48 protein-coding genes (2 of these 48 cut by a window edge) are annotated in these 56945 nt (G+C 68.4%); 18 read left to right on the top strand and 30 right to left on the bottom strand.

All coding sequences use genetic code 11. The annotated features are described in order from the left end of the window. Positions 1-621 carry the start of a glycine--tRNA ligase subunit beta gene (glyS, locus tag HV783_RS00480; RefSeq protein WP_054501857.1) on the bottom strand. Its footprint begins 1518 nt before the window's first position, so 621 of the gene's 2139 nt are visible here — the first part of the coding sequence; its start codon is at positions 619-621; the stop codon falls past the left edge of the window. Beyond that, positions 622-1533: a glycine--tRNA ligase subunit alpha gene (gene glyQ, locus HV783_RS00485; protein WP_006388861.1), complete on the bottom strand. Its 912-nt coding sequence runs from the start codon at positions 1531-1533 to the stop codon at positions 622-624. 258 nt (positions 1534-1791) lie between these two features. On the opposite strand from glyQ, the gene HV783_RS00490 reads away from it, so the two are divergent. Together HV783_RS00490 and HV783_RS00495 are read left to right on the top strand one after the other, a co-directional pair. Beyond that, positions 1792-2559, top strand: coding sequence for a crotonase/enoyl-CoA hydratase family protein (locus HV783_RS00490; RefSeq protein WP_054416447.1), 768 nt, complete (start codon positions 1792-1794; stop codon positions 2557-2559). 160 nt (positions 2560-2719) lie between these two features. Further along, on the top strand, positions 2720-4243 hold the full coding sequence (locus tag HV783_RS00495) for a fumarate hydratase (protein ID WP_020925082.1): 1524 nt from the start codon (positions 2720-2722) through the stop codon (positions 4241-4243). Positions 4244-4354: 111 nt separating this feature from the next. On the opposite strand, the gene HV783_RS29575 is transcribed toward HV783_RS00495, so the two are convergent. The 4 genes from HV783_RS29575 to HV783_RS00515 all read right to left on the bottom strand — a co-directional run bounded on the left by HV783_RS29575 (position 4355) and on the right by HV783_RS00515 (position 8952). Then, positions 4355-5821: a methyl-accepting chemotaxis protein gene (locus HV783_RS29575; protein ID WP_116792254.1), complete on the bottom strand. Its 1467-nt coding sequence runs from the start codon at positions 5819-5821 to the stop codon at positions 4355-4357. Between the two features lie 122 nt (positions 5822-5943). Next, positions 5944-7173, bottom strand: coding sequence for a CaiB/BaiF CoA transferase family protein (locus tag HV783_RS00505; protein WP_175188480.1), 1230 nt, complete (start codon positions 7171-7173; stop codon positions 5944-5946). Next, positions 7170-8030, bottom strand: a complete 861-nt coding sequence (locus HV783_RS00510) for a MaoC/PaaZ C-terminal domain-containing protein (RefSeq protein WP_175188481.1) — start codon at positions 8028-8030, stop codon at positions 7170-7172. Before HV783_RS00510 ends, HV783_RS00505 begins: the two co-directional genes overlap by 4 nt. A 7-nt stretch (positions 8031-8037) precedes the next feature. Next, a complete protein-coding gene (locus tag HV783_RS00515) occupies positions 8038-8952 on the bottom strand; it encodes an SDR family NAD(P)-dependent oxidoreductase (RefSeq protein ID WP_144657167.1) in 915 nt (304 codons plus the stop codon). A gap of 148 nt (positions 8953-9100) precedes the next feature. Here HV783_RS00515 and HV783_RS00520 point away from each other — a divergent pair, with 148 nt between their 5' ends. From HV783_RS00520 to HV783_RS00530, 3 genes are all read left to right on the top strand, one after another. After that, positions 9101-10000, top strand: a complete 900-nt coding sequence (locus HV783_RS00520; protein WP_054501852.1) for a LysR family transcriptional regulator — start codon at positions 9101-9103, stop codon at positions 9998-10000. 321 nt (positions 10001-10321) lie between these two features. Further along, positions 10322-11305, top strand: coding sequence for a Bug family tripartite tricarboxylate transporter substrate binding protein (locus tag HV783_RS00525; protein ID WP_047992609.1), 984 nt, complete (start codon positions 10322-10324; stop codon positions 11303-11305). Between the two features lie 273 nt (positions 11306-11578). Further along, a complete protein-coding gene (locus tag HV783_RS00530; protein ID WP_254603814.1) occupies positions 11579-14950 on the top strand; it encodes an autotransporter outer membrane beta-barrel domain-containing protein in 3372 nt (1123 codons plus the stop codon). A 3-nt stretch (positions 14951-14953) separates the two neighbouring features. Here HV783_RS00530 and HV783_RS00535 read toward each other — a convergent pair whose 3' ends face one another. From HV783_RS00535 to HV783_RS00555, 5 genes are read right to left on the bottom strand one after another with little or no spacing between them, the layout of a single operon-like run. Continuing rightward, entirely contained in the window at positions 14954-15907 is a 954-nt protein-coding gene (locus tag HV783_RS00535; RefSeq protein ID WP_175188483.1) for an NAD(P)H-dependent flavin oxidoreductase, read from the bottom strand. Between the two features lie 19 nt (positions 15908-15926). Then, positions 15927-16904: a Bug family tripartite tricarboxylate transporter substrate binding protein gene (locus HV783_RS00540; protein WP_175142041.1), complete on the bottom strand. Its 978-nt coding sequence runs from the start codon at positions 16902-16904 to the stop codon at positions 15927-15929. A 55-nt stretch (positions 16905-16959) separates the two neighbouring features. Continuing rightward, positions 16960-18480, bottom strand: coding sequence for a class I adenylate-forming enzyme family protein (locus HV783_RS00545; RefSeq protein WP_175188485.1), 1521 nt, complete (start codon positions 18478-18480; stop codon positions 16960-16962). A gap of 17 nt (positions 18481-18497) precedes the next feature. Beyond that, the gene (locus HV783_RS00550) at positions 18498-19670 is read right to left on the bottom strand and encodes a thiolase family protein (protein ID WP_054501845.1); all 1173 of its coding nucleotides are present in this window, start codon (positions 19668-19670) and stop codon (positions 18498-18500) included. Further along, positions 19667-20065 (bottom strand): Zn-ribbon domain-containing OB-fold protein, encoded by a 399-nt coding sequence (locus HV783_RS00555; protein ID WP_054501844.1) that lies wholly within the window; start codon positions 20063-20065, stop codon positions 19667-19669. The genes HV783_RS00550 and HV783_RS00555 overlap by 4 nt, the downstream gene beginning before the upstream one ends. A 203-nt stretch (positions 20066-20268) precedes the next feature. Between HV783_RS00555 and HV783_RS00560 the strand changes: the two genes are divergently transcribed. From HV783_RS00560 to paaG, 3 genes are all read left to right on the top strand, one after another. After that, the gene (locus tag HV783_RS00560; protein ID WP_175188486.1) at positions 20269-21459 is read left to right on the top strand and encodes an acyl-CoA dehydrogenase family protein; all 1191 of its coding nucleotides are present in this window, start codon (positions 20269-20271) and stop codon (positions 21457-21459) included. A gap of 62 nt (positions 21460-21521) precedes the next feature. Next, on the top strand, positions 21522-22634 hold the full coding sequence (locus HV783_RS00565) for an acyl-CoA dehydrogenase family protein (protein WP_175188488.1): 1113 nt from the start codon (positions 21522-21524) through the stop codon (positions 22632-22634). Then, the gene (gene paaG, locus HV783_RS00570) at positions 22631-23431 is read left to right on the top strand and encodes a 2-(1,2-epoxy-1,2-dihydrophenyl)acetyl-CoA isomerase PaaG (protein ID WP_054501841.1); all 801 of its coding nucleotides are present in this window, start codon (positions 22631-22633) and stop codon (positions 23429-23431) included. The genes HV783_RS00565 and paaG overlap by 4 nt, the downstream gene beginning before the upstream one ends. Positions 23432-23439: 8 nt before the next feature. Here paaG and HV783_RS00575 read toward each other — a convergent pair whose 3' ends face one another. Continuing rightward, positions 23440-24333: a LysR family transcriptional regulator gene (locus HV783_RS00575; RefSeq protein WP_006388881.1), complete on the bottom strand. Its 894-nt coding sequence runs from the start codon at positions 24331-24333 to the stop codon at positions 23440-23442. Positions 24334-24469: 136 nt separating this feature from the next. Here HV783_RS00575 and HV783_RS00580 point away from each other — a divergent pair, with 136 nt between their 5' ends. The 4 genes from HV783_RS00580 to HV783_RS00595 are packed head-to-tail and all read left to right on the top strand — an operon-like array spanning position 24470 to position 28272. After that, entirely contained in the window at positions 24470-25300 is an 831-nt protein-coding gene (locus HV783_RS00580; protein ID WP_175168175.1) for an HTD2 family dehydratase, read from the top strand. Beyond that, a complete protein-coding gene (locus tag HV783_RS00585) occupies positions 25297-26490 on the top strand; it encodes a CaiB/BaiF CoA transferase family protein (RefSeq protein ID WP_054501839.1) in 1194 nt (397 codons plus the stop codon). The genes HV783_RS00580 and HV783_RS00585 overlap by 4 nt, the downstream gene beginning before the upstream one ends. Continuing rightward, a complete protein-coding gene (locus HV783_RS00590; protein WP_175188490.1) occupies positions 26487-27320 on the top strand; it encodes an HpcH/HpaI aldolase/citrate lyase family protein in 834 nt (277 codons plus the stop codon). The genes HV783_RS00585 and HV783_RS00590 overlap by 4 nt, the downstream gene beginning before the upstream one ends. Positions 27321-27375: 55 nt before the next feature. Beyond that, positions 27376-28272: a sugar kinase gene (locus HV783_RS00595; RefSeq protein WP_175188492.1), complete on the top strand. Its 897-nt coding sequence runs from the start codon at positions 27376-27378 to the stop codon at positions 28270-28272. A gap of 66 nt (positions 28273-28338) precedes the next feature. On the opposite strand, the gene HV783_RS00600 is transcribed toward HV783_RS00595, so the two are convergent. The 4 genes from HV783_RS00600 to hda are packed head-to-tail and all read right to left on the bottom strand — an operon-like array spanning position 28339 to position 31602. Further along, complete coding sequence (locus HV783_RS00600) at positions 28339-28821, bottom strand: 2-amino-4-hydroxy-6-hydroxymethyldihydropteridine diphosphokinase (protein WP_175188494.1); 483 nt, start codon at positions 28819-28821, stop codon at positions 28339-28341. A 4-nt stretch (positions 28822-28825) separates the two neighbouring features. Then, on the bottom strand, positions 28826-30205 hold the full coding sequence (gene pcnB / locus HV783_RS00605; RefSeq protein WP_054501838.1) for a polynucleotide adenylyltransferase PcnB: 1380 nt from the start codon (positions 30203-30205) through the stop codon (positions 28826-28828). Then, positions 30206-30904: an HAD family hydrolase gene (locus HV783_RS00610; RefSeq protein ID WP_049071542.1), complete on the bottom strand. Its 699-nt coding sequence runs from the start codon at positions 30902-30904 to the stop codon at positions 30206-30208. Further along, on the bottom strand, positions 30901-31602 hold the full coding sequence (gene hda, locus HV783_RS00615; RefSeq protein WP_006393057.1) for a DnaA regulatory inactivator Hda: 702 nt from the start codon (positions 31600-31602) through the stop codon (positions 30901-30903). The genes HV783_RS00610 and hda overlap by 4 nt, the downstream gene beginning before the upstream one ends. 316 nt (positions 31603-31918) lie before the next feature. Between hda and purM the strand changes: the two genes are divergently transcribed. Then, entirely contained in the window at positions 31919-32968 is a 1050-nt protein-coding gene (purM, locus tag HV783_RS00620) for a phosphoribosylformylglycinamidine cyclo-ligase (RefSeq protein WP_054501837.1), read from the top strand. Positions 32969-33028: 60 nt separating this feature from the next. On the opposite strand, the gene HV783_RS00625 is transcribed toward purM, so the two are convergent. The 3 genes from HV783_RS00625 to mutL all read right to left on the bottom strand — a co-directional run bounded on the left by HV783_RS00625 (position 33029) and on the right by mutL (position 36511). Next, positions 33029-33523, bottom strand: coding sequence for a hypothetical protein (locus HV783_RS00625; protein ID WP_116792992.1), 495 nt, complete (start codon positions 33521-33523; stop codon positions 33029-33031). An 84-nt stretch (positions 33524-33607) separates the two neighbouring features. After that, positions 33608-34561, bottom strand: a complete 954-nt coding sequence (gene miaA, locus HV783_RS00630; RefSeq protein ID WP_175188496.1) for a tRNA (adenosine(37)-N6)-dimethylallyltransferase MiaA — start codon at positions 34559-34561, stop codon at positions 33608-33610. Between the two features lie 3 nt (positions 34562-34564). After that, positions 34565-36511, bottom strand: a complete 1947-nt coding sequence (mutL, locus tag HV783_RS00635; protein WP_175188498.1) for a DNA mismatch repair endonuclease MutL — start codon at positions 36509-36511, stop codon at positions 34565-34567. A gap of 97 nt (positions 36512-36608) precedes the next feature. On the opposite strand from mutL, the gene HV783_RS00640 reads away from it, so the two are divergent. Beyond that, positions 36609-37247 carry a VTT domain-containing protein gene (locus HV783_RS00640; protein ID WP_006388894.1) on the top strand — a complete coding sequence of 213 codons (639 nt, stop codon included), beginning with the start codon at positions 36609-36611 and terminating at the stop codon, positions 37245-37247. A 48-nt stretch (positions 37248-37295) separates the two neighbouring features. Here the strand turns inward: HV783_RS00640 and HV783_RS00645 are convergent, their stop codons facing one another. The 3 genes from HV783_RS00645 to tsaE form a co-directional block, all read right to left on the bottom strand. Then, positions 37296-39731, bottom strand: coding sequence for a TonB-dependent receptor domain-containing protein (locus HV783_RS00645; RefSeq protein WP_254603815.1), 2436 nt, complete (start codon positions 39729-39731; stop codon positions 37296-37298). A 314-nt stretch (positions 39732-40045) separates the two neighbouring features. Further along, positions 40046-41425, bottom strand: coding sequence for an N-acetylmuramoyl-L-alanine amidase (locus HV783_RS00650; protein WP_054501832.1), 1380 nt, complete (start codon positions 41423-41425; stop codon positions 40046-40048). Next, on the bottom strand, positions 41353-41892 hold the full coding sequence (gene tsaE, locus HV783_RS00655; protein ID WP_081273397.1) for a tRNA (adenosine(37)-N6)-threonylcarbamoyltransferase complex ATPase subunit type 1 TsaE: 540 nt from the start codon (positions 41890-41892) through the stop codon (positions 41353-41355). Before tsaE ends, HV783_RS00650 begins: the two co-directional genes overlap by 73 nt. 170 nt (positions 41893-42062) lie before the next feature. Here tsaE and fumC point away from each other — a divergent pair, with 170 nt between their 5' ends. After that, a complete protein-coding gene (gene fumC / locus HV783_RS00660; protein ID WP_054501831.1) occupies positions 42063-43454 on the top strand; it encodes a class II fumarate hydratase in 1392 nt (463 codons plus the stop codon). A gap of 553 nt (positions 43455-44007) precedes the next feature. Here the strand turns inward: fumC and HV783_RS00665 are convergent. Beyond that, complete coding sequence (locus HV783_RS00665; protein WP_155755459.1) at positions 44008-44907, bottom strand: AEC family transporter; 900 nt, start codon at positions 44905-44907, stop codon at positions 44008-44010. Between the two features lie 245 nt (positions 44908-45152). Between HV783_RS00665 and HV783_RS00670 the strand changes: the two genes are divergently transcribed. After that, complete coding sequence (locus HV783_RS00670) at positions 45153-46136, top strand: tripartite tricarboxylate transporter substrate binding protein BugE (protein WP_054501829.1); 984 nt, start codon at positions 45153-45155, stop codon at positions 46134-46136. A gap of 108 nt (positions 46137-46244) precedes the next feature. On the opposite strand, the gene HV783_RS00675 is transcribed toward HV783_RS00670, so the two are convergent. Further along, the gene (locus tag HV783_RS00675; protein ID WP_116792988.1) at positions 46245-47135 is read right to left on the bottom strand and encodes a LysR family transcriptional regulator; all 891 of its coding nucleotides are present in this window, start codon (positions 47133-47135) and stop codon (positions 46245-46247) included. Positions 47136-47263: 128 nt separating this feature from the next. Between HV783_RS00675 and ggt the strand changes: the two genes are divergently transcribed. Further along, entirely contained in the window at positions 47264-49021 is a 1758-nt protein-coding gene (gene ggt / locus HV783_RS00680) for a gamma-glutamyltransferase (protein ID WP_064523052.1), read from the top strand. Positions 49022-49095: 74 nt separating this feature from the next. On the opposite strand, the gene HV783_RS00685 is transcribed toward ggt, so the two are convergent. The 4 genes from HV783_RS00685 to HV783_RS00700 form a co-directional block, all read right to left on the bottom strand. After that, positions 49096-50499 (bottom strand): APC family permease, encoded by a 1404-nt coding sequence (locus HV783_RS00685; RefSeq protein ID WP_064523050.1) that lies wholly within the window; start codon positions 50497-50499, stop codon positions 49096-49098. Positions 50500-50821: 322 nt separating this feature from the next. Then, entirely contained in the window at positions 50822-51943 is a 1122-nt protein-coding gene (locus HV783_RS00690) for a CaiB/BaiF CoA transferase family protein (RefSeq protein ID WP_054501825.1), read from the bottom strand. A gap of 13 nt (positions 51944-51956) precedes the next feature. Continuing rightward, positions 51957-52934: a Bug family tripartite tricarboxylate transporter substrate binding protein gene (locus HV783_RS00695; RefSeq protein ID WP_049071562.1), complete on the bottom strand. Its 978-nt coding sequence runs from the start codon at positions 52932-52934 to the stop codon at positions 51957-51959. 55 nt (positions 52935-52989) lie between these two features. Beyond that, positions 52990-54699 (bottom strand): acyl-CoA dehydrogenase family protein, encoded by a 1710-nt coding sequence (locus HV783_RS00700; RefSeq protein ID WP_175188502.1) that lies wholly within the window; start codon positions 54697-54699, stop codon positions 52990-52992. 141 nt (positions 54700-54840) lie between these two features. Here HV783_RS00700 and HV783_RS00705 point away from each other — a divergent pair, with 141 nt between their 5' ends. Next, the gene (locus HV783_RS00705) at positions 54841-55773 is read left to right on the top strand and encodes a LysR family transcriptional regulator (RefSeq protein WP_054501822.1); all 933 of its coding nucleotides are present in this window, start codon (positions 54841-54843) and stop codon (positions 55771-55773) included. A gap of 43 nt (positions 55774-55816) precedes the next feature. On the opposite strand, the gene purU is transcribed toward HV783_RS00705, so the two are convergent. Both purU and HV783_RS00715 read right to left on the bottom strand, forming a co-directional pair. After that, positions 55817-56671, bottom strand: coding sequence for a formyltetrahydrofolate deformylase (gene purU, locus HV783_RS00710; RefSeq protein WP_054501821.1), 855 nt, complete (start codon positions 56669-56671; stop codon positions 55817-55819). Between the two features lie 3 nt (positions 56672-56674). Next, positions 56675-56945, bottom strand: partial view of an NAD(P)/FAD-dependent oxidoreductase gene (locus HV783_RS00715; protein ID WP_059269379.1) — the final stretch only. The gene runs 863 nt beyond the window's last position; only the last 271 of its 1134 coding nucleotides appear in the window; its start codon lies off the right edge, out of view — the gene reads right to left on this strand; the stop codon is at positions 56675-56677.

Genomic DNA, 56945 nt, shown 5'->3' on the forward strand with positions numbered 1-56945 from the left:
GGCGCCGCTGCTCATGTAGCGGTGGCCCAGCGTCTCGCGGCCGGCGGTCAGGCCGAGGGCGGTCACGGGGACCACGTCGGCGCCGAACAGCGCGATCAGGCCGTGCGCCGGGCGCACGAACTTGACCGTGGTCTCGCCGTCGGCCAGTTGGTAGCGCATGACCTTGGGGATCGGCAGGCCATCGATGGCCGCGTCGATGCCTTCCTGCAGGCCGGCGGCCAGCGCGGCGCCGGGGGCGGTGCCGCGGGCGACCAGGTAATCCTGCTTGCCGTCGGATTCCCGTTCCAGGGTGGCCAGGTCGATGTTTTCCAGGCCCTTGGCGGCCAGCTTCTTCTGCAGCGCCGGGGTGGCCTTGCCGTCTTCGGTCAGGCCGATCTTCACCGGCATCAGCTTTTCGGCGTAGGCCTGGTCGGGCGCCTGGGCCAGCACGGCCGACAGGCGCACCGCCAGGCGGCGCGGCGTGGCGTAGGGCTCGACGGCGCAGCCGTCGGCCAGCAGGCCGTGGCGCGCCAGCGTGGCGCGCACGCCCTCGGCGAAAGCCTGGCCCAGCTTCTGCAGGGCCTTGGGCGGGAGTTCTTCGGTCAGCAGCTCGACCAGCAGGGGGCGGATGTTCGTCGTCATTTATGCAGCCTCCCCGGCGGCCTTGTCGCGGCCCAGCATGGGAAAGCCCAGTCGTTCGCGGGAATCGTAGTAGGCCTGCGCGACGGCGCGCGACAGGTTGCGGATGCGGCCGATATAGGCGGCGCGCTCGGTCACGCTGATCGCGCCGCGCGCGTCCAGCATGTTGAAGGTGTGCGCGGCCTTGAGCGTGGCTTCATAGGCCGGCAGCGCCAGCGGCACGTCCATCAGGCGCTTGGCCTCGGCTTCGTAGTCGTTGAAGTGCGCGAACAGCATCTCGGCCGACGAGTATTCGAAGTTGTAGGTGGATTGTTCCACTTCGTTCTGGTGGAACACGTCGCGGTACAGCACGCGGCGGCCGTTGGCGCCTTCGGTCCAGACAAGGTCGTACACGCTCTGCACGTCCTGCAGGTACATGGCCAGGCGTTCCAGGCCGTAGGTGATCTCGCCCGTGGTCGGGGTGCAATCCAGGCCGCCGACCTGCTGGAAGTAGGTGAACTGGGTCACTTCCATGCCGTTGAGCCACACTTCCCAGCCCAGGCCCCAGGCGCCCAGCGTCGGGTTTTCCCAGTCGTCCTCGACAAAACGGATGTCGTGCTGGGTCGGGTCGATGCCCAGCGCCTTGAGCGAGCCGATGTACAGGTCCAGGATTTCCGGGGGCGCGGGTTTCAGCACCACCTGGTACTGGTAGTAGTGCTGCAGGCGGTTGGGGTTCTCGCCGTAGCGGCCATCCTTGGGGCGGCGCGAGGGCTGCACGTAGGCCGCGCGCCAGGGCTCCGGGCCGATCGCCCGCAGGAACGTGGCGGTGTGCGAGGTGCCGGCGCCGACTTCCATGTCGTAGGGCTGCAGCAGGGCGCAACCCTGCTTGTCCCAGTATTCCTGGAGCGTAAGGATGATTTGCTGAAAGGTGAGCATAGGATTCTTGGAATTCGATCGCCGGGCGACGTCTGCCGTGGGCGTGGGAAACCGGGCATTTTAACTGGCCCGGGGCGGCCCCGGGGGCGGCCCCCGGGATTGCGGTTACATTCTGGCCGTTACATCTCGGACGAGGCGTGCTCCAGGCGGACACCGGCGGCGCGGCGCCCTGCGGCTGTCCGGCATTGGTCGTATCATTCCAGGTTGACCAGTCTTATATAAAACCAACATCCCCAAAACCCCGGAAGGAGCATCCGCATGTCTGACCTGATCAAGGTGGAAGTCGCCGACGGCATCCAGATCATCACCATCAATCGCCCCGAGGCCAAGAACGCCATCAACCTGGAAACCGCCCAGGCCATGGCCGCCGCGCTGGATCAACTGGACAGCCGCGACGACGTGCGCATCGGCATCCTGACGGGCGCGGGCGGCACGTTCTCGTCGGGCATGGATCTGAAGGCCTTCGCCAAGTCGGGTCAGCGTCCGTATGTGGAGGGCCGCGGTTTCGCCGGCCTGAACGAAGCGCCGCCGAAAAAGCCGCTGATCGCCGCGGTCGAAGGCTATGCGCTGGCCGGGGGCTGCGAGATGGCGCTGGCGTCCGACCTGATCGTGGCCGCCAGCAACGCCAAGTTCGGCCTGCCCGAAGTCAAGCGCGGCCTGGTGGCCGGCGCCGGCGGCATGCTGCGCCTGCCGCGCCGCCTGCCGTACCACATCGCCATGGAAGTGATCCTGACCGGCGACATGCTGGGCGCCGAGCGCGCCTACGGCTTCGGCCTGGTCAACCGCCTGACCGAGCCGGGCGGCGCCCTGGCCGGCGCGCTGGAACTGGCCCGCGCCATTGTCGAGAACGGCCCGCTGTCGGTGCAGACCGCCAAGAGCATCGTGGCGCAGTCCGGCGACTGGACCCAGGAAGAGATGTTCAGCCGCCAGCGTCCGTTGATCGCCCACATCTTCTCGTCGGCCGACGCCAAGGAAGGCGCCACGGCTTTCGCGGAGAAGCGCAAGCCGGTCTGGCAAGGTAAATAAATGGGTGCCCCCACGCCGCGCTCGCCATGCGAGCTAGCTGCCCCCCGCGGGGGCTCTTTTGCCTTGGGGCGGCCCGGCGGCAAAAGTATTCCTTTCACCAGCGCGGCTGGCCGGTAGGTCGGCCGCGTTTTCACGTTCCCTTCGTTAATCGCATATCGCCATGTCCGTCCTCATCAAAGAAGAAGACTTCATCCAGTCGATAGCCGATGGCATTCAGTTCATCAGCTATTACCACCCCGTCGACTACATCCGCCACCTGGCCCGCGCCTACGAGCGCGAGGAAAGCCCGGCCGCGCGCGACGCGATGGCGCAGATCCTGACCAACTCGCGCATGTGCGCCGAGGGCAAGCGCCCGCTGTGCCAGGACACCGGCATCGTCAACGTGTTCCTGAAGGTCGGCATGGGCGTGCGCTTCGACACCAAGCGCACCCTGCAGGAACTGTGCGACGAAGGCGTGCGCCGCGGCTACCTGAACCCGGACAATCCCCTGCGCGCCTCGGTGCTGGACGATCCGCTGTTCGCCCGCAAGAACACTCGCGACAACACGCCCTGTATCCTGCACGTCGAGCTTGTCCCGGGTGACAAGGTCGACGTGCAACTGGCTTCGAAGGGCGGCGGTTCGGAAAACAAGTCCAAGTTCGCCATGCTCAACCCCAGCGATTCGCTGGTGGACTGGGTGCTCAAGACGGTCCCGACCATGGGCGCCGGCTGGTGCCCGCCGGGCATGCTGGGCATCGGCGTCGGCGGCACCGCCGAAAAGGCCATGCTGATGGCCAAGCAGTCGCTGATGGAAGACATCGACATGTACGAACTGCTGGCCCGCGGCCCGCAGAACAAGCTCGAAGAGCTGCGCATCGAGCTGTACGAAAAGGTCAACGCGCTGGGCATCGGCGCGCAGGGCCTGGGCGGCCTGACCACCGTGCTGGACGTCAAGATCAACACCTTCCCGACGCACGCGGCCTCCAAGCCCGTCGCCATGATCCCGAACTGCGCGGCCACTCGCCACGCCCACTTCGAGCTGGACGGCTCGGGCCCGGCGCGCCTGGACCCGCCGTCGCTGTCGGAATGGCCGGAAGTGCACTGGGCGCCGGACTACAACAAGTCCAAGCAGGTCGACCTGAACACGCTGACCAAGGAAGAGGTCGCCAGCTGGAAGCCGGGCCAGACCCTGCTGCTGTCGGGCAAGATGCTGACCGGCCGCGACGCCGCGCACAAGCGCATCCAGGACATGCTGGCCAAGGGCGAGCCGCTGCCGGTGGACTTCACCAACCGCGTCATCTACTACGTCGGCCCGGTCGATCCGGTGCGCGACGAAGTGGTGGGCCCGGCCGGTCCGACCACCGCCACCCGCATGGACAAGTTCACCGACATGATGCTGGAGCAGACTGGCCTGATCGCGATGATCGGCAAGTCCGAGCGCGGCCCCGTCGCGATCGAGTCGATCAAGAAGCACGGCTCGGCCTACCTGATGGCCGTGGGCGGCGCGGCCTACCTGGTGTCCAAGGCGATCCGCGGCGCCAAGGTGCTGGGTTTCGCCGACCTGGGCATGGAAGCCATCTATGAGTTCGACGTGAAGGACATGCCGGTGACCGTGGCGGTTGACGCCCAGGGCACCTCGGTCCACACCACCGGGCCGAAGGAATGGCAGGCCCGGATCGGCAAGATCCCGGTCGCCGCCGCGTAAACGGGCGACAGGAACGCGAAAAGGGCGCCGGTGACGGCGCCCTTTTTTTCCCGGGGACGATTCGCGGCCTGCCGTCGGCGCGGGCGCCCGTGGTCGCCCGATCAGGGCCGGTCAGTAGCGCACGTACTCCAGCGCCGATTGCGAGGACGCCGGTGCGCGGGGCGCCGCGGCCCGCGCCGACGCCGCTTCGCGCGCCGCCTCGGGTCGGTCCTGGGCCTCATAAGCGCTCTGCAGTTCGTGCGCCGCCTCGGCCGTCATCTGGGTGATGTCCTCGGTGACTTCGCCCAGCTTGGCCGATTGCGCCAGCGAGACCTCCACCACTTCGCCCATGATCTCGGTGACCCGCCGCGACGAGGTCACGATGTTCTCCATGGTGGCGCCGGCGGACTGCACCTGTTCGGCACCGTTGCCGATCTGCTGGACCGAGGTGGTGATCAGGTCCTTGATCTCCTTGGCCGCGGATGCGCTGTTCTGGGCCAGGCTGCGCACTTCCGCCGCCACCACGGCGAAGCCCTTGCCGTGCGGGCCGGCGCGCGCCGCCTCGACCGCGGCATTGAGCGCCAGGATATTGGTCTGGAACGCGATGCCGTCCATCACGCCGATGATCTCCGAAATGCGCTTGGAACTGTCGGTGATGGCGCCCATGGTGGCCACCACGCCGGCCACGGTCTTGCCGCCTTCCTCGGCGACCTGGCAGGCGTCGCGGGCCAGCGTGTTGGCCTGGCTGGCGCGCTCGGCGTTCTCGGTCAGGCCCTGCACGGCCACGCGCAGCGTCTGCGCGGCGGTGAAACGCTTGGTGATGTCGGTGGCGAACTTCACCACCTTGAAGGGCCGGCCCTCGGCATCGAAGATCGGGTTGTAGCTGGCCTCGATCCAGACGCGGCGGCCGCCCTTGCCGATGCGCAGGTATTGGCCGGTGTCGTATTCGCCGCCGCGCAGCTTGCGCCAGAATTCCTTGTAGGCGGGGCCGCGGACTTCCTCGGGCAGCACCAGCATGCTGTGGTGGCGGCCGCGCAGTTCGTCTTCGCGGTAGCCCATGGCGTCCAGGAACAGGTCGTTGGCGCGGATGATGGTGCCATCCAGCTCGAACTCGATGATGCCCTGCACCTTGGAGATGGCGGCAAGCTGGCCCTCAGTGTCGGCCTGGCGGCGCTGCTGCTCGGTGACGTCGGTGGCGTACTTGACCACCTTGAAGGGCCGGCCGGAGGCGTCGAGGATCGGGTTGTAGCTGGCCTGCAGCCAGACGTCGCTGCCGTCCTTGTGGATGCGGCGGTAGCGGCCCGCGTCGTACTCGCCACGCTTGAGCTTGGCCCAGAAGGCCTGGTATTGCGGGCAGTCGCGTCGATCGGCTGCGACGAAGATGCGATGGTGCTGCCCCAGCAGTTCGTCGAGCGTGTAACCCATGGCATCGAGGAAATTCTGGTTGGCCATGAGCACATGGCCGTCCAGGTCGAACTCGATGACCGCCTGCGCCTTGTGGATGGCCGCGATCTGGCCGAGAAGATCCGCATTCCGTGTGTCGCGCGTGCGCCGAAACAGGCGCCGTAACACGCGCCTCAAGGGTCTGGTCACTGGCATGGTGGCTCGCTCGGCGCAATAGGGAGTGGATCGGACGGTGGCCGAAATCATAAGGTCAAAACCCTGGCCGAATGTGAGCCTTCATTCGTTATATCGTCTGATAAGTGAGATCCTCAATCACGTTAGCGGATCCGCGTCGACACGAATTCCGCGATGGCCCGTGGCGATTTTCCCAACACCTCGCGCAGCACCTCCTCGGTGTGCTGGCCCAGCAGCGGCGGCGCGCGTCGGTACACCACGGGGGAGTCCGAGAACCGCAGCGGGCTGGCCGTCACCGGCGCCGCGCCACCCCCCGGGTGCGGCAGGTCGCGGCGCAATTGCCGCGCCTGCGTCTGCGGGTGGGCGAAGGCCTGGGCGATATTGTTGATCGGGCCGCAGGGCACGCCCACGGCCTCCAGTTTGGCGATCCAGTCATCGCGCCGGCCCTGGCGCATGATGTCGGCCAGCAGCGCCACCAGCAGCTCGCGATTGGCCACGCGCAGCCGGTTGGTGGCAAAGCGCGGATCGTCCCCCAGCTCCGGCGCGCCGATGGCCTTGCAATAGGCGCGGTACTGCGATTCGTTGCCGGTGGCCACGATCAGATGGCCGTCGCTGGCGGCGAAGACCTGGTAGGGCACCACGTTCTGGTGCGCGTTGCCGGCGCGCGTCGGCGCCACGCCGGAATTGAAGTAGTTGGAATTCTGGTTGGCCAGCAGCGCCACGTGGCTGTCGAGCAGCGCGATGTCCAGGTGCTGGCCGAGGCCGCTGCGGTGGCGTTCCTGCAAGGCCGCCAGGATCGCCACGGTGGCGTACATGCCGGTGACGATGTCGGTCACCGCCACGCCGGCCTTCTGCGGTCCGCCGCCGGGCAGGTCGTCGCGTTCGCCGGTGATGCTCATCAGGCCGCCCATGCCCTGGATCATGAAGTCGTAGCCGGGGCGGCGCGCGAACGGCCCGTCCTGGCCGAAGCCGGTGACCGAGCAGTAGATCAGGCGCGGATTGATGGCCTTCAGGCTGGCATAGTCCAGGCCGTACTTGGCCAGCCCGCCGACCTTGAAGTTCTCGACCAGGATATCGCTGACCGCTGCCAGTTCTCGGATCAGCGCCGCGCCATGCGGCGTGGCCATGTCGGCCTCGACCGAGCGCTTGTTGCGGTTGGCGCTGAGGTAATAGGCGGATTCGTTGGTGTCGACGCCATTGCCGTCCTTCAGGAAGGGCGGGCCCCAGGCGCGGGTGTCGTCGCCGACGCCGGGGCGCTCGATCTTGATGACGTCGGCGCCCAGGTCGGCCAGGTTCTGCGTGCACCACGGGCCTGCCAGGATGCGCGACAGGTCCAGCACGCGGATGCCGTCCAATGCGGGCGGGCGCGTCATGATTGCACCTCGGCGGCGCCATGGCTCATGACGATGATGTCGCGTTCGACGGCGCGGGCGATGAAGCGGATCTGGCCGTCCGGCATGCGCCACATATCGCATTGCAAGGTTTCGCCCGGGTAGACCGGCGCCGAGAAGCGCGCATCCAGCCGGGTCAGGCGGGAGGCGTCGTAGTCGCACCAGGTCTTCACCAGCGCGTGCGCGGCGATGCCGTAGGAACACAGGCCATGCAGGATCGGCCTGGGGTAGCCGGCCTGGTGCGCCACCTCGGGGTCGGCATGCAGCGGATTGCGATCGGCGTTCAGGCGGTACAGCAGCGCCGCCTGCGGTGGAATGCGCAGTTCGCAGCGGCGCTCCGGCTCGCCCTGCGGCGCGGCGGGCAGCGGCTCGGGGCTGGCGTCGCCCTGGCCGAAGCCGCCGTCGCCACGGCAGAAGGTGCTTTGCCGCAAGGTGGCCAGGTGCGTGCCGGCGCTGTCGTGCAGCGTGCGTTCGGTGACCACGATCGCACCCTTGTCCGCGCCCTTGTCGATCACGTGGGTGACGCGGCTCCTGCCGATCACGGTGCCGGACGTGGGCAGGGGCGCGTGCACCGCCAGGCGCTGCTCGCCATGCACCAGCCGGACCCAGTCGATGCCGGCGCGCGGGTCGCTCATCCAGAAGCCCGGATAGCCCAGCACCACGCTCATGGTGGGAAAGGCGCGCAGGTCTTTCTCGTACACGTAGCGCAGTTGCCGCTCGTCTTCCGGATCCTGCCCCAGGCCGATGCCCAGGGCGTAGAGCATCGTGTCCTTGTCGTCGTAGTGCTGGCGCACGTCGTCGAAGCGCCAGTGCTTCACGGTTGCGTAATCGAGTGGCATGGCGGCCTCAGATGGGATCCCAGTCGATCACGTCGGGCGAGCGCTCCAACGCGTAGAAATGCTTGCGCATGGCGGGCACGGCGATCTCGCCGATCAGCTCGGGCGTCCAGCCTTCGCCGTGGTGCACGCTGCGCAGCGGCCGCGGCTGGCTCATCAGCATGATCTCGTTGGCGCGCACCGCGAACACCTGCGCGGTGATGGCGCTGGCCGCGTCGCTGGCCAGGTACACCGCCATGGGCGCGACCTTGTTGGCCTCCATCTTCTTCAGCTTTTCGACGCGCGCCTTCTCCTCGTCGGTCTCGGCGGGAATGGAGCTGGTCATGCGGCTCCAGGCGAACGGCGCGATGCAGTTCGAGCGCACGTTGTAGCGCGCCATGTCCAGCGCGATCGACTTCGACAGCGCGACGATGCCGAGCTTGGCGGCGGCATAGTTGGCCTGGCCGAAATTGCCGATCAGGCCGGACGTGGATGTCATGTGCACGAAGGCGCCGGATTCCTGCTCGCGGAAATACGGCGCGGCGGCGCGGCTCATGAAGAACGAACCGTTCAGGTGCACGTCGATGACCTGGCGCCACTCCTCCTCGCTCATCTTGTGGAATACGCGGTCGCGCAGGTTGCCGGCGTTGTTGACCACCGCATCGATGCGCCCGAAGGCGTCGATGGCGGTCTGGATGACGCGGCTGGCGCTGTCGTACGCGGCCACGCTGTCGGTGTTGGCGACGGCCTGTCCGCCCGCCGCGACGATCTCGCTTGCCACGGCCTGCGCGGGGCCTTCGCCGCCGCCCTCGCCGGTGAGCGAGACGCCGATGTCGTTGACCACGACCTTGGCGCCCGCCTGCGCCATGGCCAGCGCGATGCCGCGGCCGATGCCGCCGCCCGCGCCTGTAACGACCACTACCTTGCCGGAAACAATACCGCTCATTGGGGCTTACTCCAGATGCCGCGGCGCGCGCCGCGTGGGAAACAGTTCCGCGTCAAACCGTATGGTTTACGGGGTTGCCCCATGGTATGGTCGTCACGGCATTCGAAGAATTCAAAATTAGAAATGCCCCCCTTCTGTGTGGTGGAACATGAGACATGATCTGACTGACCTGCGGCTCTTCGTGAACGTGGGGGAAACGCTCAATCTGACCCGCGCGGCCGAACGCACCTTCCTGTCGCTGCCCGCCGCCAGCGCGCGCGTCAAGCACATGGAAGAGGCCTTCAAGGCGCGGCTGCTGGTGCGCATGGCGACGGGCGTGGCGCTGACGCCGGCTGGCGAGGTGCTGCTCAAGCACGCCAACGCGGTGTTTCGCCAGCTCGAATGCCTGAACGCCGACCTGCAGCCCTACGCCAGCGGCCTGAAAGGGCGGCTGCGGCTGCTGGCCAACACCACCGCCACCAATTCCTTCCTGGCGGATGCGCTGTCGACCTTCCTGGCCGAGAACCCCGACGTGGACGTCGAGCTGGAAGAGAAGATCTCCGGCGACATCGTCATCGCGATCCGCGCGGGCGCCGGCGACCTGGGGCTGGTGGCCGGCAACATCGACGTCGAGGGCCTGGATGTGACGCCGCTGTTCCGCGATGAGCTCACCGTGGTCACGGCGCTGAACCATCCGCTGGCGGCGTCGAAGTCCGCCCATTTTGCCGACCTGATCGATGCCTATCAGTTCGTCGGCATCCATCCCGACAGCGCCATCCAGACCTTCCTGGAGGACATCGCCAGCGGCCTGGGCAAGCGCATCTGCCAGCGTGTGCACGTGGGCAGTTTCGAGGCCGTGTGCCGCATGGTCGAGGCCGGCGCCGGCATCGCCGTGGTGCCGCGCGCCTGCGCGGCGCGCTACAGCCGGCCCGATGCCTTGCACGTGTTGAAACTGGAAGATCCCTGGGCCCTGCGCGACCGCCTGCTGTGCCGCCAGCGCGGCCGCGACCTGCCCAGCTTCGCCGAGTGCTTCATCGAACACGTGCAGCGCGCGGCGCGAGGACAGTAGCCGCGGCGGGGGCGGTGTCGTGGCGCGGCGAGCGTGGCGTTCCGCCCGCGCCGACGGCTTGACGGGCCGCATGGCCGTCGCCGTGGCGCCACATCGGATGCGCGATAGTGTCCGTTCAGCGAACACGGCATCGCGGCGAAAGAGGGGCTTTTGAAAATGTGTAGCGGCAAAAGCGGCCGCGCGGCAAATAATAAAAAAAGCCCCGGCCGCGCCTGACGCGCAGGCAGTAGAAAAATGGGGCCGGCAGGCGGCAAGGCACCGCGTTGTTCCGGTGTGGTTTGCGGCCGCGCCACCGACAAGAACGAGACTCAGGAGACTGCCTTGCTAGATCCTCAACGCCGCCGCGTGATCGCGGGGCTGGGCGCTGCGTGCGCCACGACGTTGCTGCCCACCTTCGCCCGCGCCGCCGCCTGGCCCGGGCACGCCGTGACCTTCATCGTGCCGTTTCCGGCCGGCGGTCCGGTGGACACCACCGCGCGCTTCACGGCGCAGCCGCTGGGCCACCTGTGGTCGGTGCCGACGGTGGTGGACAACCGCTCGGGCGCCGGCGGCATCGTTGGCGCGCAGTTCGCCGCCAAGGCCGAGCCGGACGGCTACAACTTCTTTTTTGCTTCCATCCATCATGCGGTGCTGCCGAGCCTGCGCGGCGACCTGACCTACGACATCACGCGCGATTTCGTGCCGGTGGGCATGGCGGCGGTGTTCCCCATCGTGCTGGTGGTGAATCCGTCGCTGCCGGTGAATACGGTGAGCGAACTCATTGCCTATGCCAAGGCGAATCCGGGCAAGCTGTCGTTCAGTTCCTCCGGAACGGGCGGCGGCACGCATCTGGCGGGCGAGCTGTTCAATGCGATGGCGGGCGTGAAGATCCAGCACATTCCTTACCGGGGCAGCGCGCCCGCGATGCAGGATCTGCTGGGCGGGCAGGTGCAGGTGATGTTCGCGGACGGACCGTCGGCGGTGCCGCACCTGAAGACGGGCAAGGTGCGCGCGTTGGGGGTGGGGAATCCGACGCGGTCGAGCATGTTGCCGGACGTGCCTACGATCGCCGAGTCCGGCGTGCCGGGGTACGAGGCGTATTCGTGGAGCGGGGTGTTGGCGCCGAAAGGAACGCCCGCCGACATCGTGGCGCGGGTCAATGCGGACATGGTGAAGGTGTTGTCGGATCCCGCGACGGCCAAGGCGATGGTGGCGGCGGGGGCGGAACCCAAGCCCGGCAGCCCGGAGGCGTTTGGCGCGTTCGTGCGCGGCGAAGTCCTGAAATGGCGGGAAGTGATCAACAAGGCGGGCATCAAGCTGGAATAGGCGCCGTAGCACGCTGCGCAGGGGTTCCCGTCCCCGCGCGGTCCGGTGGCGCGTCCCCCCGCCGGGAACGCCAGCATGGCGAACCACGAAACTTTGCATTACATTTGCTGCCGATGCGCGCTCAGACGGCGCAACGCTCCAGCGTTCGGCAGTTGAACACGCTTGGTCTTCCCCGGGCGCTGGCTTCCATATGATTGCCGTGCCGCGGGATTCTGGCGGTTGTCCCCTCCGGGTCATCCTGGTACTGGGCAGGGCGGAAGCAAGGGGAAATTCGTGCTCCAAGGCAAATCCGGGCTTGTGGCCCACTGTGACGCGCCGGCGTCTTCGACCGTTCCGACGTCAGACCGCTACGATTTCGCGCCTGCGGTGGCCAGCTTGCGGTCGGCCGCAAGCGTCATGCTCGCGGCCGGCAGCGCCGCCCTGGCGCTGGCCCTTTCGACCGCGGCGGCGCCCGCCTTGGCCGCCTGTTCCGCCAGCGACACGACGGGTTGCGGCGCGCCCGGCGGAGCGGGTTATCCCGGTCGCGGCGGCGCTGGCGGCAATGGCAATGGCCAGGGGGGCGGCGCCAGCGAGCTCGGCCCGGGCAACGTGACCGTGCAGGTGCCGGGAAGCTGGGGCGGCTCGGGAACGGGTGGCGCGGGGGCTGCCGGCGACGCAGGCAACGCGACCGCCAACGCACCGGCACAAATGTTCCCGGGGTCTGGATTGGCCATCAACGCGCCGATCGCGGGCGACGCCGGCAATGCCGGCCGCGACGGCACCAATTTCGGCGGCGGTGGCAATGGCGGCAATACCGCGCTTCAGTACCTGGGCAACGATATCACCATCAACAATTCGGCGGCGGCCGTGGGCGGCGCGGGCGGCAATGGCGGCAATGTCTTCAACACGGGCAGCGGCAACGGCGGCGGCGGCGGCGGGGGCGGCAGCGGCTTGACGTCGGCCGGGGTGGTGGCTTCGGTCAACAATAACGGAACGATCACCGGTGGCGCTGGCGGCAACGGCGGCAGCGGCGGCTTTGGCGGCGGGGGAGGCGCCGGCGGCGACGGCCTGCTCGCGGTTGGCGGCAACGCCACCATCACCAATACCGGCAGCATCACTGGAGGCGCGGGCGGCAGCGGGGGAGCGGGTAATTCCGGCGCGGGGGCGGACGGGGCAGGCGGGGCCGGCATCAATCTTGCCGGCTCGCGCAATGTGATCCTCAATGTCGGCACCATCGCCGGCGGCGCCGGCAATGGCGGCGGGGTCGGTATCGTGACGCGCGGCATGGACACGATCGTCAATGCGGGCACCATCACCGGCGCGCTCAATGGCCCCGCGGGCACCCGCGCGGCGGCCATCCAGTTCGGCGGCACGGGCAACACGTTGACGCTGCTGACGGGCTCCAACATCGTAGGCGGCCTGTTGTTCGATGCGGGGGCGACCGCCACCATTTCCGCGAGCCACGCCGGGCTGACGCTGGGCAACGACGTGATCCTGACCGATGCCGCGTCCGGCGTCGCGTTCTCTTCGGCCACAAGCGGCCTGACGTTTGCGGGCGTCATCTCCGGCGCGGGCTCGGTAAGCGTCCAGGGCAGCAGGGTCCTGACGATGACGGGCGTCAACACCTACACGGGAACCACCACCGTCGACAGCGGCGCGACGCTCGCGCTTACTGGCGGCGGCAGCGTGGCGGCATCCAGCGGGGTGACGAGCAACGGAACGCTGGACATTTCGGCGACGACGAGCGGCGCGTCCGTGGCCAGCCTTGCGGGCGGCGGGAGAGTCGCGCTCGGCGGCCGCACCCTGACCCTGACGAACGCGTCGGGCGTGTTTTCGGGCGTCATCGACGGCGCCGGCGGACTGGTGCTCAGCAGTGGCACGCAGACGCTTTCGGGGGTAAACACCTACACCGGCGCGACCACGATCAACGGCGGCACGCTGGTGCTCACCGGCGCGGGACGGCTGTCCGCGGCCTCGGCCGTCTCGCTCATGGGCAGCGGCGCGACGCTCGACCTGTCGGCGGCATCGGGCCAGACGCTGGCCGGCGTGTACGGGGTGGCCGGTTCGCGCCTGCTGGCCGGCGCCAGCACGCTGACGCTCGGCGCGGCCACCGACAGCGTCTATGAAGGCGAGCTCACGGGCAGCGGCGCGTTGGTCAAACAAGGGACCGGCATGCTCGTGCTCAATGGTTCGAATGCCGGATTCACGGGCGCGACGACTGTCGCTCAGGGCAGGCTCCAGGTGGGCGATGCCGGCCATGGCGGCGCGGTGCTGGGCGGCGACGTGGCGGTCGGGGCGCAAGGCACGCTCGGCGGGCACGGCACGATTCTCGGCGATGTGACGAACGGCGGCATGGTGTCGCCCGGTGGATCCATCGGCACGCTGAACGTGGGCGGCAATTACACCCAGGCGTCGAATGCGACCTTGGCCATCGAAGTCAGTCCGACCGAGGCATCGTTGCTGAAGGTCGGTGGCAGCGCCACATTGAACGGGACGCTGGCGATCACATACGCGCCGGGCACCTATTCGGCCACGCGCTACAACGTGGTGAGCGCGGCCAATGGCATCAGCGGGCGCTTCTCGTCGGTAACGGGTTCGCTGGCCTCCGGCGCGGACCTGAACGGCCTGCGCTCGTCGGTGGCCTATGGCGCCAACGAGGTCGCGTTGCTGCTGAGCAATCCGGCCGCGGGCATGCCGGGCGACACGCCGGTGATCATCGCGCCGACCCGCACCAGCATCTATACGGCGCTTGGCAGTGCCGCGTTGATGAGCGCGCAGTCGGCCACGGCGGCGGTGCTCGAACGCGCGACGCGGCGCGCCGTCGCGTCCGGGCCAGCCGACGCGACGGATACCGTTTCGGTCTGGGCGAACGCCACGGGACGGCATGGCCGGCTGTCCGGCTCGGGGGGGCTGCCCGGCTTCCAGGAAAACCAGTACGGCTTTCTCGCCGGCGCCGACAAGCGGGTGGATCGCAACACCTTCGGCCTGGCGATGGGCTATTCGCATGCCGAGCTGTCGGAAGAGAGCACGGAAAGCGCCGGCACGCGCGACACGGTGCGCCTGGCCACCTATGCCAGCCGCGACCTGGGGCCGGTCGATGTGACGGGCATGCTCGGCTACGGCCTGCATTTTCTGTCGCAAAAGCGGCCCTTCGAGAATGTCGGCACGGCCAAGGGCGATCATGTCGGGCAGGAATTCACGGCGGCGGCGCAAGTCAGCAAGCCCCTGGCGCTTGGCGGACTGGTCATGACGCCCCGGCTGGGATTGCGTTATGCCTATTTCCACGCCAACAGCTTTGACGAAGGCGGCGCGAGGGGCCAGAACCTGCATGTCGGCTCGGACACCGCCCGCAGCCTGCAGCCCTACATCGGCATGACCTTCGACACGGCGTTCGATAGCGCGCAGCGGCCGTTGAATCTCCAGTTCCGTGTGGCCTACGCCCACGAACTGCTTGATACCGGCCGCGCGATGACAGTCGTGTCGCAGGACGGCACGCGCTTCGCCGCGCCGGGCGCCGATCTGTCGCGCGGATTCCTGACGTTCGGCGCGAGCGTCGGCTTGCCGCTGACGCGGCAACTGGACGTGTCTCTTGCCTATGATGCGCTCGTCAACACGTCCCGCGCGTCGTCGCAGGCGGGCAGCGTCAGGATGAGCTATCGCTTCTGACTGTCAGCGCAGCAGCGCTTGCCTGGCTGCCTGGTATTCCGCTTCGAGCAGATTCACCAGCTCGTGTACCGCCAGCACTTCCTGCGCGGCGCCCACGCCCTGGCCGGCGCTCCAGACGTCTTTCCAGGCTTTGGGGCGAGTGTTCTTGTCCAGGTTCGGGGGCGGGGCGTCGTAGTCGGGAAGCCGGGCGGGGTCCAGTCCCACGGCGCGGATGCTCTCGCTCAGATAGTTGGCGGGCACCCCCGAGAAGTACGGGGTGTAGGTGACGTCGGCGGCCTGGGCGCGCAGGATCATTTCGCGGTAGGCGTCGTTGGCCAGGGATTCGCGGGTGGCGATGAAGCGGGTGCCCATGTAGGCGAAGTCGCAGCCCAGGGCCTGGGCGGCGAGGATGTCCTTGCCGTGGCTGATGCAGCCGGACAGGGCCAGGGGACCAGCGTAAAAGGCACGGATTTCGTTGACGAGGGCGATCGGGTTGAGCCGGCCGGCATGGCCGCCGGCGCCGGCGGAGACCAGGATCAGGCCGTCGACGCCCGCCTCCAGGGCGCGGCGGGCGTGGCGCACCGTGGTGACGTCGTGGTAGACCTGGCCGTCGTAGGCGTGGACGGCGCGCACCACCGCTTCGGGTGGATGCAGCGAGGTGATGACGAGCGGCACGCGGCGCTCGGCGCAGATGGCCAGGTCGCCCTGCCAGCGGGCGTTGCTGGGATGGACGATGAGATTGACGCCATAGGGCGCGATCACAGCGTGCGGCGCCGCCCGGCGCGCGCGCGCCAGCCTGTCCTCGATGCGCGTGATCCACTCGTGAAGCTGTTCCTGCGGCCTGGCGTTGAGCGCAGGGAAGGTGCCGATGATGCCGGCGCCGCATTGCGCCGCCACCAGGTCCGGGCCGGAGACCAGGAACATGGGGGCGCCGATGATGGGCAATCGGGTCTGCATGCGCAATGCGGTTGGCGTCATAGGCGGTGTTCCCTGAAAGTCAGTTGGCCTGAATGTTGGCGCTCTGGATCACATCGGCCCACAGCGCATATTCACGGTCGATGCGCTGTTGCAGCGCGGCGCCGTCGCCGGTGTTGATGGTGTAGCCGCCGTCGGTCATGGCGCGGCGGAAGGCGGGGTCCTTCGACACCTCGGACAGGGCGCGGGTCAGGCGCGCCTGCACCGCATCGGGCAGCTTGCGCGGGCCGACCAGCGCGTACCAGCCGACCACCTCGTAGTCCTTCATGCCGGCCTCGATCATGGTGGGCACGTCGGGCAGCTCGGGGTTGCGGGTGCGGGAGGTGACGGCCAGCGCGCGCGCCTTGCCGCTCTTGATGAACGGAATCGCGGTGCTGGTGATGTCGAACATGAAAGTGATCTTGCCGCTGACCACGTCCATCATCGCCGGCGAGTTGCCGCGATAGGGCACGTGCAGCATCGGCACGCCGGCCTGCTTCTTCAGCAGTTCGGCCGACAGGTGGTTCGACGCCCCGATGCCGGCCGAGCCGAACGACACGGCATCGGGATGGGCGCGGGCGTAGTCGACCAGCTCGCCCACGCTCTTGGCCGGGGCCTGCGGGCCGATCAGCAGCACGTTGGCGTAGTCGACGACCAGGCCGATCAGCGAGAAGTCCTTGCGCGGATCGAACAGGGTGCTGCGCTGGACCAGCGGCGACATGGTCAGCGTGGGGCTGGCGGCAAAGCCCAGCAGGTAGCCGTCGGGCGGCGCCTTGGCGGTGGCGTCGGAGGCGATCATGCCGCTGGCGCCGGCGCGGTTCTCGACCACGACCGCCTGGCCCAGTTTGTCGCCCAGGTACTTGGCGAAGACGCGCGCGGTGGTGTCCACGGGGCCGCCGGGGGCGTAGCCCACCAGCAGGCGAATGGGGCGGTCGGGGTAGGCGCTGTCGGCGGCGGCGCTGGCGCCGGTCGCCATGGCCGCCACGGCGGCGGCCGCGGCGAGCAGGGTCTTGATGTTCACGCTCATGTCTCCTTGTGGAATGAGCCGGTCGAGGAGCGGAACAGCGGGGCCGCGCCTACGCCAGCCTTTCTTTCAGCGGCTGCTTGAGGATCTTGCCGCTGACGGTGGTGGGAATCGTGTCGATGCAGTGGATCTGCGCCGGCCGCTTGTACGGCGCCAGTTGGGCGCGCAGGTGCAGCATCAGCAGATGGGTGTCCAGGCGCGCGCCGGCCAGGGGTTCGACGAAGGCGATGACTTCCTCGTTGTGGTCCTCGGTGGGGCGGCCCACCACCGCCGACAGGCGCACGCCGGGAAAGGCGTTGATGACCGCCTCCACCTCGATCGGGTAGACGTTGAAGCCGGACCGGATGATCAGGTCCTTGGAGCGGCCGGCGATGTAGAGCGCGCCGCGGTCGTCCAGGTAGCCGATGTCGCCGGTGTTGAGCCAGCCGCCGGGCAGCAGCGCCTGCGCGGTCTGCGCCGGGTCGCGGTAGTAGCCCAGCATCACGCCGGGGCCGCGGATCAGGATGTCGCCGCGTTCGCCCGGGCGTGGCGCGTCGTCGTCGGGACGGCCGATGCGCAATTGCACGCCGTCCACCGCGTAGCCGGCGCTGCAATCGGTCGGCGGGGCGTCGATGTCGGTGATGAACATGGAGCCGGCGTATTCGGTGATGCCATAGCCGTGATGCATGGCGACGCCGAAGTAGCGTTCGGCGTCGCGCTTGAGCGTCGGGTCGAGCGCCGCGCCGCCGGTGTAGAGATAGCGCAGCGCCGGGGCGCGCAATTCGGCGCGCGGCGGCGCGGCCGCCAGCATGCGGTTGAACATGGTCGGCACGCCCTGCAGGATGCTGACGCCGGGGTGGGCCAGCGCCTTGAAGGCGTCCTCGGGATCGAAGCGGCTGCGCAGCACCAGGCTGGCGCCGCCGTGCAGCGTCGCCATCAGCACGGTGGCGATGCCGAAGATGTGCGACAGCGGCAGGGCGGCGTAGCCGATGTCGCGTGGCGTCAGGCGGCGCGACGCGGCCGAGACGCCGGCGAAATGCAGCAGGCCGCGGTGCGGCACCATGACGCCCTTGGGCGCGCCCGTGGTGCCGGACGTGTAGATCACGGTGGCGACCTCGGCGGCCTGGGCGCCGGTTTCGGGTTGGGTAGGAGAATCCGCGCGCCGTGCCCGCACGCCTGACCCCCAGGCGGCGGCATCGGCGGGTTGCGCGCCGGCCGCGTCGGCATGGGCGGCGGCGGCGCCGGAAACCCCGCTGGTGTAGAGCGTGATCTCGGGTTGGGCGTGGGCGCTGATGGCGGCGATTTCCCGCGTCGACAAGCGCGCGTTCACGCCAACCGGCCAGGCTCCGATGATGCCGCAGCCGAACAACGCGGCGATCATGGCGGCGCAGTTCTCGCCGACCATCAGCACCCGGTGGCCCGGCTTCACGCCCGCCGCCGCCAGCCAGCGCGCCGCGTCCTCGGCGCGTTGCCACAGTTGCGCATAGGTCAGGATGCCGCCGCCTTCCTCGTACAGGCAGATGGCGTCGGGCTGGCTGCCGGCCTGGCGGGCCAGCAACTGGTGGATGCGGGTGAGCGGTTCTGAGTGCGACATGGTTGCTGCGGTCGGAGTCAAAGCGTGGCGGCGGTGCCGAGGATGGCGGTGGCCTGGCTGGACAGCGTGCCGCCGTTGCCGTGCACCAGCGCCAGTTCGGCGTTGGCCACCTGGCGCGCGCCGGCCTCGCCGCGCAGTTGCCGCACGGCCTCGATCATGATGAAGACGCCGTACATGCCCGGATGCACGCAGCACAGGCCGCCGCCGTTGGTGTTGACCGGCAGCCGGCCGCCGGGCGCGATGGCGCCGTCGGCGATGAAGTCCTTGCTCTCGCCCTTGGCGCAGAAGCCCAGGTCTTCCAGGAACAGCAGGGTGTTGATAGTGAAGGCGTCGTACAGCTCGACCACGTCGATGTCCTGGGCCGAGACGCCCGCCATGGCATAGGCGCGGCGGCCCGATTCGCTGGCGGCGGTGACGGTCAGGTCCTCCATCGACGAGATCTGCCGGTTCCACACGGCGGTGGCGTTGCCCAGCACGTAGACCGGCGGGCGCGGCAGGTCGCGGGCGCGGTCGGCGCGCACCAGCACATAGGCGCCGGCGCCGTCGGTGACCAGGCAGCAATCGCGCACGCTCAACGGGTCGGACACCATGCGCGCGGCCAGGATCTGTTCCAGCGTGGCCGGCTCGCGCAACTGCGCCTCGGGATTGAGCTGGGCCCATTGATTGGCGGCCAGCGCGACCTGTGCCAGGTGTTCGCGGCGGGTGCCGTACTGGTGCATGTGGCGCGCCGCGGCCAGCGCATACGACGACAGCGGGCTCAACGGGTCGTACGGCGTCTCGTAGGGTTGCGGATCGAACTGCTTGCGCACGCGGCCGATCTCGGCGCGGCTCAGCGTCGAGGTGCGTTGCGTGCTGCCATAGCAGACCAGCACCGCGTTGCATTGGCCCGAGGCCAGCGCGTGCAGCGCCGGCAGCAGGTGCGCCACGAAGCTGGAACCGCCCAGCATGGTGCTGTCGATGAAGCTGGGGCGGATGCCCAGGTGCTCGATGACCGGCATCGCCCACATCGGCGCCGCCACGCTGGCGGTGCAGAGGCCGTCGATGTCGCGCATCGACAGGCCGGCGTCGGCCACCGCGCGCTGCGCCGCCTGCACCAGGATTTCCATTTCGGTGTAGCCGTGGGCCTGGCCCAGGCCGGCATGGCCGACGCCCGCCACCGCGACGGCGCCGCGCAGATCGTTCAGCGTCATTGCGCCTCCTTGTTGGGAACAAAGACCAGCAGGCCGCGGCCTTCCGTCACGGCCACCTGGGCCCGCACCGCCATGCCGATGCGCACGGCGTCGGGCGCCACGCCCTCGACCCGGCTCATCAGGCGCACGCCTTCGAGCAGGTCGACCAGCACCACGTTGTAGTCGCCGCCCGCCTCGGGCTTGCGCCGCACGGTGGTGGTGGAATAGACGGTGCCGCGCCCGTCCGGCGTGCGCCAGGACAACTGGTCCGCGCCGCAATGCGGGCAGAGCATGCGGGGATAGAACACGGCGCGGTCGCAGGCGTCGCAATGCTGGATCTGGAAGCGTCCCTGATCGAGCGCCTGGCGGTATTGCGCCTCGACGCCTTCGGTGGCGGGTGGGTCGGTTGCGGTCATGGCATACGGTTTCGGGTGGATGAGCCGCCAGTGTCGGGGCTGGCGCCGGCAGGTGCCATTCTTCATTGCTGAAGCAGGCCTTTTGCCGGCCCGTAGTGCCCGTTCGCGATGGCCCTACACCGAGGCAAAAGCCCGCCTTCGGCAACCGCAGATTGTCCGGCGCCGGGTCGGCATGGCTAGATAGCCGCCAAAGGAGGTAGGCCATGAATCTGACCTGGACGCCGGAAGAGATCCGGTTCCGCGAAATGGTGCGCGCGTTCGCCGCCGACCGGCTGCCGCGTGACATCCGCGACAAGGTGCGCCGGCACCAGCGGCTGGAGCGCGATGACTACGTGCGCTGGCACAACATTCTGGCCGACCAGGGCTGGGGCGCGCCGAACTGGCCCGTCGAGCACGGCGGCACCGGCTGGAACGCGCTGGAACGGCTGATCTTCGAAGTGGAATGCTTCAAGGCCGGCGCGCCGCGCCTGTTGCCGTTCGGCCTGTCCATGATCGGGCCGGTGCTGATGAAGTACGCCAGCGCCGAGCAGCAGGCGCGCTTCCTGCCGCGCATTCCACGGGTGCAGGACTGGTGGTGCCAGGGCTATTCCGAACCGGGTTCGGGGTCGGACCTGGCCTCGCTCAAGACCCGCGCGGTGCGCGATGGGGATGAATACGTGGTCAACGGCCAGAAGACCTGGACCACGCTGGCGCAGTACGCCGACTGGATGTTCTGCCTGGCGCGCACCGACCCCGAGGCGCGCGCCCAGCGCGGCATCTCGATGCTGCTGCTGGACATGCGCGCGCCGGGCGTGAGCGTGCGTCCGATCCGCACGCTCGACGGCGGGCACGATGTTAACGAAGTGTGGCTGGAGAACGTGCGGGTGCCGGTCGCCAACCTGGTGGGCGAGGAGAACCAGGGCTGGACGTATGCCAAGTACCTGCTGGGCCACGAACGCACCGGTATCGCCGGCCTGGGCCATTGCCATCGCGAACTCGGCATCCTCAAGGACATGGCGGCCCGCGCCACGTCGCGCGGCCGGCCGCTGCTGGCCGACAGCCGCATGCGGGACCGCATCTCGCGTATCGAGGTCGACATCATGGCGCTGGAAATGCTGTTGCTGCGCGTGGCGGCGAGCAATGGCGGCACGCCCGGCCCGGAGGCCTCGGTGCTGAAGATCCGCGGCTCCGAGATCCAGCAGGACCTGGCCATGCTGCAGATGGAAGTGGCCGGCCCCGACGCCTGGCCGTACGACCCCGAATGGATGCTGGCCGAGGCCGCGTATCACGGCCCCTGGCCGGAGATGGCCGCGGCATCGGGCGCGGGCTATGCCGACATGCGCAAGACCTCGATCTACGGCGGCACCACCGAAGTGCAGAAGGGCATCATCGCCCGCCTGGTGCTGGGCCTGTAATCCGCCAATCCGGACGCCCGCCTGGATTGCAAGACAGGCGCGCGCCGCAAGGAGCACGACACATGGATTTCCTCTATACCGAAGAACAGCGCATGCTGGCCGACAGCCTGCGCCGCCTGGTGGACCAGGCGTGGACCCGGCCTCGGCGCCGCGCCCGCGAGGCCGCCGGCCGGCTCGATCCGGCGGCCTGGAGCGCGCTGGCCGAGCTGGGCGTGCTGGGGCTGAACATTCCGCAGGAAGCGGGCGGCTTCGGCGAAGTGCCGGCCAGCCTGCTGCCGGTGCACCTGGAACTGGGGCGCGGGCTGGTGGCCGAGCCGGTGATCCCGAGCGCCGTGATGGGCGCGGCCCTGATCGGCGCCTGCGACGCCGCCGCGCGTGAACGCTGGTTGCCCGCCATCGCCTCGGGCGAGCAGGTGGTCAGCGTGGCGTACCAGGAACCCGGACGCCGCTACCAGGCCGATCCGAATGGCTGCCGCGCAACGCGCGACGGCAACGGCTGGCGTTTGGACGGCGCCAAGCACCTAGTGTGGCATGGCGCCGCGGCCCATGCCTGGTTGGTGAGCGCGCGCGCCGACGACGGCGCCACGCTGCTGCTGGCGGTGCCGGCGGATGTCACTGGGGTACGCGTCACCGACACGCCGACGCTGGACGGCGCGCGTTGCGCCCGGCTGGATTTCGACGCGGCATCGCTTGGCGCGGATGCGCTGCTGGCGCGGGGCGAGGCGGCCGACGCGGCCCTGGCGCAGGCGCTGCAATGGGGGACGGCCGCGCTATGCGCCCATGCGGCGGGCGCGATGGAGCGGTTGCTGGAGATCACCGTCGACTATCTCAAGACGCGCAAGCAGTTCGGCCAGCCGCTGGCCGCGTTCCAGGCCTTGCAGCACCGCCTGGCGGAAATGCTGGTGGCCAAGGAACTGGCGCTATCGATGGCCTACGTGGCGGTGGCCGCGCTGACCGAACCCGACCCGGCGCAGCGCCGCCGCATGCTGGCCTCGGCCAAGCTCGAAATCGCGCGCGCGGGCCGGCTGGTGGCGCAGATGGCGGTGCAATTGCATGGCGGCATGGGCATGACTGACGAGCTGGAGGTGGGCGACTACTTCAAGCGCCTGACGGTGGTGGACCTGCTGCTGGGCGACAGCGCCGAGCAACTGGCGGTGCTGGAGGAACTGGCATGAGCCATGACCGCTACACCGAGATCACGTTCACGCTGGAGCAGGGCGTCGGCGTCATCACCCTCAACCGCCCCGAGCGCCTGAACAGCTTTACCGCCGTCATGCACGCCGAGCTGGCGCGGGCGCTGGACGCGCTGGAGGCGCACGCCGGCTTGCGCGGCGTGATCCTGACCGGCGCCGGCCGCGGCTTCTGCGCCGGCCAGGACCTGGGCGAGCGCAAGCCGGCCGAGGACGGTTCGCGCCGCGACCTGAGCGAGAACCTGGAAAAACTGTACAAGCCGCTCATCCTGCGGCTGCGCGCGCTGCCGGCGCCGGTGGTGTGCGTCATGAACGGCGTGGCGGCCGGCGCTGGCGCCAGCCTGGTGCTGGCCTGCGACGTGGTGTTCGCGGTGGAGTCGGCGCGCTTCGTCCAGGCCTTCAGCAAGATCGGCCTGCTGCCGGACGCCGGCGGCACCTGGTTCCTGCCGCGCCTGGTGGGCTCGGCGCGCGCCATGGGCGCGGCCTTGTTCGGCGAGGCCGTCAGCGCGCGCCAGGCCGAGGCCTGGGGGTTGATCTGGCGCGTGGTGCCGGATGCGGACCTGGCCGCGACGCTGGCCGAGGTCCGCGCCACCCTGGCGGACGGGCCGACGCGCGCCTACGCCGCCACCAAGCAGGCGCTGCATGCGTCCAGCGGCAACACGCTGGCGCAGCAGTTCGACCTGGAATGCGCCTTGCAGCGCGAGCTGGGCTACACCGACGACTACCTGGAGGGCATGCGCGCCTTCGCGCAGAAGCGCGCGCCGGCGTTCACGGGGCGCTAGGGCCTGCGTCAGGCCGCCGCCGGCTGCCGGATCTGCTCGATCAGTTCACGCGCGCAGCCGGGCAGGGCGTCGATGTCGCGCACCAGCAGCTTGCGTTCGCGCACCACCCAGGGCTCGTCCAGCTCCACCACGCGCAGCTTCATCTCCGCGCCGTAGCGGCGCGCGGCCGAATCCGGGATCACGCCGACGCCGACGCCCGCCTGCACCATCCGGCAGATGGAATCGAAGCTGTAGAGCTGGATGCGTTGCGGCAGGCGCTGGCCGATGCGCTCGAGCTGGTCGCGCAGGAACGCCACCAGGGTCGAGCCCTCATGCATGGTGATGAACGGATAGCGCACCGCGTCGGCCAGCTTGACCTTGTCCTGGTCCTGCAGCGGATGGCCATTGGGCACCACCAGCACCAGCCGGTCGGTGCTGAAGTGGATGGTCTGCAGTTCGGGCGCGTCGACCGGCCCGGCGACGATGCCCAGGTCGGTGGTGCCGTCCAGCACGCCGCGCACGATGTCGCGCGTCAGGCGTTCCTGCAGGTCGACGGTGACGCCGGGATGGCCCGCCAGGAACCGCGCCAGGATGTCCGGCATGAATTCGGTGACCGCCGTGGTGTTGGCGAAGATGCGGATGTGGCCGGCATCGCCGTCGGCCTGCTCCTGGAAGTCGTGCTTCAGGTGATCGACCTGGCGCATGATGACCCGCGCGTGCTGCAACAGCCGCTGGCCGGCCGGGGTGATTTCCACGCCGCGGCTGTCGCGGTACAACAGGCGGGTGTTGAGCTGGTTCTCCAGCGCCTTGATGCGCACGCTGACCGCGGCCAGCGACAGGTGGGCGCGCTTGGCGGCCTGCGTCAGGCTGGGGGATTCGGCGATGTGGATGAACAGGCGGAGGTCGGCGAGATCGAAGTGCATGGCGCCTATATTACGGCGGCGGGCGCCGGGCGCACGATTCAGGCGCCCCAAAGCCGGCCTTGAGGAAAAATGAATTCACAGTGTCCCCGCCATGCGGGATGCTAGCCACCAGATCAATCATCAGAGGAATATCGGCATGACATCGACAGACCCGGCCGGCTGGATCGGCAGCGGCGAGCGCCAGGCGGACGCGATGGACCCCGGCCATGCGGCGCGCATCGCCGCCACGCTGGGCGGCCCCGCGCCCGCCGTGGGCGACCCCTTGCCCCCCTTGTGGCAATGGGCGTTCTTCATCAGCACGGTCGCGGCCGATGGCTTGGGGACGGATGGGCACCCGGCCCGCGGCGGCTTCCTGCCGCCGGCGCAGGACCGCAACCGCATGTGGGCCGGCGGGCGCGTCGAATTCCGCCAGCCGCTTAGGGTGGGCGTGCCGGCCGAACGGGTTTCGGTGGTGGCCGACGTCAAGGAAAAGGCCGGCCGCACCGGCGCGCTGCTGTTCGTGACGGTGCGCCACGAATACCGCCAGGACGGCGAGGTGGCCATCCTGGAAGAGCAGGACATCGTCTACCGCCAGCCCACGCCGCCCAAGCTCGCCGGCACCGAGCCGGCGCCGCAGGCGCAGTGGCGCGACACCATCGAGCCGACCTCGGTGCTGCTGTTCCGCTATTCGGCCGTGACCTTCAACGGCCACCGCATCCATTACGACCATCCCTACGTCACCGCCACCGAAGGCTATCCGGGCCTGGTGGTGCACGGCCCGCTGATCGCCACCGAGATGGTCGCCGCCTTCCTGCGCGCCCACCCCGGCGCGCGCCCCACGCACCTGTCGTACCGCGGCCTGCGGCCGCTGATCGCGCCCACGCCCTTCCAGGTCGCCGGCCGCATCGACGAGCCGGGTCTGGCCCGGCTCTGGGCCGAGCAGGACGGCACGCTGGCCCACCAGGCCGAACTGAGGTTCACCGCATGAGCACGCCAGCCCCCCGCCCGCTGGACGGCATCACCGTCGTCAGCCTCGAGCACGCCATCGCCGCCCCGTTCTGCACCCGCCAGCTCGCGGACATGGGCGCACGCGTCATCAAGATCGAACGTCCCGGCGCGGGCGACTTCGCCCGCGGCTATGACGAGCGCGTGCGCGGCCTGTCGTCGCACTTCGTCTGGACCAACCGTTCCAAGGAAAGCCTGACGCTGGACCTCAAGCGCGACGAAGCCGGCGACATCATGGAACGCCTGCTGCAACAGGCCGACGTGCTGGTGCAGAACCTGGCGCCCGGCGCCGCCGCGCGCCTGGGCCTGTCGTTCGAGGCGCTGCACGCCAGGCACCCGCGCCTGATCGTCTGCGACATCTCAGGCTATGGCGAAGGCGGCCCCTACCAGGACAAGAAGGCCTACGACCTGCTGATCCAGAGCGAAAGCGGCTTCCTGTCGGTCACCGGCACCGCCGACGACCCGGTCAAGGCCGGCTGCTCCATCGCCGACATTTCGGCCGGCATGTACGCCTATTCCGCCATTCTCAACGCGCTGCTGCTGCGCCAGAAGACCGGCCTGGGCAGCCGCCTGGACGTCTCCATGCTCGAGAGCATGGTCGAGTGGATGGGCTTCCCGATGTACTACGCGTTCGAGGGCGCGGCGCCGCCGGTGCGCGCCGGCGCGGCCCACGCCTCGATCTATCCCTACGGCCCGTTCCCCACCGGCGATGGCAACACCATCATGCTGGGCCTGCAGAACGAACGCGAATGGCGCGTGTTCTGCGCCCAGGTGCTGCGCCAGGCCGAGCTGGCCGAGGACCCGCGTTTCGCCACCAACTCGCTGCGCACCGCCAACCGCGAGGCCCTGCGCGCGCTGATCGTCGCGGCCTTCGCCGACCTCAGCGTGCAGCAGGTCACCGACCGGCTGGAAGACGCGCAGATCGCCAACGCCCGGGTCAACGACATGGCCGGGGTCTGGGCCCACCCGCAATTGCGGGCGCGCGACCGCTGGAGCCAGGTCGACAGCCCGGCCGGCGCGCTGCCGGCGCTGCTGCCGCCGGCCAGCAGCAACGCCTTCGCGCCGCGCATGGCGGCGGTGCCCGCCGTGGGCCAGAACACGGATGCGGTGCTAGCATCACTGGGATACGCGCCCGAACAGGTGGCGCGATTCCATGCTTCGGAGGTGGTGTGATGCATTCCGTCGTTCGTACCGCGCTGTTCGTGCCGGCCTCCCGTGCCGAACGCATCCCCAAGGCCCTGGCCAGCGGCGCCGATGCCGTCATCGTCGACCTGGAAGACGCGGTCGAGCACCTGGCCAAGGCCTCGGCCCGCGAAGCGCTCTGCGACTTCCTCGGCACCCAGCCGCAGGCGCGGGTGTGGGTGCGGATCAACGACGCCTCCACCTCGTGGCACGACGACGACCTGAAGGCCTGCCGCGGCAAGCCCGCGGTGGCCGGGATCCTGCTGCCCAAGGCCGAAAGCCTGGCGCAGGTGCGCCACGTGGCGCAGGCGGGGCTGCCGGTCATTCCGATCCTGGAAACCGCGCGTGGCATCCTCAACGCCGCCGAGGTCGCCGGCACGCCCGGCGTGGCGCGGCTGGCGTTCGGCAGCCTCGACTACGGCCTGGACCTGGGCCTGGCGCCGGACACCGCCGGCGCCGAAGCCGTGCTGGACCACGCCCGCGTGCAGGTGCTGCTGCAGACCCGCGCCGCCGGGCTGGCGCCGGCGCTGGACGGCGTGTTCCCGGGGGTCGAGGACCACGCCGGGCTGTCCGCCGCCGCCGCGCGCGCCCAGCAGATGGGGTTCGGCGGCATGCTGTGCATCCATCCCGCGCAGGTGCCGGTGATCCACGCCGCCTTCGCGCCCGATCCGGCCGAGCTGGCCTGGGCCCGCCGCGTGGTTGACGCGCATCGCGACAAGGCCGCCGGCACCTTCATGCTGGACGGCAAGATGGTGGACGCGCCCGTCATCACCCGCGCCCGCCGCGTGCTGGCGCAGGCCGGCGAATCCAGCGCCGCTTGATCCCGTCCGGCGGTGTCCGGCCTACAATCCGGCAAATCTTTCCGCGGACGGTCTCATGAGTGCAGCGCTTTTCATCGGGCATACCTACATCGACGTCACCGTGCTGGCCGACGAATGGCCCACCGGCGACGAGAAAAGCGTGGCGCGCGACTACGCCGTGTCGTTCGGCGGCAATGCCGTCACCGCGGCGTTCGCCTGCGGCAAGCTGGGCACGAAGCCCGACCTGATCTGCTCGCTGGCGCCGGACTGGCTCGGCCACATGTATACGGACATGGCGGCCGCGCACGGCGTCACGCTGCACGGGCGCCAGGTGCGGCGCTCGTCGCTGTCGTTCATCATGCCCAACCATGGCAAGCGCGCCATCGTGCGGGCGCGCGATGCCGACTACCTGAACGATTTTCCGCGCCTGGACGTCAGCGGCTACCGCGCGCTGCATCTGGACGGCCACCAGCCCGACGCCGCGCTGCACTATGCGCGCGCCTGCCGCCAGGCCGGCATCCTGACCTCCCTCGATGGCGGCGGCGTGCGCGAGAACACCGACGAACTGCTGCGCCACATCGACGTGGCCGTCTGCGCCGAACGCATGTGCGAGCAGTTGGACCTGTCGCCGCATGGCTTGCTGGACCTGCTGAAACAGCGAGGTTGCCGCATCGGGGCGGTGACGCTGGGCGAGCGCGGCATGCTCTGGTACGACGAAACCGGCGCGGTCGACACGCTGCCGTCGCTGGACGTGCCGGCCGATCGCATCATCGATACCTCCGGCGCGGGCGACGTGTTCCACGGCGCCTATGTCTGGTCGTACCTCAACCGGCCCGAGCTGGCCTGGAAGGAACACTTCACCTTCGCCCGCGCCGCCTCGGCGCACAAGATCCAGCACCTGGGCAACGAGGCGGGGCTTCCCGGCGTGGACGACGTCGAACGCGCCATGCTGGCGTTCGCGCCCAAGGCGTGACGCGGCCGCAGGGCCGATCTTCACGGTAATCAGGAAGGCGGCGGCAACCGCGCCGCCCGGCGCGGTTCAGTCCAGGCGTTCGATCGGCTGGTCGGTGATGTCGCCGAGCCAGGCGTCGAGGCCGCGGCCGGCCAGCGTCAGCGTCGGCGCCAGGTCGCGCAGCGGGCGCAGCACGAAGGCGCGCAACTGCATGCGGGGGTGCGGCAGGATCAGGCGCTGGTGCGCCAGCGTGGTGTCGCCGTACAGCAGCAGGTCCAGGTCCAGGGTGCGCGGCGCATTGCGGTAGGGCCGCTCGCGGCCATGGCGCGATTCCAGCGCCTGCAGCCGGTCCAGCAGGTCCAGCGGCGCGAGTGTGGTGTCCAGCGCGGCGACCGCGTTGACGAAGTCCGGGCCGGTGGCGTCCACCGGCGCCGTGCGATAGAAGGGCGAGGCCGTCACCGCGATGATGCCGTCGGTGGCGGCCAGCTCGGCCAGCACGCTGCGTATTGTTGCCGCGCTGTCGCCCAGGTTGGCGCCCAGCCCGATGTAGGCGCGCACGGGGGCGGCCATGGCCTTATTCGGCGCTGCTGGCATTGCCGGCGGCGGGGCCGCGCGAGGAGGGGCGACGGCGCGGCCGGCGCTTGCGCGCGGCCGGCGCCGGGCCGTCGCTGGCGTCGCGCGGCAGGCGCGAGACTTCCTCGATCATGTCGGCGCGGGTGGCATCGTCGGCGTTGGCCAGGTCCATCCACCACTGCGCCAGCACGCTGTCGAACTCGCCGGCGGCGGCGCGCAGTTGCAGGAAGTCGCAGGCGGCGCGAAAGCGCGGTTGTTCGATCATGCGGAAGATGGTCTTGCCCATGCGGCGCTCGAAGCGCGGCTGCATGAACCAGATCTCGCGCATGTCCGACGAGAAGCGGCGCTGGATCGCGAGCTTCTCGGTCTGCTCGTCGAGCACCGAGTCGGCGGCCTGCGACAGCGCCGGGATGGTGTGTTCGCCCTGGGCGCGCAACTGCTTCCAGCGCACTTCCACCTGCTGCCACAGCAGCGCGGCGAACAGGAAGCTGGGGCTGATGGTCTTGCCGGCGCGCACGCGGGCGTCGGTGCGTTCCAGCGCCAGTTCCACGAAGTGTTCGCCGCCCGGCTGTTCCAGCACCACGTCCAGCAGCGGCAGCAGGCCGTTGTGCAGGCCGTCGGCGCGCAACTGGCGCAGGCAGTCCATGGCGTGGCCGCAGGTCAGCAGCTTGAGCATCTCGTCGAACAGGCGCGAGGCCGGCACGTTCTCGATCAGGTCGGCCATGGTGCGGATCGGCTGGCGCGTGGCCGGGTCGATCGTGCCGTTCAGCTTGGCGGCGAAGCGCACCGCGCGCAGCATGCGCACCGGATCTTCGCGGTAGCGCTTGGCCGGGTCGCCGATCATGCGGATCTGGCGCTTCTTCAGGTCGGCCACGCCGTTGTGGAAGTCGATCACTTCCTCGTTGTGCGGGTCGTAGTACAGCGCGTTCATGGTGAAGTCGCGGCGCGCCGCGTCTTCCTCGTGCGTGCCGAACACGTTGTCGCGCAGGATGCGGCCGTGCGCGTCGGTTTCCTGGTCTTCCGAGGCGGGGGCGCGGAAGGTGGAGGTTTCGATGATCTCCTGGCCGAACACCACGTGCACCAGTTGGAAGCGGCGGCCGATGATGCGGGCGCGGCGAAACAGCGGGCGGATCTGTTCGGGCGTGGCGTTGGTGGCGACGTCGAAGTCCTTGGGTTCCAGGCCGACGATCAGGTCGCGCACCGCGCCGCCGACGATATAGGCTTCATAGCCATGCTGGCGCAACACCTCGCATACCTTGATGGCGTGGCGCGAGACATTGCGGCGGTCGATGCCGTGCTTGTCGCGTCCGATGCGCAAAGGCCCCCGGGCTGCCGGCGCGAACAGTCGGCCGACGAATTTTTTTATGGTTTCGGTGATCATTTAGGACTTGGCATCTATGACGTGGTCGAACAGATCGATCACTTGCCAGCCGCGTTCCTGGGCGATGGCGCGCAGGGTGGGGCTGGGGTTGGCGGCGATCGGGCGGGTCACCTTTTCGAGCAGCGGGACATCATTGACCGAATCGCTATAGAAAAACGATTCGGGGAAATCCGCAAGCCCCAGGCCCATGGCGGCCAGCCAGTCGTTCACGCGCACCACCTTGCCTTCCTTGAAGCTGGGGGTGCCGAGGATGCGGCCGGTGTAGCGGCCGCGCTGGACTTCGGCGTCGGTGGCCACCAGGTGGGGGATGCCGAAGGCGCGGGCGATGGGGGCGGTGACGAAACTGTTGGTGGCGGTGACCACGGCGCACAGGTCGCCGGCTTCCAGGTGCGATTCGACCAGCGCGCGCGCGGCGGGGGTGATCGACGGGCGGATGACCTCGGCCATGAAGGCCTCGTGCCAGGCGGCCAGATCGAACGGCGCGTGCGCCGCCAGCAGGCCCAGCATGAACTCGGCGGCCTGTTCGGCGGTGAGTTCGCCGCGGTTGTAGCGGTCCATCAGGTCGTCGTTCTGGCGACGGGCCTCGTCCGGATCGCCGGCGCGGCCGGTGCGCGCCAGGTAGTCGGCCCATTGGTAGTCGCTGTCCAGCGGCAACAGGGTGTGATCCAGGTCGAACAGGGCGAGACGTCGGGAGGTCATGTGCGTTGTGAATCCGGGTCTGCGAGCATGGCGCGCAGCAGGGGCAGGGTGATGGGACGGCCGGTGGCCAGCGAGTATCGGTCCAGCGCGTCCAGCAAGGCCGCCAGCTTGCGGATGTCGCGCTCGTGGTGCGTCAACATCCAGTTGATGATTTCGGGCGCCAGGTGCAGGCCGCGTTCGGCCGCCTGGGCCGCCAGCGCCGCCAGCTTGTCGGCGTCTGACAGCGGGTCGAGGCGGAACACCAGGTCCCAGCCCAGCCGGGTGCGCAGGTCTTCGCGCAGCGGCATCGACAGCGTCGAGCGGTCGCCCGCCACGGCCAGCGCGAAGGCGCGGCCGGTGGCGGCCGATTCGCGCCAGCGGTTGTACAGGGCAAAGAGGCCCGCCTGGCGGTGCTCGTCCATGAGGTGCACGTCGTCCACCGCCACGAACTTGGGCATGGGCGACTTGGAGTCGGCCTCGGCCAGCACGCGCAGGATGTTGGCGCTGTTGGCCGCTTCGATGTAGACGGCGTCGGGGCGCGCGGTCAGCGCGCGCAGCAGGTGGCTGCGGCCGCAGCCGGCCGCGCCCCAGATGTACAGCGCGCGGCCGGGAGCGAGCGTGCGCACGGCCGCCAGCGCCTCTCCGTTGGGACCGGCGATGAAATTGTTCAGCGAGGGCGCTGGCGCGGGAAGAACGTCGAGCAGCAGCTGGCGGTTCATGAGAGGTTATCGATCAGGCGGGTAGAGCCAGGCTCCAGGGTGAGCCCATGGCCGGCGGCGGCGTTGCCCGCCAGAAACTGGCAAAATCGCTATCGGCCAACCCTACACTTTAAACCACCCGGGGCGCCGGTGTCGCGTCCAAGCCCTTTGCCTGGCTTGGGTTTGCGCCAAAATGGCGCCGCGCCGGGCCGGAGCCGTCCCGCCCGCCGCTGGCGGCTTTCGCCGGGCGCTGGCCAGGACCGGGCCGCAACATCGTAAAATGCAGGGCGTTCCACCCCAATTCCCAGCAATTGTTACATATCCCACGGCATTTCTCATGACGAATCAACCCAAAGCTCCCCTGACCTACCGTGACGCCGGTGTCGACATCGACGCGGGCGACGCCCTGGTCGACCGTATCAAACCGCTTGCGGCGCGCACCATGCGTCCCGGGGTGCTGGCCGGTATCGGCGGCTTTGGCGGCCTGTTCGAAGTGCCCAAGCACTACAAGGAGCCTGTGCTCGTTTCCGGCACCGACGGCGTCGGCACCAAGCTGCGCCTGGCGTTCGACTGGAACCGCCACGACACTGTCGGCATCGACCTGGTGGCGATGAGCGTCAACGACATCCTGGTGCAGGGCGCCGAGCCGCTGTTCTTCCTGGATTACTTCGGTTGCGGCAAGCTTTCGGTGGACACGGCGGCGTCGGTGGTGGGCGGCATCGCCAAGGGCTGCGAACTGTCGGGCTGCGCCCTGATCGGCGGCGAAACCGCCGAAATGCCGGGCATGTACCCCGACGGCGAATACGACCTGGCTGGGTTCGCGGTGGGCGCGGTCGAGAAGTCGGCCATCATCGACGGCAAGTCGATCAAGGTCGGCGACGTGGTGCTGGGCCTGGCGTCCAGCGGCGCGCACTCGAACGGCTATTCGCTGCTGCGCAAGATCCTGGAGCGCGCCGGCGCCAAGCCCGACGACGACTTCCACGGCCAGCCGCTGGTCGACGTGGTCATGGCCCCGACCCGCATCTACGTCAAGCAGGTGCTGGCCGCGCTGGCCAAGCACGGCGCCGCCATCAAGGGCCTGGCCCACATCACCGGCGGCGGCCTGCTCGACAACGTGCCGCGCATCCTGCAGGACGGCCTGTCGGCCCGCCTGCGGCGCGACAGTTGGGAAATGCCCAAGCTGTTCCAGTGGCTGCAGGAGCAGGGCGGCGTCGAGGACACCGAGATGTACCGCGTCTTCAACTGCGGCATCGGCATGGTGCTGGTGGTGGATCCGGCCCAGGCCGACGCGATCGCCGCCACGCTGCGCGAGCAGGGCGAAACCGTCAGCAAGCTGGGCGAGATCGTCGCGCAGACCGAAGGCATGCCGCAGACCGTGGTGGTCTGAGCCGGCTGGCCTTGCAATGAACAACCCGCCCTGGTGGCGGGTTTTTCTTTCGCAGTCCGGCTAGAAGAACTTGACCCGGCCCGCGTCCTCGCGGAATGCTTCTCCCGTATCCAGGTCCGTGCGCCAGATGGTGTCGTGAACGGACAGAAAGCCACGCACCTCCCGGTTGGCGTCCCGCGCGTCGCGCCAGGCCGCCTGGAACCAGGCGAGGTAGGTCTCCGTCATTATTTCGCGCAGTTCATCGCCGAAATCGTCGTCCTCGTTGTCCATGGCTTCGGTCAACGCGGCGTCGACATCGGGCGGAATCAACGGGTACTGCAATGCCAACCGCAGGCCCCGGCCACAGTAGCCGGAACGCGTGTTCAAGGGAATCGCGACGGGAGCGAACGACTCCCAGTCGTACTCGAAGTGGATGGCGTCCACGGTCTCCCTGGAAACGCCCTGGTCCAGCGTGAACGGGCGTTCGCCGAGCAACCGCTGGATTTCGCCGATCAAGGCCTCGTTCTGCCTGCGCAGCCCGGCGGCAAAAGACTGGTTCGCTTCGTTGATTTCCATCCGTTCGATATCCCGTGGTCAGGCGCTGCCGCAGGGGCCGGCTACGGCGAAAAGGTCAGGCGCGAAGGCGGGCAGCCTCTTGCGTCAGAATGCATCGTCCAGCGCCGTGGCCACCGCGTCGATGGTCCGCGCCACCGCATCGGCCGCCAGGCAGTCGACGATCACGCGCTCGGGCTGGGCGCGCAGCCAGGTGATCTGGCGCTTGGCCAACTGGCGGGTGGCGGCGATGCCCTGTTCGCGGGCTTCCTCCAGGCTGATCTCGCCGTCGAGATGGGCCCACATCTGGCGGTAGCCGACGCAGCGCACCGACGGCAGGCCCGGGTGCAGGTCGGCGCGTGCATGCAGGCCGCGCACTTCTTCCAACAGGCCGCTGGCCAGCATCGCGTCGAAGCGTTTTTCGATGCGCGCGTGCAGCGCGGCGCGCGCCGAGGGTTCCAGGCTGATGGTCAGGTAGCGGTGGTCGTCGCCGACGGCGGCGCGCTGGCGGCCGAGCAGCGCCGACATGGGTTGGCCCGACAACCGGCAGATTTCCAGCGCGCGCTGGATCCGCTGGCTGTCGTTGGGCGCCAGGCGCGCGGCGGTGACGGGATCCAGCCGCGCCAGCTCGGCGTGCAGCGCCGGCCAGCCGTCGCGGGCGGCGCGCGCTTCCAGCTCGGCGCGCAAGGCCGGATCGGCCTGCGGCAGGTCGTCCAGGCCGTCGCGCAGCGCCTTGTAGTACATCATGGTGCCGCCGGCCAGAAGCGGAATGCGGCCGCGCGCGCGGATCGCGTCGATCAGGCGCAGCGCGTCGGCGCGGAATTCGGCCGCAGAATACGACTGCGCCGGATCCCGGATATCCAGCAGGTGCTGGGGCACCTGCGCTTGTTCGGTCGGCGAGGGCTTGGCGGTGCCGATGTCCATGCCGCGGTAGATGGTGGCCGAATCGACGTTGACGATTTCCAGCGGCCAGCGTTCGGCCAGCGCCAGGGTGGAGGCGCTCTTGCCGGCCGCGGTGGGGCCGGCCAGGCAGATGACGAGGGGAGGGGCGGACACGGACAAGGCCTATTGCCCGCGCAGGAACAGCTTGTCCAGGTCGGACACCGACCACTGCACCCAGGTCGGCCGGCCGTGGTTGCACTGGTCGGCGCGCTCGGTGGCCTCCATCTGCCGCAGCAGGCCGTTCATCTCTTCGATCGTGAGCTTGCGGTTGGCGCGCACCGAGCCATGGCAGGCCATGGTCGAGAGCAGTTCGTTGCGCTGTTCGGTCAACAGGCGCGACACCCCCACGCCGGCCAGGTCGCGCAGCACGGCGCGGGCCAGCGTCTCGATGTCGCCGCGCGCCAGGATGGCGGGCACCGAGCGCACGGCGATCGACGTGGGGCCGGACGGCCGCATCTGGAAGCCGAGGTCTTCGAGCTGTTCCTCGAATTCCTCGACCACCGCCACATCCTTTTCCTGGGCGTGGAACACCACCGGCACCAGCAGGTCCTGGCGCGGCAGGCTGCGCGCGTCCAGCGCCTGCTTGAGCTGTTCGTAGACCACGCGCTCATGGGCCGCGTGCATGTCCACCAGCACCATGCCGCGGCGGTTCTGCGCCAGGATGTAGATACCGTGCAACTGGCCCAGCGCCATGCCGAGCGGGTGTTCCTCGTCGGCCGGCAGCGTCGGCGCGGGGGCGGCCTGCGGCGCCAGCGCCGCTACGTCGCGCAGCGGTTCGACGCGCGCGGCGGTGTCTTCGGTCAGCGGGCGATACAGCGATTGCCAGTCGGCGGCGGGAATCCCGGCCGGCTCGGCGTGCAGCCGGAACGGCACCTGCGTATGCGGGCGCTGCGGCGTCGGCGAAGGACGCAGGCCGTAGGCGGGCGCGGCGCCCGGGCTGGCGGCGGTATAGCCGGGGCGAGGCGTGTCGGCCGGCGCGGAGGCGGGCAAGCCGCCGGGCGCCGTGGGCGCTGATGGCGCCACGGTCTCGAATCCGTCATCGTCATCGCGCGGCGCCGCGGCCGGCGCCACCGCCGACGATCCGCCCGTCTGCGCCAGCGTCTGGCTGACCGCGTGGTTGACGAAGCGGTGCACCGCGCCACTGTCGCGAAAGCGCACCTCGTGCTTGGCCGGATGCACGTTGACGTCGACCGCGGCCGGGTCGATGTCCAGGAACAGCACGTAGGCCGGCTGGCGGTCGCCATGCAGCACGTCGGCGTAGGCGGCGCGCAGCGCGTGGCTGACGGTGCGGTCGCGCACGTAGCGGCCGTTGACGTACAGGTACTGCCGGTCGGCGCGGGCGCGGGCCGCGGTGGGGCGGGTGATCATGCCTGCCAGGCTGACCGTGCCGACGCTGTGCGACAGCAGCAGGCCGTGTTCGGCGAATTCCGCGCCCAGCACGTCGCGGATGCGCTGCGGCGGTTCGGCCGGCAGCCACTGGCGCTGCGCGCGGTCGTGGTGGAACAGGCGGAAGGCGATCTGCGGATGGGCCAGCGCGATGCGCTCCATGGCGTCGACGCAGTGGCCGAATTCGGTGGCTTCCGAGCGCAGGAACTTGCGCCGCGCCGGCACCGCGTCGAACAACTGGCGCACGTCCACGGTGGTGCCCGGCGGGCCCGAGGCGGGGGTGACCTGCATGCTGCCGGCCTGGATCTGCCAGGCATGCTCGCCATCGCGCGTGCGCGAAATAATGGAGACCTGCGCCACCGAGGCAATCGAGGCCAGCGCCTCGCCGCGGAACCCCATGGACGCGACCGATTCCAGTTCGTGGAGGTTGCGGATCTTGCTGGTGGCGTGGCGCGCCAGCGCCAGCGGCAGCTCATCCGGTGGAATGCCGCCGCCATCGTCGGTCACGGCAATGCGGCGGATGCCGCCGCCCTCCAGGCGCACCTCGATCGCGCGGGCGCCGGCGTCGATGGCGTTCTCGAGGATTTCCTTGAGCACCGAGGCGGGTCTCTCGATCACTTCGCCCGCGGCAATCTGGCTGATCAGCAGATCGGGCAGCGCAAGAATGGAGCGGCGTTCTGTCATGGGGGGTTCCGGTGTAGCCATAGGGAGGATTTTAGCCTCTGGATACGGTGGGCTATAGTCGTGGCCTGATTCCCCTTCCGCCTTCAGGGACGTATTGATGCTTGAATTTTTCCAAATGGTGCTCCACATCGACCAGACTCTCGGGGTCTGGGTCCAGCAGTATGGCGTGTGGGTCTATCTGGTGCTGTTCCTGATCGTTTTCGCGGAGACCGGATTGGTGGTGCTGCCGTTCCTGCCGGGCGATTCGCTGCTGTTCATCGCTGGCGCCTTCGGCGCCACGGGCAGCCTCGATCCGGTGTTGCTGGGGGCGCTGCTGATCGTGGCCGCCATCACCGGCAACAGCGTGAACTACGCCATCGGCCGCTACATCGGGCCGCGCGTGTTCTCGATGAATCTGCGCTTCCTGGATCGCGGCGCCCTGATGCGCACGCACGCTTTCTATGAGAAGCATGGCGGCAAGACCATCGTCATGTCGCGCTTCATTCCGGTGGTGCGCACGTTCGCGCCGTTCGTGGCCGGCGTGGCCGACATGCCGTTGTCGCGCTTCCAGCTTTTCAATGTGCTGGGCGCACTGCTGTGGGTGGTCAGCCTGGTGGCGGCGGGCTATTTCTTCGGCAATATCCCGCTGGTGAAAGAGCACCTGAACACCATCGTCCTGATCGGCCTGGCCGCGGCCATCGTGCCGGTGGTCGGCGCGGCCCTGTTCAAGCTGCTGCGCGCGCGCCGGGGCGGCTGACCGCGGCAAACCGAGCCTGGCCACCCCGGAAATGGAAAAGCGACGGAATCAGAACATCGCGGTGACGCTTAGCTGGTAGGTCCTGCCAGGCGCGGTGCCCAAGGCGATATCACGCAGATCCTGCTCCGAGGTCGTCGTCATTTTTCTATTGCTGGCGTATTCCCAGTATCTGCGGTTGGTGAGGTTGTAGACTCCCATCGCCACTGTCAGGTGTTTCTTCACGTTGTAGTAGGCCGTCAGATCGAAAATGCTGTATCCGGGTACGCGCAGGTAGTTCTTTTCGTATTTTTCGGAATATTCCTCGAATGAGAGGCTGCCATTGTTCGGGAAATTCTGGCGGACAGGATCGACGGCTTGCTTGCCCTTGACGAAGGTGGCGGTAAGGCTCGCGCCGTAGCGGTTTTGGGGGTCATCCCAGGCCAATGATGCAATGGCCTTGACAGGCAACACGCTGTCCAGCTCCACCCAGCCATCACCCGAATACGATGATTTCGATTTGCCCTGGTTGTATCCCACGGCAAAAGTGCTGCTCAATCCGTGGGCGGCGCCGAACAGCGCGCCATAATCGATCCGGGTGACGACCTCGGCGCCATAGATGTATGCCTTGTCCCGGTTCTCCGCGATGGTGAGGCTGGAGATCGAGGCCGGAAGCCTGGCCAGCAGGCTTTGCACGCCCGGTTTCGGCGCGCCTGTCTGGTAGTCCCTCAACGCGTATTTCCGGTTATAGATGAAATTGTCGTAGCTGTTGTAGAAGACATTGCCGCGCACCGTAAGGCCACGGGCTGCCTTGCCAACCACCCCTAATTCAAACTGGTTGCTGGTTTCGGACTTGAGGTCGGAATTGCCCACCATGGCGGGCGAGGCGCGCCCAATCCTGGGGTGCAGCCAGATTCCCGCTATCTGGCTGCTGGTGGGGTAGGAGACTCCGCGTTTGTACTGCAGGTAGGTATTGAACCCCTGTTTGAACGCATACATGACGGTCAACGAAGGCAATAGCTTCCCGTCCGTAAACGTCTTGCCATGTATCTCGTTGATTTCCGCCAGCGTCAATGCGCCCAGCGCGTTGTCGTCGGACGGGGCCTCAAAGCCCTGCGGGTTGATTTTGTGCCGCGAGTATTTCAGTCCCGGCATCACCGAAAACGCGCCGATGGTGATGGTGTCGCTCAGCCATACATTCGTGTCATAGGTTCTGTTGTTGCCCTGTGGCTGCAAGGTGGGATAGTCCGCGCCGACTTGGTCAAACGGCCGGGAAAAATCCGTTATCGAGAAATTCACGCCGTAATTCAATGCCTGCGCGCCATAGTCCTTGGTGATTTCGCTTTGCAGGCCATAAGTCTTGGTGTTCATGTTGGAGAAAGTCGAAACATTCTCCAAGGGGTTCTCCGTCTCCATTCCGGTCGACCACGACCTGGATGAAGTGACGATGTCCTGCGCTGAAACGGTGTCATCGCCAACGCGCGTTTGCTGATAGAAGACCTTGCTTTCCATCGTATCCATCAGCGCGTTGTTTCGCGGCGTGAAAACGTGCGCCAGGCTGATCGAATCGCGTTGCGTGGAATTCCGTTGCCTGCTTGCGCCGACAACGCTTTCCTGGGGAGCGCGGCTGTTCAGTTTTTTGTACATGGGCGCGCTCTCCCTGCTGGATTTACGGTAGAAATCCAGCGTGCCTATGATCCGGCCGCTGCCGCCGGTGTCGATCACGCCGTTGATCAGCGCGGCATCGGAATGCCAGCGCATCGGATAAGTATCCAGATAGCCGCTGTTGTTCCGCGTCTGCCTGCCATCACGTCGGCTGTAGGCGAACAATGCCCTGGCGCTGTCATTGCCGAACGCGGTGGTCACGCCGTTGTGCCAGCCATGATCGGAGGAGTCGAACTCGCCGGTGTATTCCAGGTAGCTGCGTTTACCGTCCGTGAGATAGGCGTCCGGTGATTTGCTGACGAATGACACAGAGCCGCCGACCACGTTCTTGACCGTGTTCTGGCGCGATCCGGAAGCGATGTTCACCTGGCCGTACAGATAGGGATCGATGTAATCGCGGCCAATGCCAAAAGTGTCTTCACCGCTGGAGACCGCGTAACTGCGCCCGGTGGCGTCCGGCAAGGGGATGCCATTGACATCCAGCGCCACCCGGTTGCCGTCCAGGCCGCGAATGTTGTAGCTGCTGTAACCGCCACGGTCAAAACCCGATTTGCCGTTGCGGGACCCGCTGTTCACGCCCGATGCGCTGATCAGCGGTTGGTAGCGCATGATGGTGCCAAAGTTGTTGCCACCCGTCCTTTTCAGCTCATCGGCGGAAATGGATTGCGTGGTGACATCTTCCGGCCTGATGGTTGCGCTAACAGTGATCGGCGAAAAAATCTTCAGCCCATCACGAGCGTCGTGCCTGGCCTCGCCGGGCGTGGCCTCGTTCGGGACGGTCTGGCCATAAGAGCTTGTGGACAACAGGAGGGCTGCCGCCAGCGATATTTTCGTGCGTTTCATGTTCCAGAATCCCTGCATGATGAATACAGGATTGCGCTGGAACGCAAGGCGGAGCGGATAGCAGGCGGACGGCCATGGGTCTTTCCAAAAGATGGCCGCTAATCTACCGGGGTCGCTTTCCGGTATCTGTATGGATCCGTCTGAAACTCCGGCGACAAGTCTCGTACTTGCCGGCATATAGGATGGTGTAACCCGACGCTTTTGATAGCCGCACCGTATTCAAGCCGCAGCCAGATCGTCCGAAGGCAACGACGGCGCGCCGCAAAAGAAAAGGGCCATGCGCAGGCATGGCCCAATTCGTATCCGGCATGGTCTTAGCTGACGTCGCCGAGCCGCGCCAGCGGCGGGTTGGCGGTGAAGTAGCGCTGGATGCCCGTCAACATGGCCTGCGCCAGTTTCTCCTGGTGCGCCGTGGTCTTGAGCAGCGCCTCTTCCTGCGGGTTGCTGATGAAGGCGGTTTCGACCAGCACCGACGGGATGTCCGGCGCCTTCAACACGGCGAAGCCAGCCTGCTCGACGCTGTTCTTGTGCAACCGGTTGATCTTCTTGATCTCGTCCAGGAAGGCGTTGCCGACCTTGAGCGAGTCATTGATCTGTGCGGTGGTGGACAGGTCCAGCAGCACCTTGGCCACCTGGCGGTCATGGCTGCCCAGGTTGACGCCGCCGATCAGGTCGGCCGCGTTTTCCTTGTCGGCCATCCAGCGCGCCTGGGCGCTGCTGGCGCCGCGCTGCGACAGCGCGAACACCGAGGAACCGTTGGCCGAGGGCTTGATCCAGGCGTCGGCGTGGATCGACACGAACAAGTCGGCGTGCACCCGGCGCGCCTTCTGTACGCGCACGTGCAGCGGCACGAAGAAGTCGTCGTCGCGCGTGAGGTAGGCGCGCATGTAGGGCTGGGCGTCGATCAGCGCCTTCAGGCGCCGGGCGATGCGCAGCACCACGTCTTTCTCGCGCAGGCCGCTGCCGCCGATGGCGCCCGGGTCCTCGCCGCCGTGGCCGGGATCCAGCGCGATGGTCAGCATGCGTTGCTTGCCACGGCCGGCAGAGGCGGGCGGCGACTTCGGCACCGGCAGCGGCGCGGCCGGCTGCTGGCCGCGCACGCGGGGCGGTTCGGGCGGGTCGGCGCGGGTGGCCGGATTGCGCTGGATGTCCTCGAGGATGCGCGCCAGTGGATCGTCGGCGTCGGGACCGCTCTTGTTCAGGATGGCGACCAGCGGGTCCTGCGCGATCTTGGGATACAGGTCGAGCACCAGGCGGTACTGGTAGTCCGCCACCGGCTTGAGCGTGAAAACCTGGGGCGCCACGGCCTGCTTCAGGTCGAACACCAGCCGCACCACGTTGGGCCGGTTCTGCGCCACGCGCAGGCTCTGGATATAGGGATCGTCGGGGCGGACCTTGGACACCAGGTCGTTGAGCGCTGCGCTCAGGGTCAGTCCCTCGATATCGACCACCAGGCGGTGGGGATTTTCCAGAGTGAACTGTTCAGCCTTGAGCTCGCTGTCCAGCTCCAGCGTGACGCGGGTGTATTCGTCGGCCGGCCAGGTGCGCACGGCCAGGATGGTGGCGGCCTGCGCCAGCCGCGGCACCACCGGCAGGACGAGCAGGGTGGCGGCGACGCTGATCAGGCGACGTCGGGTGGCGCCTGCCGCAGGGAGGGCGCCGTGTCGGGCGGGGGGACAATCGCGTTCAACCATGTTTGTCCTCGAGCGGTGTGCGCGGTCAGCGTGACATCGCGTCCTTGGCCGGCGTACGACAGGGAAATCTGCAGGTCGGGAGGGGGCAAAAGGCCCTCGGCCCGTTCCGGCCATTCAATCAAAACGACCGCATCCTCACGCAGCAAATCCCGGAATCCGGCGTCCAGCCATTCGCGCGAATCACTAAATCTATAAAAATCAAGGTGATAGAAGTATAAGTTAGAAACTTTATAGGATTCAAGCAGCGCGTAGCTGGGACTCTTGATTCGGCCTGTGATGCCGCATTCCCGCAACAATGCCCTGGAGAAGGCCGTTTTTCCTGCCCCCAGGTCTCCCTGAAGATGGATACATGCGCCTGCCAGCCCGGTTTCGCGGCCGGAGACAAGCGGGGCGAGCTGTCGCGCCAGCGCCTCGGTGGCGGCTTCGTCGGGCAGGTGCAGGGTCAGGCTGCGAAGGGGAGCGGACATGGCGCGGGTCGCGGGGCGAGTGGTAAAAGGTCAGGATGGGAACACGGTTCGAACGCAATTATAGGAATTCGGGTTTCTGCTAATCTTATAAGTGATTGCTATTCTCAAATACGTCCGGCCAGGCGGGTTCCGCCGGCCGTGACGGACGCCGCCACGGAGCAGTAAGCGCCATGAAGACCCGCATCGAAAAAGACACTTTTGGCCCCATCGAGGTCCCCGAGGATCATCTCTGGGGCGCGCAGACGCAGCGTTCGCTGCATTTTTTCGCGATCTCCACCGAAAAGATGCCCGAGCCGCTGGTCATTGCGATGGCGCGCCTGAAGCGCGCGGCCGCCAAGGTCAACGCCGACCTGGGCGAACTCGATCCCAAGATCGCCGACGGCATCATCCGCGCCGCCGATGAAGTCATCGCGGGCAAGTGGCCCAACGAATTCCCGCTGTCCGTGTGGCAGACCGGCTCGGGCACGCAGAGCAACATGAACATGAACGAGGTGCTGGCCAACCGCGCCTCGGAGCTGCTGGGCGGCGTGCGCGGCGAAGAACGCAAGGTGCACCCCAACGACCACGTCAACCGCGGCCAGTCGTCCAACGATACCTTCCCCACCGCCATGCACGTGGCCGCCGCCGTCCAGGTCGAGCACCACCTGCTGCCGGCGCTGAAGACCCTGCGCGCCACCTTCGCCGCCAAGAGCGCCGAGTTCTACGACATCGTCAAGATCGGCCGCACCCACCTGCAGGACGCCACCCCGCTGACGCTGGGCCAGGAACTGTCCGGCTACGTCGCCCAGCTCGACCTGGCCGAACAGCAGATCCGCGCCACGCTGCCGGGCCTGCACCAGTTGGCCATCGGCGGCACCGCCGTCGGCACCGGCCTGAACGCGCACCCGCAGTTTTCCGCCAAGGTCTCGGCCGAACTGGCCCACGCCACCGAAACCGCCTTCGTCTCCGCGCCCAACAAGTTCCAGGCCCTGGCCTCGCACGAAGCCCTGCTGTTCGCCCACGGCGCCCTCAAGTCGCTCGCCGCCGGCCTCATGAAGATCGCCAACGACGTGCGCTGGCTGTCCAGCGGCCCGCGCTCCGGCCTGGGAGAAATCAGCATCCCCGAAAACGAACCCGGCAGCTCCATCATGCCGGGCAAGGTCAACCCGACCCAGTGCGAAGCCATCACCATGCTGGCCGCCCAGGTCATGGGCAACGACGTCGCCATCAACATCGGCGGCGCCAGCGGCAACTTCGAGCTGAACGTCTACAAGCCCCTGGTGATCCACAACTTCCTGCAGTCCGTGCGCCTCCTGACCGACGGCATGGCCAGCTTCGACAAGCACTGCGCCGCCGGTATCCAACCCAACCGCGAACGCATCGCCGAACTGGTCGACCGCTCGCTGATGCTGGTCACCGCCCTGAACCCCCACATCGGCTACGACAAGGCCGCCCAGATCGCCAAGAAGGCGCACAAGGAAGGCCTGTCGCTGAAGGAATCGGCCCTGGCCCTGGGCTACGTCACCGAAGCCCAATTCGCCGAATGGGTCGTGCCCGGCAGCATGACCAACGCCGGCAAGTAATCCCGCCGCAAAAAAAAGCCGCCCCGACTGGGGCGGCTTTTTTTTGCGCGCCGCGCTTGATGGCGCGGCCGCACCCCGCCACTGACCGACTACCTCGCCACCTACAGGAGGATGTGACCCCTCTGCGTCGCCCCAATCTCTCATCACGACGCACTGCGCGCGCTGTCATCGCTGCCATTGCGCGCCGTCCGCGCAAACGCGCAGCGCACACCGCCCCGACACCCACAACCACGTATGCCAGGTCCGGCCGCCCGCGCGGCCGGCCCTGGCGGGCAACGCACTCCCTTCCCTGTCCCTCGGCCCAGCAGCGCGACATTTCTCAAACCCCGTAGCCCCTCGCGGCGGCGTTGGGCCGAGTGAGCAACCTCGATGCGCCCGAGGGAATCCGAAGGAGTCGCCGAAGGCGAAGACGAGGAGGACAACGGGGCAGTCCGGAGCGAACGCTCCGGACCGCAATCGTGGGCGCTCACTCGGCCCAACGCCGCCGCGAGGGGCGACCTACGAAGAAAGCAACCGCCGCAAAACCCCCCGAGCCGCGCAACCAAGAAAGCCCCTAAGCGCTCCCCACCAACAACACCCAAGCAGGAATCGTCACAGCAGAAAACAATGTCCCCAGGGAAATGAGCACAGCCACCATCCTCCCATCTCCCCCCATCCGCATCGCCAGCACATAAGCCGCCGAAGCCGTCGGCAACGCCGCGAACAACAACAGCATCCGCGCCTCCAGCGGCGCCAGCCCCAGCAACCTGGCCACGCCCAGCGCCACCAGCGGCAACGCCACCAGCTTCACCGCCAGCATCCACGCGATCAACCCGCCATAGCCCTTGCCCCCTTCCCACGCCAGGCTGGCGCCCACGCACAGGATCCCCAGCGCGATCGCCGCCGCGCCCAGCCGCGCCAGCACCGTGTCCACCGGCCCCGGCAGATGCAGCCCCGCGAGATTGCACGCCAGCCCCGCCAGGGTCGACACCACCAGCGGATTGCGCGCCAGCTCGCGCAGCAGGTTGCCGCCGTTGTGGCGCGCCAACCCGTACACCGCCGCCACGTTGGCCATCGGCACCGCGAAGCCGATGATCAGCGCCATCACGGTCTGTCCGGGCGTGCCGCCCAGGCTGGCCGATAGGGCCAGTCCGATATACGTGTTGAAGCGGAAGCCGCATTGCGCCGAAGATGCCAGGCCGAGCGAGGAGGGCTTGAGGACGAGGCCCGCCAGCCACGACAGCGCCACGCCAGAGAGGAGCACCGCCGCCGTCGCCTGCAACAGTATTGCGGCATTGCCCGCGCTGATCGGCGTGCGCAGGATGGATTGGAACAGCAGGGCGGGGAACAGCACGAAGTACACGAGGCGCTCGGCGCCAGCGAAGAATTCGCGCGAGAAATTGAGTTTGTGCCGCAACGCCCAACCCAGCGCGACCAGCATGAAATCAGGGAAAACCAGCAGTGCGACCGACATGTCGATAATGTGTTTTTCGAGCGCGTCGGCCGGGGATCGGCTCGCTATGCGATCGTAAGCATTTGCTGCTATTCTCCGTCATTCTGGCGGGCGCGTGTGCCACAAGCAACTCAAAACAGCACGGCTTTCTGCCCTGCATACCAAGCGATGCGCCCCCACCGTTAACTGCTGACTCGTCTACAGACGGGCGCGCCACAAAACGGTCCGTTCACATGCGGGCTCGCACATTAGGAGGAAACACACACATGAATAAAGTTCGCTCCCTGGCTATCGCTGTCGCGTTGGCCGCCGGCACGATCGGCGCTTCGGCCGCGCATGCCGCCGACAACTACCCCAACAAGCCGATTCGCGTCATCGTCCCGTTCGCGCCCGGCGGCTCCACCGACATCATCGCGCGCCTCGTGACGCAGCGCATGAGCCAGGAACTGGGCCAGCCGATGGTCGTCGAGAACAAGGGCGGCGCCGGCGGCGCCATCGGCGCGGCCGAAGCCGCGCGCGCCGCGCCGGACGGCTACACGCTGTCGATCGCCACCGTCTCGACGATGGCCGTCAACCCGGCGTGCCGCCCCAATGACCTGCCCTACGATCCGATCAAGGACTTCCAGGCCGTCACCAACTTCGCCAACACCGCCAACGTGGTCGCCGTGAACCCGAAGTTCCCGGCCAAGGACTTCAAGGGCTTCGTCGAAGAACTGAAGAAGAACCCCGGCAAGTACTCGTACGGCAGCTCGGGCACCTGCGGCGTGCTGCACCTGATGGGTGAATCGTTCAAGATGGCCACCGGCACCGACATCGTGCACGTGCCCTACAAGGGGTCGGGCCCGGCCGTGGCTGACGCCGTCGGCGGCCAGATCGAAATCATCTTCGACAACCTGCCGTCCTCGATGCCGCAGATCCAGGCGGGCAAGCTGAACGCCATGGCCATCGCCTGGCCCGACAACATCGCCTCGCTCAAGGGCGTGCCCAACTTCAAGGAAGCCGGCTTCCCGGTGCTGAACCAGCCGGTCTGGTACGGCCTGCTGGCGCCCAAGGGCACCCCGATGGACGTCGTCAACAAGCTGCGTGACGCCGCCGTCGTGGCCCTGAAGGACCCCAAGGTGATCAAGGCGCTGGACGACCAGGGCTCGGCCCCGTCGGGCAACACGCCGGAAGAGTTCGCCAAGGAAATCAAGGAACAGTACGACTGGGCGAAGGACGTCGTGAAGAAGCAGAACATCAAGCTGGATTGATGGGGCAACGGCGCGGCTTTTTTGCCGGCCGTCCGCCACCGGCCTGAGCAAGAGGCGCCCCGCGGGGCGCCTCTTGCTTTGTGGCGCGAGGGACCCGCGCCGGCGCGGTCAGCGTTCCAGCGCCGCCTGGCTTGCTTCGCAGGCCGCGCGCAATCGATCGATCAGGTCGCGATGCACCGCCGTCAGCGGGTCCTGGCTGCGCGTCAGTACACTGATCGGCACGCCCAGCGTGGGCGACAGGCGCCGCAGGCGCATGTCGGGCCGCAGCATCGCCTGGGCGGTGATGGCGTCGACGATGGCATCACCGGCGCCGGCCTGCGCCAGTGCGCAGGCGACGTAGTGAGTCTGCACGCGGATCGCGGCGGGCGGGTCCACGCCCTGCGCGTCCAGGGCCATCCGCAGCAACGCGCCGGCGGCGTCGCTGGCGTCCAGCAGGATCAGGCTGTCGCCGGCGATGTCGGCCAGCGCCAGCGGGCCGCCGCCGGGGCCGCGGCCCAGGTGGACCAGTTCGGTCTGGCCCAGTTCGGTGCGCGTCAGGCCCGGCGTCTCGCCGGTGTCGAAGGTCACCGCCAGGTCCAGCTCGCGTGTCAGCATGCCGCGCACCAGCTCGCTGCTGTGATAGGTGTGGATATCGAAGGTCAGGCCCGGTTGCGCATCGCGGCTGTCGCGCACCACGCCGGGCAGCAGGCCCAGGCCCAGCGCCGGGGCGCAGCCCAGCCGCAGGTGCGCATGGGGCCGGTCGCGCAGGCTGGCGGCCAGCCGGCGCACGCTGTCCAGGTCCTGGTTCAGGCGCGCCACTTCGGGCGTCAGGATGTCGGCCTCGCGCGTGGCCACCAGGCGGCCCTTGACGCGTTCGAACAGCTTGAAGCCCAACTGCGACTCGGCGCTCGCCAGCAGCTTGCTGGCGGCGGGCTGGGTGATGTGCAGCGCCGCGGCGGCCTGGGTCAGGGAGCCGGTGCGGCGGATGGCTTCGAAGATCTCGATGTGGCGCAGGCGCATGGAGCAATGGGGGATATCGGCGCAATGCCGCATTCTACGGCGCGGCGGCGCGCGTGCGACAGCGGCGCGGGTCTTGTCTATCATGGACATCCAAGCCGGGCGTCCGGCGTCATCCTGGAGCCCGTCCCATGCGTGTGTGCCGTTCCCCCGCCGCTTTCCTGATCGCCGCCGTCCTGGCCGTGGCGCCCTCGGCCTGGGCGCGTACGCCGACCGCGGCCGAGGACCTGAATCCGGAAGCCGCCAGCGGCAGCCAGGCGCGCACGCTGGTGCGCGCAGCGCACTTCATGATGGTGTCGGCCAATCCGCTGGCGACCGCGGCCGGCGATGAAATGCTCAAGCGCGGCGGCAGCGTGGTGGATGCCGCCATCGCCACGCAGTTGGTGCTGAACCTGGTCGAGCCGCAATCCTCCGGCATCGGCGGCGGCGCCTTCATGGTGGTGTATTCGGCCAAGGACCGCGCCATCGTCACTTACGACAGCCGCGAGACCGCGCCGGCGGCGGCGCGGCCCGATCGCTTCCTGGATGCCGAGGGCAAGCCGCTGCCGTTCGCGCAGGCGGTCAACAACGGCATGGCCGTGGGCGTGCCGGGCCTGCTGCGCGGCCTGGAGATGGCGCACAAGCGCCAGGGCAAGCTGCCGTGGGCCGACCTGTTCCAGCCCGCCATCCGGCTGGCCGAGCAGGGCTTCGCGGTGTCGCCGCGCCTGCACAAACTGCTGGCGGGCAACAAGGAATTGCCGCGCCAACCGGCCGCCGCGGCCTATTTCTATGCGCCGGACGGCAGCGCCTGGCCGGTTGGCCACGTGCTGAAGAATCCCGCCTTTGCCGCCACGCTGCGGGCCGTGGCGCAGGGCGGCGCGGACGCCTTCTACCAGGGCGATATCGCCCGCGACATCGTGGCCGCGGTGCATGCGCATCCCAAGCCGGGCGACCTGGCGCTGGCCGACCTGGCGGGCTATCAGGCGCGGCAGCGCGAGCCGGTCTGCGGCGCCTATCGCGGCTACGAGCTGTGCGGCATGGGGCCGCCCAGCAGCGGCCCGATCGCGGTGCTGCAGATGCTGGGCGAACTGGAGCAATATCCGATCGGCGATTTCGCGCCCGGCAGCGTCGAGGCGGCGCATTATTTCGCCGAGGCCGGCCGGCTGGCGTTTGCCGACCGCGACTTCTACGTGGCCGACCCGGATTTCGTCCGTGTGCCGGTGCGCGCGATGCTGGATCCGGCGTACCTGCGCGCGCGCGGCGCGCTGATCCGGCCCGACCGCAGCATGAAGGTCGCGCTGCCCGGCGACCCCGAAGGCAAGCTGCTGTCGCTGGGCCGGGACAACGCCCTGGAGCAACCCTCCACCAGTCATCTGGTGGCGGTGGACGCGGACGGCAATGCGTTGTCGATGACCACCACCATCGAGAACGAATTCGGCAGCAAGATCTTCGTGCGCGGCTTCCTGCTGAACAACGAGATGACGGATTTTTCGTCGTCGTTCAAGGATCCCGAAGGGCGGCTGGTGGCCAACCGCGTCGAACCCGGCAAGCGCCCGCGCAGCGCGATGGCGCCGATGATCGTGCTGCGCGACGGCAAGCCTTACCTGCTGGTGGGATCGCCAGGCGGCAGCGCCATCATCAACTACGTCGCCAAGACCATCTTGGCGGTGCTCGACTGGAAGCTCGACATCCAGGCCGCGGCGGCCCTGCCGAACCTGGGCAGCCGCAACAAGGAGACCGAGCTGGAGAAGGGCACCGCGCTGGAAGCGCTGGCGCCGGCCCTCGAGCGCATGGGGCATCCGGTGAAGATCACCGAGTTCCCCAGCGGCATCCACGGCATCGTGATCGATGCCGATGGCTTGCAGGGCGGGGTCGATCCGCGCCGTGAGGGGTTGGCCAAGGGCGGTTGAGGGTTTTCAGTCGTGACAGGCCGCTCGGCGTTCGAGGCGCCCGGCCCCGCAAGGGCGGGGCCGGGCGCAACGGCTCATTCCAGCGCCGAAGGATCCAGCCGCATCTTTTCCTCGCGGCTGCGCGCCAGGTAGGTCACGCCCCACATCGCCACGCCCAGCAACAGCAGCCAGCCCGCCACCTGGTACTGGATCAGGTCGCGCCCGGTCAGCGGCGTGACCAGGAACAGGCAGGCGGCCGCGCCCAGCCACGGCACGATGCGGTTGATGCGGAAATGCTCGTGCTTGACCTGGTCGCGGCGCAGCACCAGCACCGCCACGTTGACGAAGGCGAACACGCCCAATAGCAGCAGCGCCGTGGTGCCGCCCAGGGCGCGGATGGCCTCGGAATCGGCCAGCGCCACCAGGATGATCAGGCCGAAGGCCAGCGCGGTGGTGAACAGGATGGCCGTCCACGGGGTCTGGTTGCGGCGATGCACGTGCGCCAGGAAGGCCGGCAGCACGCCCTGGCGTGACATGCCGTACAGCAGGCGGCTGGCCATCATCATGTTGATCAGGGCCGAGTTGGCCACGGCGAACATCGAGATCACCGGCATGATGTATTCCACCGGCAGGCCGGGCGCGGCGCGCTTGACCACCAGCACCAGCGGCGTGCTGCTGCTGGCCAGTTCGCCCACCGGCACCAGCGCCACCGCGCAGATCGACACCAGTACGTAGATCACTGCCGTCAGGCCCAATCCGGTCAGCATCACCTTGGGGAAGATGCGGCTGGGATTGTGCGTTTCCTCGGCCATGTTGACGGAGTCCTCGAAGCCGACCATGGCGAAGAATGCCAGCGCCGTGGCCGAGGTGACGGCCAGGAATACGCTCTTGTCTTCCGGTGTGTCGAAAGCGATGACGCGCGAGAAATCGGCCTGGCCTTCCGACATGGCATAGAAGCCAAGCAGAATGACCATCAGCAGGCCCGACAGCTCGATCAGGGTCAGGACCACATTGGCCCGCACGCTTTCGGACGCGCCGCGCAGGTTCACCAGCATCACCAGCGCCATGAATCCCAGCGCGCCCACGGTGATCCAGGTCTTGCTGGCCTCGACGCCGAAGGCCGCGAACAGGTTGGCCGCGAAAGCCTGCGACGCCGTCGCGGCCGAGGTCAGGCCCGAGCACATCACGGTGAAGCAGACGATGAAGGTCAGGAAATGCACGCCGAACGCCTTGTGCACGTAAAGCGCGGCGCCCGCCGCTTTCGGGTACTTGGTGACCAGTTCCAGGTACGACAGCGCGGTCAGCAGCGCCACGCCGAAGGCCACCAGGAACGGCAGCCAGGCCGCGCCGCCGACTTCCTTGGCGACCTGTCCGGTCAGGGCGTAGACGCCGGTGCCCAGGATGTCGCCGACGATGAAAAGCAGCAGCAGCTTGGGGCCCATCACCCGCTTGAGCGGGGCGTTCTGTTGCGGCTCGCCGCTGGAGGCGTTCGTGGCCATAGTCTTTCTCCTTGTTCTCGTTCGATGGGGGAGTCGCGCCAGGGCAACGTCGAGGGAGCGGGCCTGCTGCGCGGATGTCGCCGCGCGTCGCTCCCCCGGAGCCCGCCGGGAGGGGCGGGCCGGTGTGATGGGGAAAAGTCTAAATCGGCCGCGCGCGCGGCAGTGCAACAGTCATGCAACGAATTGTCTGTGCATGCAAGACATGCAAGCGCGTGTAGGGAAAGGCGGCAATCCCGGGTGCGATTGCCGCTTGGTCGGGCATGAAAATGCCCGCGCGAGGCGGGCGGGAAGGCGCTCGGAGCGGGGGGCGCAGCCCTGGCCGCTATGGCTGGGACGGCGCCAGGTCGGGCGGCAGGCGGCGCAGCGTGGCGGGCGTGCGCGACAGCTTGATCGGCGAACCGACGCCGCGGTAGTCGCCCTGTTCCAGCACCATGCCGCGATGCTTCGTGTGCGGATGGGCCAGCGCCTGGTCCACGGTCTGCACCGCCGCGGCCGGCACGCCGGCGCGCAGCAGGCGGTCCGCCAGCGCCGCGGCGTCGTGCTGCGCGAGCAGCGCGGACAGGTCGTCGCGCAGGGCCTGGCGGTGCGCCAGCCGGTCGGCGTTGGCGGCATAGCGCGGGTCCGTCGCCAGCGCCGGCGCCTCCAGCACCTGCGCCAACTGCGCGAACTGGCGGTTGTTGCCGACCGCCAGGAAGATCGGGCCGCTGGCCGTGGGCAGGGTTTCGTAGGGCGCGATGTTCGGATGCGCGTTGCCGCTGCGGCCCGGCGTCTTGCCGCTGTAGAAGTAATTGGGCGCGTGCGGATGCAGCAGCGACAGCGCGCAGTCGTACAGCGTGATGTCGAGGAACTGGCCCAGGCCGCTGCGCACGCGTTCGTTCAGCGCCAGCAGGATCGCCACTGCCGCGTTCAGGCCCGTCACCATGTCCACCACCGGCAGGCCGACGCGGGTGGCGTCGCCATCGGCCTCGCCGTTCACGCTCATCAGTCCGCACATGGCCTGCGCGCAGGCGTCGTAGCCCGGCAGGCCGCCCAGCGGGCCATCGGCGCCGAAGCCGCTGACGCGGCAGTGGATCAGTTTCGGGAAGCGTTCTTTCAAGGTGTCGTAACCCAGCCCCCATTTCTCCAGCGTGCCTGGCTTGAAGTTCTCGACCAGCACGTCGGCGTCGGCCAGCAGGTGGCGCAGCAGTTCCTGTCCGGCCGCCTGCGACAGGTCCAACGTCATGCCGCGCTTGTTGCGGTTGACGCCGACGAAGTACGACGCGGTATCGCCCAGGAACGGCGGGCCCCAGCCGCGCGTCTCGTCGCCGCCGGGCGGCTCGATCTTGAGCACGTCGGCGCCGTGGTCGGCCAGGATCTGGGTGCAATAAGGACCGCCCAGCACGCGCGACAGGTCGATCACTTTGCAGCCGGCGAGGGCGCCGGCATCGGGAAGCTTGGGAGCCATGGAGCCTCTGCGGTCAGTCGATGGAAACGTTGGCGCTCTTGATGAGCGTGCGCCACTTGGGCACTTCGGCCGTGATGAAGCGGGACAGTCCCTGCGGCGTCTGGTCCTGGGCGCGCACGATGCCCTGGCTGCGCAGCGTCTGTTCGATCGCGGGGTCCGACAGCGCGGCCTGGAATGCCTGGTTCAGTTTGGCCACGGTCTCGGGCGGGGTGGCCTTGGGCGCGACGATGCCGAAGAACACGCTGACGTCATAGCCCGACAGGCCCTGTTCGGACAGCGTCGGCAGGTCCGGCAGCGCGTCCGAGCGTTGCGCGCTGGCCAGGCCGATGGCGCGCAGCTTGCCGGCCTTGATGTATGGCAGCGCCGTCAGGATGTCGGTGAACGACATCGACACCTGGCCGCCCAGCAGGTCGTTGAGCGCCGGCCCGGTGCCCTTGTACGGGATGTGCATGATGCGGGTGCCGGCCATCTGGTTGAACAGGATGCCGGCCAGGTGCGAGGACGCGCCGTTGCCGGACGAGGCATAGCTGAGCTTGTCCGGGTTCTTTTTGGCGTAGGCGATCAGTTCCTGCGCGTTGTTGGCGGGCACTGACGGGTTCACCACCAGGATGTTGGGCAGGTGGCCGATGCGGATGATGGGCGCGAAGCTGGTCTCGGGGTTGTAGCCCTGGTTCTTGTACAGGCTGACGTTGATGGCCAGCGGTCCCGAGGTGCCGAACAGGATGGTGTAGCCGTCCGGCTTGGCGGCGGCCACGTATTCGGAACCGATGTTGCCGCCGGCGCCGGCGCGGTTCTCGACGATGACGGTCTGGCCCAGCGGCTGCTTGAGCTTTTCGGCCAGGCGGCGCGCCAGCGCGTCGGTCGGGCCGCCGGGCGGGAACGGCACCACCAGCGTGACGGGGCGCGACGGATAGGCGTCGGCCGCCAGCGCGGGAGGGACGGCGGCGATGGCGGCGGCCGCCAGCAGCAGGGGGGTGAACAGGCGTTTCATGGTTGTCTCCAGTGGTGGGCGCGCCGGCTGTGCCGCCGGCGTCGGGGGCGCCAGGCTACAGCGCGTGTTGCAGGATGCCGCGGCAGGCGGCGCTTTCGTCGAGGGGAATGGCGTAGGGATCGCGCGGCGCCAGGCGGTGCTGCAGCACCTGGTCGGCCAGCAGCGCGCGGCTGGCCAGGCCCTCGCCGGCGGCTTCCCAGCGCAGCGCCGCCATCGACACCGCGTGGTACAGCAGCGAGGCGGCCTGCCGCGCCAGTTCGGCGTGGTCGCCCTGCGCGGCATGTTCGGCCAGCGCATAGGTCCGCTCCAGCGCATCGGCCTGGGTGGCGGCGAGCGCGGACGGGCAGGGCAGGCCGTCGGCCAGCAACTGGTCGATATGGCGGCGTAGCGCGGGCAGCGAGCCTTCCTTCTTGATGGCGCGCAGCACGTCCAGCGCCACGATGTTGCTGGTGCCTTCCCAGATCGAGCCCAGGTGCGCGTCGCGCACCAGGCGCGGCTCGGTCCATTCCTCGATATAGCCGCAGCCGCCGCGCACTTCCATGGCGTCGCCGGTGACCTTGCGCGCATCGCGGCAGGCGCGGAACTTGATCAGCGGCGTCAGGATGCGCGCCAGCGCCGGGTCGCCCTGGCCCTGGTCGGCGTCCGCCAGGGCCAGGGCGGTCTGGAACATGACGCTGCGGGCCTGTTCGGCCCATACCGTCATTTTCACGAGCTGGCGTTGCATCAGCGGCATGTCGATCAGGCGCTTGCCGAACGCGCGGCGGTGCTGCGAGACGTACGTGGCCTCGGTGACGGCGCGGCGCATCAGGCCGGCCGCGCGCATGCCGTTGGACAGGCGCGAGTTGTTGATCATGTCGGCCATGTGCTTGAAGCCCTTGCCACGCTCGCCCACCAGCCACGCCAGCGCGCCTTCCAGGCGGATTTCGCCGCTGGCCATGGAACGGGTGCCGAGCTTGTCCTTCAGGCGCAGGATGCGGTAGTGGTTGTGCGTGCCGTCGGCCAGGTCGCGCGGCAGCAGGAACAGCGACACGCCCTTCAGGCCGGGCTCGCTTTCGCTGCGCGCCAGCACCATGGCGAAGCCGGCATCGGGATTGGAGCAGAACCACTTGTCGCCGTGGATGCGCCAACTTCCGTCGTCCTGGCGCGTGGCCGTGACCTCGGTGGCGCTGACGTCCGAGCCGGCGCCCTGTTCGGTCATGAACATGGCGCCCTGGCGCAGGGCGTCGAAGTCCTGGCTGGTGACCTGCGGCAGCACCCGCTCGACCAGCGCCGGGTCGCCGAACTTGCGCAGCGTGCGCGCCAGCGAGTCGGTCATGCTGACAGGGCAGCACAGGCCGAACTCGGCCTGCACGAACAGATGGCTGAGCGCGTACTTGGCGGCGGCCGGCATCGGTTCGGGCCAACCCAGCACGCCGCCGCGATGCGACAGCGCCGCCAGGCCGAATTCGCTGTAGGCCAGGCGTTCCAGCTCGATATAGGCCGGATGCTTGTCGATGCGCGACTCGTCGGCGCCGGCGCGGCTGCGCACCGACAGAGTGGGGGGATGCTTGTCGGCGGTGGCCGCCAGCTCGTCCATCAGGCCGCCGGCCAGTCCGCCCAGGCGGTCCAGGTGCGGCAGCAGGTGCGCGTGCAGCGCGGCCGGCAGGTAGCGCCGGGCCAGCGGCGCGGCGTACGGATCGGCGCGGAACAGGTTCAGACCGCGCGCGTCCGGGACGGGCGTGGCGGCGTGGGCGGGGGCGACGGGGGGCTGGGCGGGGGTATCCATGGCGGCATCCTGCGCAAAAGGGGAGTTTCCGGCATGGTGCGATGATGGATTAATCTATACAAATACCGTTTTGGTGTAGACCTATCCAATAAAAATATGGATCTCGGGCGCCGTCGGCAGGCGTGCCCCGGGAGGAGACCGATGGACCTGGATCCGCGCTTGTTGCGCTATTTCATCGCCGTGGCCGAAGAACGCCATTTCAGCCGCGCCGCCGCGCGCCTGCACATCTCCCAGCCGCCCTTGAGCTACGCCATCCGCCAGCTCGAGGACAACGTCGGCGCGCGCCTGCTGGCGCGCACCAGCCGGCACGTCGAACTGACCGCCGCCGGCCAGGTGCTGTACCGCGAGGCCCTGACGCTGCTGCGCCAGGCCGAGGACGTGCGCATGCTGGTGCAGCGAGTCGACGCCGGCCTGCGCGGCCGGCTGCGCATCGGCTTCGTGGGCTCGATGCTGTACCGCGGCCTGCCGGCGCTGCTGGCGTCGATGCGGGCCGAACTGCCGGACGTGGAACACGTGCTGACCGAATTGAATTCGCACGACCAGATCGAGGCGGTGCGGCGCGGCGAGCAGGACCTGGGCTTCATCCATGCCAACCCCGTGCCGGCCGGGGTGGCGGCGCGCGACCTGCTGGCCGAACCTTTCGTGGTGTGCCTGCCGCAAAGCCATGCGCTGGCCGGGCGGCGTTCGTTGGCGTTGGCGGACCTGGCCGGCGACGATTTCGTGTTCTTCGCACGCGCCGCTTCACCCAGCTATTACGAGACCGTGCTGTCGCTGTGCGTGGCGGCGGGCTTCATGCCCGTGGTCCGGCACGAGGTGCGCCACTGGCTCAGCGTGGCCTCGCTGGTGTCGCAGGGGCTGGGCGTGTCGATCGTGCCGTCGTGCCTGTCGCGCAGCGGCCTGGCGGGCACCCGGTTCATCGCGTTCGAGCACGAGGCGCGCTCGGTCAGCCAGGTGATCTGGCCGGACGAGGATCGTTCGCCGCTGCAGGAAAAGGCGCTGGCGCTGGTCGAGCGCCAGTTTCCCGCAGCCGAGGCGGGTCAAGCAAAACGCCGGCACGGTGGCCGGCGTTCATGAGGCGGGCGGCGCCCCGCCGGGGAATGCGGATGCCGGTGCTGTCCTAGCGGAACACCACGGTCTTGTTGCGGTTCAGCAGGATGCGGTGCTCGACGTGGCTGCGCACGGCGCGCGACAGCACCAGCGACTCGATGTCGCTGCCGACCTGGGTCAGGTCCTGCGCCGTCATGGTGTGGTCGACGCGCTCGATGTCCTGGTCGATGATCGGGCCTTCGTCCAGGTCCGAGGTGACGAAGTGGGCGGTGGCGCCGATGATCTTGACGCCGCGCGCATGCGCCTGGTGGTACGGGCGGGCGCCCTTGAAGCTGGGCAGGAAGCTGTGGTGGATGTTGATGGCGCGGCCATTGAGCGCGCGGCACATGTCGGCCGACAGGATCTGCATGTAGCGCGCCAGCACCACCAGGTCGATCTCGTAGCGGTCCACCAGCGCCAGCACCTGGCGTTCCTGTTCCGCCTTGGTGTCGGGTGTGACGGGCAGGTGGTGGAACGGGATGCCGTAGGACGCCGCCAGGCTGGCGTAGTCGTTGTGGTTCGAGACGATGGCGGCCACTTCGGCATGCAACTGGCCGCTGTGCACGCGGAACAGCAGGTCGTTCAGGCAGTGGCCCTGCTTGCTGACCATGATCAGCAGGCGTTCCTTGCGACGCGCGTCATGAAGCTGCAAATCCATGCCGTACTCGGCCGCCATCTCGTCCAGCCGGGCGCGCAGCGCGTCCGGGGCCGCGCCGGCCGGCAGGTCGAAGTGCACCCGCAGGAAGAAGCGGCCGGTCTCTTCGTCACCGAACTGCTGCGAATCGAGGATGTTGCAACCCGATTCGAACAACAGGCCGCTGACGCGGAAGACGATGCCGGTGCGGTCGGGGCAGGACAGGGTCAGGATGTAGTCGTTGTGCTGCATGATTCAGTGGGAAGAATGAGAAGAAGCGTCGTCCGCCAGGCGCGCCAGGGTTTCCTCGGCCAGTGCCAGGCTGGAAGTCAGCCCGGGCGATTCTATGCCAAACAGGTTCACCAGGCCGGGCACGCCATGCGCGGCCGGGCCGGCGATGACGAAATCGGCGGCCGGCTCGTGCGGACCGGAGATCTTGGGGCGGATGCCGGTATAGCCCGGCGCCAGGGCGTCGTCCGGCAGGGCCGGCCAGTAGCTGCGCACGGCGGCGTAGAAGACCTCGGCG

It is taken from the genome of Achromobacter dolens (genome assembly GCF_902859745.1).
In the GTDB taxonomy this organism is placed as follows: domain Bacteria; phylum Pseudomonadota; class Gammaproteobacteria; order Burkholderiales; family Burkholderiaceae_B; genus Achromobacter; species Achromobacter dolens.

Bases quoted from the DNA above. Each gene is read 5' to 3' on its own strand.
- glyQ (WP_006388861.1), bottom strand. From the start codon at position 1,533: ATGCTCACCTTTCAGCAAATCATCCTTACGCTCCAGGAATACTGGGAC.
- HV783_RS00490 (WP_054416447.1), top strand. From the start codon at position 1,792: ATGTCTGACCTGATCAAGGTGGAAGTCGCCGACGGCATCCAGATCATC.
- HV783_RS00495 (WP_020925082.1), top strand. From the start codon at position 2,720: ATGTCCGTCCTCATCAAAGAAGAAGACTTCATCCAGTCGATAGCCGAT.
- HV783_RS29575 (WP_116792254.1), bottom strand. From the start codon at position 5,821: ATGCCAGTGACCAGACCCTTGAGGCGCGTGTTACGGCGCCTGTTTCGG.
- HV783_RS00505 (WP_175188480.1), bottom strand. From the start codon at position 7,173: ATGACGCGCCCGCCCGCATTGGACGGCATCCGCGTGCTGGACCTGTCG.
- HV783_RS00510 (WP_175188481.1), bottom strand. From the start codon at position 8,030: ATGCCACTCGATTACGCAACCGTGAAGCACTGGCGCTTCGACGACGTG.
- HV783_RS00515 (WP_144657167.1), bottom strand. From the start codon at position 8,952: ATGAGCGGTATTGTTTCCGGCAAGGTAGTGGTCGTTACAGGCGCGGGC.
- HV783_RS00520 (WP_054501852.1), top strand. From the start codon at position 9,101: ATGAGACATGATCTGACTGACCTGCGGCTCTTCGTGAACGTGGGGGAA.
- HV783_RS00535 (WP_175188483.1), bottom strand. From the start codon at position 15,907: ATGACGCCAACCGCATTGCGCATGCAGACCCGATTGCCCATCATCGGC.
- HV783_RS00545 (WP_175188485.1), bottom strand. From the start codon at position 18,480: ATGTCGCACTCAGAACCGCTCACCCGCATCCACCAGTTGCTGGCCCGC.
- HV783_RS00550 (WP_054501845.1), bottom strand. From the start codon at position 19,670: ATGACGCTGAACGATCTGCGCGGCGCCGTCGCGGTGGCGGGCGTCGGC.
- HV783_RS00555 (WP_054501844.1), bottom strand. From the start codon at position 20,065: ATGACCGCAACCGACCCACCCGCCACCGAAGGCGTCGAGGCGCAATAC.
- HV783_RS00560 (WP_175188486.1), top strand. From the start codon at position 20,269: ATGAATCTGACCTGGACGCCGGAAGAGATCCGGTTCCGCGAAATGGTG.
- HV783_RS00565 (WP_175188488.1), top strand. From the start codon at position 21,522: ATGGATTTCCTCTATACCGAAGAACAGCGCATGCTGGCCGACAGCCTG.
- paaG (WP_054501841.1), top strand. From the start codon at position 22,631: ATGAGCCATGACCGCTACACCGAGATCACGTTCACGCTGGAGCAGGGC.
- HV783_RS00575 (WP_006388881.1), bottom strand. From the start codon at position 24,333: ATGCACTTCGATCTCGCCGACCTCCGCCTGTTCATCCACATCGCCGAA.
- HV783_RS00580 (WP_175168175.1), top strand. From the start codon at position 24,470: ATGACATCGACAGACCCGGCCGGCTGGATCGGCAGCGGCGAGCGCCAG.
- HV783_RS00585 (WP_054501839.1), top strand. From the start codon at position 25,297: ATGAGCACGCCAGCCCCCCGCCCGCTGGACGGCATCACCGTCGTCAGC.
- HV783_RS00595 (WP_175188492.1), top strand. From the start codon at position 27,376: ATGAGTGCAGCGCTTTTCATCGGGCATACCTACATCGACGTCACCGTG.
- HV783_RS00600 (WP_175188494.1), bottom strand. From the start codon at position 28,821: ATGGCCGCCCCCGTGCGCGCCTACATCGGGCTGGGCGCCAACCTGGGC.
- pcnB (WP_054501838.1), bottom strand. From the start codon at position 30,205: ATGATCACCGAAACCATAAAAAAATTCGTCGGCCGACTGTTCGCGCCG.
- HV783_RS00610 (WP_049071542.1), bottom strand. From the start codon at position 30,904: ATGACCTCCCGACGTCTCGCCCTGTTCGACCTGGATCACACCCTGTTG.
- hda (WP_006393057.1), bottom strand. From the start codon at position 31,602: ATGAACCGCCAGCTGCTGCTCGACGTTCTTCCCGCGCCAGCGCCCTCG.
- purM (WP_054501837.1), top strand. From the start codon at position 31,919: ATGACGAATCAACCCAAAGCTCCCCTGACCTACCGTGACGCCGGTGTC.
- HV783_RS00625 (WP_116792992.1), bottom strand. From the start codon at position 33,523: ATGGAAATCAACGAAGCGAACCAGTCTTTTGCCGCCGGGCTGCGCAGG.
- mutL (WP_175188498.1), bottom strand. From the start codon at position 36,511: ATGACAGAACGCCGCTCCATTCTTGCGCTGCCCGATCTGCTGATCAGC.
- HV783_RS00640 (WP_006388894.1), top strand. From the start codon at position 36,609: ATGCTTGAATTTTTCCAAATGGTGCTCCACATCGACCAGACTCTCGGG.
- HV783_RS00645 (WP_254603815.1), bottom strand. From the start codon at position 39,731: ATGAAACGCACGAAAATATCGCTGGCGGCAGCCCTCCTGTTGTCCACA.
- HV783_RS00650 (WP_054501832.1), bottom strand. From the start codon at position 41,425: ATGGTTGAACGCGATTGTCCCCCCGCCCGACACGGCGCCCTCCCTGCG.
- tsaE (WP_081273397.1), bottom strand. From the start codon at position 41,892: ATGTCCGCTCCCCTTCGCAGCCTGACCCTGCACCTGCCCGACGAAGCC.
- fumC (WP_054501831.1), top strand. From the start codon at position 42,063: ATGAAGACCCGCATCGAAAAAGACACTTTTGGCCCCATCGAGGTCCCC.
- HV783_RS00665 (WP_155755459.1), bottom strand. From the start codon at position 44,907: ATGTCGGTCGCACTGCTGGTTTTCCCTGATTTCATGCTGGTCGCGCTG.
- HV783_RS00670 (WP_054501829.1), top strand. From the start codon at position 45,153: ATGAATAAAGTTCGCTCCCTGGCTATCGCTGTCGCGTTGGCCGCCGGC.
- HV783_RS00675 (WP_116792988.1), bottom strand. From the start codon at position 47,135: ATGCGCCTGCGCCACATCGAGATCTTCGAAGCCATCCGCCGCACCGGC.
- ggt (WP_064523052.1), top strand. From the start codon at position 47,264: ATGCGTGTGTGCCGTTCCCCCGCCGCTTTCCTGATCGCCGCCGTCCTG.
- HV783_RS00685 (WP_064523050.1), bottom strand. From the start codon at position 50,499: ATGGCCACGAACGCCTCCAGCGGCGAGCCGCAACAGAACGCCCCGCTC.
- HV783_RS00690 (WP_054501825.1), bottom strand. From the start codon at position 51,943: ATGGCTCCCAAGCTTCCCGATGCCGGCGCCCTCGCCGGCTGCAAAGTG.
- HV783_RS00695 (WP_049071562.1), bottom strand. From the start codon at position 52,934: ATGAAACGCCTGTTCACCCCCCTGCTGCTGGCGGCCGCCGCCATCGCC.
- HV783_RS00700 (WP_175188502.1), bottom strand. From the start codon at position 54,699: ATGGATACCCCCGCCCAGCCCCCCGTCGCCCCCGCCCACGCCGCCACG.
- HV783_RS00705 (WP_054501822.1), top strand. From the start codon at position 54,841: ATGGACCTGGATCCGCGCTTGTTGCGCTATTTCATCGCCGTGGCCGAA.
- purU (WP_054501821.1), bottom strand. From the start codon at position 56,671: ATGCAGCACAACGACTACATCCTGACCCTGTCCTGCCCCGACCGCACC.